Source organism: Aliivibrio friggae, assembly GCF_057368515.1.
Window position 1 is genome coordinate 634,385 of the sequence record NZ_CM170649.1, and the last position, 57,671, is coordinate 692,055.

Here is a 57,671-nt window from a genome sequence, read left to right on the forward strand (position 1 = left end):
TAAACAACATCGCCTAACGCTTGATGATTAAGACAATGAGCCCCATTTCTTAGTCATCAAGATCGTCATATCTGCTTATTGCCCATTATTTAAAACGAATCGCAATACCGGCATAGAACGCATCGCTATCAACAAACTCCTTATCCACGTCTTTATAGCCCACCTTCGCTGTGTCTTGTCTCTACGGGTCACAATCAGAACTATGGGTTAGGTATTTATAGTAGCGGCAGCCTCAAGGCTTTCACTTAACTCATTTTCTTTATGATAAGTGGCTAATAAATTATGAGTTGCGCGGGTCATACCCACGTATAGACGACGAATATCTTCTGATCTATCACTGCTTTTTTTAGGGATATTTGATGAGTTTAGAATGACAACAGTTTTAAACTCTAGCCCTTTACTACTTGGGATTGGCAGGACATTAACAACATTTGTGCTTGGGTTATATTTTTTCTTATACTCAGATTTAGCGAGTAAAATATAAGGAATATTTTTAGCTTTTAATGCTTCAGACACTTTTGTTCCAATATGCTTACAAGGGTAGATAATGGCAATATCACTCCACGCATAACCATTTTTTTGCCAATGTAATAAACATTTTATTGCATATTCAACTTCTTGCTCCATTGTTGAAAACTTTTTAACAACAGGATGAGTACCAGTAATACCAGCAGATTCTGGGTGAATTAATGGGATTTCCTTAGCGTCTGAATTTTCAAAATATTGCTTAGCAAAATTATATGAGAAAGACAGGATCTCTCTTGTATTACGATAATTTAAACGTAGTACAGTTGTTCGACCTTGAGCCTGAATACCAACACTTGCTAAGCTAAAATCTAAGTTATTTTTCTTTTTATAGATTGATTGAGCATCATCATAAAGAAGTAATAGAGAGTTGGTATCTGGATCGATCATTTGAGTAATTAATGTCAGCCATTCAGCTTCAAAATCATGGCCCTCATCAATTAATAATGCACCGTATTGTCCTTTTGGAATATCTCCTTTTTCCACACCACTAATAACGGTTTCTACTTGTCGCTCCCAGTAAGGCGCTTCACCTTTTATTACGTCTAAATGATAGGTTTTAATTTGTTGACCGCACCAGTCGTGAAAATGATAAACCTGAACTTGTCCTGAAATGCCTTTATCATCAATAAAACTGCGTAATCTTGCAGCTAACGTAATATTAAAACAAAGAACTAGAATTGGTTTTTTTAGCTGTTCAGCCAAATGTAAACAGCGATAGCCTAAGATGAGTGTTTTTCCAGAGCCTGCTACACCATGGATTACACGATGTCCGTCACCTAAACTTCGAGCTAATTGCTCCTGTTGAATATCCATGATTTTTATAATGTCAGGGATATGGGCATTGGTATTTACTGATTCGTCGTCATTATCTAAAGGTAATAGAGTTTGTTGTTCAGAGGTTGAAATACGAATTTCAGGGAAAAGATGCCAACGAATACGGTCAATTTGAGGCAATGTTAATTTGTTTCCAAACTGATAATTAAACATATGCCACAGCTTAGATTGAAAATGCTCAGGATCTATTGTACTTACCATTTCATCTTTGCAGATTACCAGATGATGAGGGAGTATTGAGTCTTGGGCTTCTAAGGGAATAGCTCTATCTAATTGCGCTCGAGAAATATTGGTTAGCACAACACCATAGCCATAAGGAACGCATAAATTGCCTTTGTATTTCCCTTCTTGATTGATAAGTAATTTATCTCGTTTGAGCTTATCGATAACCTGATAACTGCATTGACGAACTTGTTCAATAGGGTTACTGGTTGTTTCAATTCCTTTAGGGGTCAGTAATTCAACTCGAGCGGCATCAATATTTTTGATTGTATCAAGTTTCCAGTCTTTTACTTCAAGAAATAGTAATCCACGAGCAGGATGAAGAATTATAAAGTCTGGATAGCGACGCAGACGACCTACAGGAATGTCATACCAGCAAACATAATCATCTTCTAATAAGCTTTCTAGACGTTGAGCAAAACGTTTTTCACCTGATGTCATTTTTGATAAGCAGGTGTTTAATGTAGGTATTAACTCAGCCATGTACTACTCAAGACAATAATTTTGGCTAAATTATAGGGTTATATTCGATTAAAATTTGTGAGGGATGACTAACTAAAGTAAAACTTTGATTTAAATATATTTATATAGAGTCTAAGTTGATATTTTTTATTAGAAAATAGTACTTTATAATGCTTTGTGCACCGTGTTGTTGTATCTTTATTGACTGTCTATACCGTTTGATTTTAGTTTATTAAGGTGATGTATGTCTGTTGAGTATTATGTAGACAAGTTCCGTAATTTAAACATGAATAGTTGTAAGGGGAAGAAAAGTCCTCATAAAGTATGCATGTTACTTGCTGTTATGGATTTAATACAGGCAGGATATATTTATGAAAATAAGATTAAACTCGATGTGACTTTGAAAGAGCGCTTCACTTATTTTTTTAATGAGCGTAAGCAAGGTCAGGATAGAGATACTCCAGAAAATCCTTTTTATCATTTAAAAAGTGAAGGTTTTTGGCATTTAAGTTATCAAGAGGGTATTGATGCTTCTCTTATTAAAGGGTATTCAAACAAAGCGGTTGATTATGCTTATTTGGATTGTGAGCTTTTTGATTACTTAAAAAGTTCAATAGTGGTTAATGACTTTAAAGATGCATTAGTCGAGAATTTATCTGATCTAACCGATCTTTATATTCAATGGCTTATTGATATTGGTAAATCAGAAAAAACAGCTAAAAATTATTCTCACGCGATTCGAGGCTCTATTTCCAACTGGATGGTACAAGAGAATCTTATAGATGCGCCATTAACAGAAGTGAAGTCTTTTCGAGAGTTTTGTCGTCTTTCAGAAAGAGCTCGCTCTCTTGAGAAATTCAAAGAATTTAATGCTAGAGGAAACAGTATGTATAGTGCTGCATTAAACTCATATCAGCGATTTCTTGCTGATTTATCTCAAATAGATGTAAAAGCTGATATCCAAGATATTTTTCAAGATAAAAAACTAAGCCAAACTGAAAAATCGATAATGATTAATACCAGAATGGGACAGGGAACCTTTAGAAAGCAACTTATTGAAATGTGGAAGGGATGCTCGGTAACTGGATATAAAAATACACAGATGTTAGTTGCATCGCACATTAAACCTTGGCGAGATGCTAATAATGATGAGCGATTAGATAAATTTAATGGTTTATTATTACTTGCAAACTTAGACAAAGCGTTTGATCTTGGGTTTATTTCTTTTGAGAATTCAGGAAAAGTCATGGTATCGAAACAATTAGAGAAGCCAGAAGTATTAGGCATTACTGATGGAATGTCCTTTCATGTAAATAGAGAACATGAGAAATATTTAAAGCACCATCGAATGACTTTATTTAAAGGATTATAATTTAAATAAAACTACATTTAACCATTTTTCATCGGCTCTATCTGGTCGCAAGTCTTCTGTAATCCATGTCTTTTGAATTGAAAGAGGCAGCGTAGACAGTAATTGGTTTAATAGTATTTCATTTAAGTTAGTAAAACGACGTCCATTACGTTCTACTTCAGCATTCCCATATTTGAATGAGCAATAGAAAATACCACCGGTTTTAAGAAATTGACTTAAATGAAGGAGTGTTGCTACTAGCTCATTCATTGGTACGTGAAGTAATGAAGCGCAAGCCCAAATACCATCTTGGCTATTATGCTCAGTAGTAAAACTTAAAAAAGTGGAATGCTGAATAGGGTGATTAGTATACTTTTCTGCAAGAGTGATTAGTTCTTTACTTGCATCAAAAGCGATAACATCATGACCTTGATTTGAGAAATGCAGAGTGTCACGGCCAGAGCCACACCCTGCATCAATAATTTTTGCATTGGCTGGTAAGTAAGGTATGAATTCTTGGTAGAGAGATTCAACATTTACATCAATCGTATTATTAAAAAAAGCATCTGCGTTGTTACTGTAATAATTTCGAGTAGCCATGACGTTTAACCATATGGATTATTTTCCTCAAATCATACCAAGCTTTTCTTTTGTAATGAAATAATTAGCTATTTACTGTGCTCACTCCCACTCTTTAATCCTACGCTTCTCCTTCTTTGGTATATCGGCTTTCTTTACCTTTAATCGCAATTCTCCATCCACTCGCTCTCTGGTTGGTATGGCTAACCTATCAATATCGCCTTGTAGGGTGTGCGCCAAATCTTCGGCAAAGTGGGTACAGTGAAAGTGCCATGAGTGAGTCCAGTTCCCAATGGTTTGGTCTTTATTTGGCTCGGTTAATTGCTGCCAGTGAGCGCCACAGTTCACGTTAACAACATTGCTTGGTGCATCCTCTGGTAAACCTACGCGTCCGCAACGTGGGGCTAGGCCTGCGCGTTTTATGTTTGAGATTTTTAAAGCGCTATCAAACGGGTTTTGGTAGTTGGTAATGCGCGCGGCTTGAGAAAATAATGGGTTAGATTTGTTGTCATCTTGGTGTAATGATTGTCTGGCAATATCGGCACCTATAAAGCAGATCTGGCCAACGTTCCAGTGAATGCGCTGTAGGGTCCGGTTTTTACTGGCTTGGTAAAAGGCTTCTCGTATGACATAAGCCCCTGTTGAGTGGCCAAGTAAATGTACATCAATATCACACTGGTTCTCATGCTCTTTAAGTTGATTTATCGCCAGTGGAGTAATACCCGCAGTCACTAATTTTAGTGCACTTTGGTAGGCGTCCATTCTGTCTTCAAGGTAGTTGAGCGTATAAGTAGCACAAGGCCAATCAAAACTTACTATGGTGCCTGTGAATCCGTGTTGTTTTAGCTGGGTATCTAACAATTTATGGCGTGTAATGACTTCTTCTTGGCTGTTGTTGTACCCATGAGCAAAGAACAGAATATTACCGGTTTTAAATTGGGCGAGTGGGTGCTCGCTAGGGTGATGTCCTGTTGTGGCGTCTTGGGTTAACTTCTTTATCCACTGCTCTTGCGTTAATTGATGGGTGTTTGGATCGGGAGTGGTGGCGTTGTTGGGTAGCATAAGATAGTGCGCATCCCCAGGCTCATTTGAGTATTGACTATTTGGAATAGTATTCTTGATTTGTCGAGTGCTTAATATGAATATCACGTGACATCCTTGTAACCTTATTTTTAGAGGTAACTAGAATAAAAGCTTTTATAAAGGTGACAAACTGCAATAAAAGAAATTGTGAACGAGGATAAAAGAGCAATGAAAGCGATGTATAACTGTATCACTCTTAAGACTTTATAGTCTGCATTTGAATTAACTATGTGTTATATCAATAAGTTAAATTATATTTGTATTTATGAACCTAGATCATGAGTTTGTGAATAAAACGTTTCCATTAAACAATAAATAAAGCATAATCCGCCCTATAACAACTTGAGATACACTCTTTTAAGTAAAATTTCAGCAAAAAGATGCATATAAGCACGGCTGGACTAGGTGACATTGGCTTAATTAGTAATAAGATAAGGGTATGTTTAATATGGGTGGACAAAGCACATTCATGATATTTATGGGTTTTTTAATTACAGGGTTAGCTGTTGTTATCATTCCTATGGCAATACACACATTTCGCATATTAAGGGAAAAAGAGTAATTTCTTAATACGTAGTATCAGTTAAACTAGGGCTTTCTTTTTTAGATCGGAAGCCCTAATGTCTCACTATTCACTTATCGATATTCCTTTTAACCTCAGACACACCTGCTGGTTTTGTGGTGAGCCTTCGTTCGATCTCCTCTCTTTTCCTAAATCATCACATCAAGTAAGTAAAATTGCTCATCAACCGATTGAATTGCCCGCATGCAAAGAGTGTTTGGCGCTGCCATCGGCTGGGGTATCTGAATCTATCTGGTCGTTTCGTGATCAAATCAAACACGCATTAATGAATAAGTACGCTAAGCATTTGGGTATTGGCTTGCAATGGACTAAAGAAGAGCTCGAAGCTTCTGAATTTCATGGGGCGATACTAGAAGGCTTTGGTAAAAGTGCATGGCCTATGTATGAAATTGCGAAAGAGCGTGTTGAGTATATTGGTTGGGATTTAATGGTGAATGGCGAGCCTTTAGATGGTTTTGATGAAAGTTATGGTTATGAATTTAACGGTGTGCGTTATTTAAGTATTCAGACTTGTATTGAGTATCATGTAAAAGCGATGTCGTTGGATCTGGTGTTGCTAGAAACCTTAATCGAGATTGTTGGCTCTGAGCGTTTTGCTTATGCGCTGCGTATTGCTGAGCTAAATCGTGATGTCTCTTATCGAGAGCGTTTGTCAATTATTGATGAGATAAAAAACCAAGAGCAAGATAAAGACGATCTTCGTGCGTTAAATGAGGCTGAGAAATCAAGTGTTGTTCTTCCTCTTGTTGCTGTTGTTATGAATGAAGCGACGGCTCAGCCAGAGGCAATTGAGTGGGCGATTACCCATTCATGCACCACATTAGAGAGTTTAATTGAGCAAGAAGATGCTTTTTTTGATGCGTTTGAGCATTTAGGTGGACCAACGGCGTTTGCGTTATTTGATGGGTTGCAATGGTATTTGGCGGCGCGTCGAGATAATACATGGTGTGTAGAGAGCGATCCTAACGATGAGTTTTGGCGTGAAGCTTAGGGTTTGAAATGAGAAATGGCCGCGGCTCTCACTAAGGCAGTTAAGTGAGAAGCGCGGCCATTAATGTTTACGGTATGACTAAAAATCGTGAATTAGATGCGATCATTAATAAAGTTAGTGATTGAATCTGCAGCTTCTTGGCCTTCTGGGCAGTGTCCTTCCTCACCATAAAACTCAACCACACCTTGTGTTGATAGCGCCGCTGTTTTTTGCATGTCTTCTGCTGAAGCAACCATATCACCTGATGTGTTGATAACTAGCAGTGGCGTGTTCATGCGTGGTTTGCCATCAAAGTAACCTTTGGTTTTTAAAGACAGTGGAACCGTCAGCTCACCAAATGAATCCAGTTTAGTGATGTCTGCACCAATACGTTGACCAAAAGATTGTGAGGTCATTAGTGGCAGTTTAGGGAATAAGAAAGGCTTGGTTAATACGCCATCCACAACGGCACAACGAGCAACAATGGCTTTTAGCTCTGGGTTATCTATCGCAAATTCCATTAATGGAATACCAGCGCCAGATTGTGACAGAACAGCAATGCGTGTGTTGTCGATACGATCGTCATTTTTTACGAACGCAAGAGCGGCATCGTGTGCTTCGGTCTCTTTACCTAGTTCTAATATGATGTTGTTGTTTAAGCCTGCACCTGGCATATCAAACGTTAGTACTGCTGTGCCGTTGTTTACGGTGTCAATAAGAGAGCTATGATGTTCAACTAATGCTTTATCTACGCCGCCTGTCCATAATACAACAGGGGCTTTTTTCGTCCCTTTTGGAAGGTGAAGGATGGCAGTGATGTATGCTGGTGAGATTGATTTGTCTGCTAATGGTAATTTTACCTTTGCTACATTCTCGCCACGTAATGTAGCTGCTTGTATATACGCATCAACCGATTTGTTTAGTGCAGTAAGTTCGTTGGCTTGGTGCAGGTTCGGGTAGCTTGCGATTAACCAAAACGTTGATGCTTTTTGATATAAAGCGGCAGCGGCTATGCCTGCTACTTGCTTGGCTTGTAGGTTAAAGCGTTCGGCTTCTTTTGCAAACTCAAACGTCCAGTGGCCTTGTGTGTTTTCATTAGTTGCATCGCGCAGTTTTTTGCCTGCATCAATGCGAGTAAGCACCGCTGCAATTTCAGACTCTGTTACCCCCATCTCAACCCAGCTATCTAAACGTAGTTCTCGATACCAATTTTCTTGCCCTTCTACAATAAGCTCTGCGCCACGAAAGTTTTGGTGACCTTCGATGTTTGTCGCGGTATTACTTACGATATCAATGGATGTTTCAGCTGCTGTAGAAGAGGTGCCAAAGGCAGAAAGTGAAGCAGCAATAAATAGAGCAAGAAGTGGTTTTTTCATGATGTCGGCTCCTATATGAGATTGAGTTCAGTATAAGAGGCTTAATGTAAAAAAATTGTCAAAGAGGATTAAGTAATCGTTATTTTTATTAGAAGTATGATAAAAAATGACCTTGGCGATAAAGGCCAAGGTCATGTTGTTTATGTAGTGGTTCTTAATTAAGCGCGGTCTAGGTTATGCCCAGAAGATAGAAGCAAATGCCGTTAAGATAACAATACACACTAGGTTTAGATAAACACCAACACGCATCATCTCAGATTGTTTTATATGACCCGAGCCAAACACAATGGCATTTGGTGGTGTAGCAACGGGTAGCATAAAGGCACAAGAGGCTGAGATAGCTATCATGGCTGAAAGCACCACAGGTGAGATCCCAAGTACTTCGGCAACACTGGCAAACACAGGAATAAGCAGTGCAGCACTGGCGGTATTACTGGCAAATTCGGTTAAGAACACAACGAACGCCGCAACAGTTAAAATGGTAAATAAGATCCCAGCTTGCGATAAAATATCACTTAGGCTGTGCGCTAAGAAGCTACTTGTTCCTGTCGCTTTTAAGATGTTACTTAAACAAATACCACCGCCAAATAACAGTAGAACGCCCCAGTCTGTGGTTTTTTCAACGTCTTTCCAATGCACGACTCGAGAGAATCCAAGTAAGACGATAGCCATTAGTGCGACTAAGGTATCGAATTTCGAGAAACCACCTAGCATGGCATTGATTGGTTTACTGAATATCCATAGCGTAACGGTAAGACCAAAGATCATAAGGGTAACGATTTTACCTTTATCCCAAGTTACAGGTTCATGGTTTAGTTCGAATACTTCATTTAGATTTGGTTTTAGCATTACATATAATAGAGCAACGGTAACAGGCAATAGAATTAAGGTTACAGGGACCCCAAATGCCATCCATTCTGTAAAGCTTAACCCTACTTCAGCGGCTGCAATTGCATTTGGTGGGCTACCTACGATAGTGGATATACCACCAATACTTGCACAATAAGCGATACCTAAAAGCACAAATACGTAAGTGTTATGACCGGTTTTTGAGTTTACTTTACTTAGTACGCCCAATACTAATGGCAACATCATGGCTGTAGTGGCGGTGTTACTTATCCACATTGATAAACCAGCAGTGACACCAAATAGCATATAAACCGCAGTATTCATTTTGCCGTTGGCTAAGACCAGTACTTTATCGGCGATGACTTTATCAAGTTCTTGTCGATGTAGAGCAGCAGCTAGAGCAAAGCCACCTAAAAATAAGAAGATGATTGGATTTGAAAAATTACTCAGGGCTTTTGATGTATCAAAGATCCCAAAAGCAACGGCGAGTAGGGGAACAAGTAATGCGGTAATACTGACGTGCAGTGCTTCAGTTAACCATAAGATGGCAACAAAAACTAAGATACTTAAGCCAAGAACGACATTTTGCTCAAACGGTAAAAATTTATACATTAAAGCAAAAAGAACAATATCGGCGAGGATAATAAAACTGTTTCTACTTAAGAACCATTCCTTGGTATTGGTGGGTAATGGGATGTGTTCATTTTTATCTATTTCATTTTTGTGCATGACGAGCTCCATTCTAACGATGAATTTCAGACTAACTTGGGCGTCATTGTTACAGAATATTAACCTGAGTAAATAAAAGGTTATTAAGATTGTCGCTTTGATCGTTTTACTGTTTTCATAACTATGCGGGTACTCACTTTTTAAACAGATTTTCATCTAAAGTTGTTGTTTTTGTGTTAATTGTTATTTGTGAAATGGTACTGATTTGAGAGGTTTTTTGGGGCTGTGTGGCGTGGTGTTTTTATCAATTTACAGTAGGTTAAATCAAAAAAACCAACGCCATCATAAATAATGAACGTTGGTTTTAATTCATAAAAACAGTAATTCTGTTTTACATGTGGTTTGTAAATGTACGGGTAATCACGTCTTGCTGTTGTTCACGAGTCAGTGAGTTAAAACGCACTGCATAACCTGATACACGAATGGTTAATTGTGGGTATTTTTCTGGGTGATCAACTGCATCTAATAATGTATCGCGATTTAGCACGTTAACATTAAGATGTTGGCCACCTTCAACCCCGTCATTAATATTTGCAGCTTCGTGGTGGAAGTAACCATCCATAAGAGCAGCAAGGTTTTGTTTTTGTGCTTCGTCATCTTTACCTAATGCACTTGGTACGATTGAGAAGGTGTAAGAAATACCATCTTTAGCATAAGCAAACGGCAGTTTAGATACTGATGTTAGTGACGCGACAGCACCGTTCTCATCACGACCGTGCATTGGGTTTGCACCAGGTCCAAAAGGCATACCAGCACGGCGACCATCCGGAGTGTTACCTGTTTTCTTACCGTACACAACGTTTGAGGTAATGGTAAGAATCGATTGTGTTGGAATGGCTTCTCGGTACATGCTCATTTTTTGAATTTTTTTCATGAAGCGTTCAACAAGATCACAAGCAATGTCATCAACACGGTCATCGTTGTTACCGAATTTAGGGTAATCCCCTTCGATGTTAAAATCGATGGCTACGCCGTCTTCGTCACGAACTGGAGTTACTTTCGCAAATTTAATCGCTGCTAATGAGTCAGCTACTACTGATAGACCAGCAATACCACAAGCCATAGTGCGGCGCACATCGCGATCCATTAATGCCATTAGTGACGCTTCGTAGCTATAACGGTCATGTGAGTAATGAATGATGTTTAATGCAGTTACGTATTGGGTCGCTAACCAATCTAGCATTGAATCAAAACGTGGCATTAAGTTATCAAAGTCAAGAACCTCATCGGTTACTTTGTCTACTTTTGGTCCAACTTGTGATTTTGATTTTTCATCGACACCGCCATTGATGGTATAAAGCAATGCTTTAGCAAGGTTGGCACGAGCACCAAAGAATTGCATGTGTTTACCCACTACTTGCGGGCTGACACAACACGCAATAGCGTAATCATCGTTATCGAAATCTGGACGCATTAAATCGTCGTTTTCATACTGAACTGATGAGGTATCAATAGACACTTTTGCTGCGTATTTTTTAAAGGCGATAGGCAGTTGTTCTGACCAAAGAATGGTCATGTTTGGCTCTGGTGCTGGGCCCATTGTGTGTAGGGTATGTAGGTAACGGAATGTGGTTTTCGTTACTAATGTACGGCCATCAACCCCCATACCTGCCATTGCTTCTGTGGCCCAAATTGGGTCGCCAGAGAACAGTGAATCGTATTCTGGTGTACGTAGGAAGCGAACCATACGCAATTTCATGATGAAGTGATCAACCATTTCTTGCGCTTGTTCTTCAGTGATCAATCCATTGGCAATATCACGTTCTACATAAACATCAATAAAGGTAGACGTACGGCCTAGTGACATTGCTGCCCCATTTTGTGATTTAACCGCAGCAAGATAACCAAAGTAGGTAAATTGAATCGCTTCTTGGGCTGTTTTAGCCGGTAAAGACATATCAATACCGTATTTTAGGCCCATCTGAAGAATGTCTTCTAAGGCTTGAATTTGGTCTGCTAATTCTTCACGAAGACGCATTGTTTTTTCAAGATCTTGACCTTGTTCAAGGAAAGCTTGAGTTGAGTTGTATTGCTCTTTTTTGTCAGCTTTTAAGAAATCAATGCCGTAAAGCGCTAAACGACGGTAGTCACCAATGATACGGCCGCGGCCATAAGCATCTGGAAGCCCTGTGATAATGCCTGACTTACGGCATGCAAGGATGTCTTTAGTGTAAAGATCAAAGCATGCTTTGTTGTGTGTTTTGCGATATTCCGTGAATATTTTTTCTACGCTTGGATCTAATTCACGACCGTAAACTTCACATGAACTTTTCACCATACGAATACCACCATTAGCGATAATAGATCGTTTTAGTGGTTTATCTGTTTGTAGACCGACGATTTTTTCGAGATCTTTATTAATGTAACCCGCGTCATGAGAAATGATGGTTGAAGGTAAGCTGGTATCAAAATCAACAGGAGCATGAGTTCGGCTCTCTTGTTTAATGCCTTCTAATACATTGTTCCAAAGAGAGGTTGTTGACTCGGTTACCTCAGCAAGAAAAGATTCATCACCTTCATAAGGAGTGTAGTTGGTTTGAATAAAATCACGAGTGTTAACATTCTTTTGCCATTCACCGTTATTAAAACCGTGCCATGCTTCTATCATACCAGTAGTTGGAATAGTCATAATGCTTACCTATCTTTAATTATTTTTAATCGGGCATGATATTTTAAGAAATAAATAACAAGCCGTTTTTTGTCTGGAAATGATCTTATTCCTAAGAGCTATATGAGTAAAATGAATGCTTTTCATTTTTAAAATGCATTTTGTGCATATATTAAAAGGGGGATTTACTGTATTAATTACGTTGTTTTTATGTGAATTTACACCTTGCTTTGGTTTCATTTGGATAAATATATAGACGATGTTTATTTCAAATTCGTTGATTTATAAAATAAGTAATAGAGTTTTATGAATGGGTGTATGAACAAATTGTAACGAGGTTTGTATGGTTATTTTGTTTTGTGATTTGACTTCCAATTAGTAGCAATATCAGTCGTTTATATTCTTATTATCGACTAAATTTTTGCGAGAAAAAACAATAATACTAAAAGGAAATATGATGAACAAATGCTCAAAAAAAATGGCCTTAGCGTTGTCGTTAATGGCTGCAAGTACGGGGGCTTCAGCCCATGGTTATGTATCTGAAACAAATGGTGGTATTGCAGGTTCTCGTGCGGCACTGTGTAAGTTTCCAACCTCTGATACTCAAGAAAAAAATACAAATTGTGGCTCTGTGCAATGGGAGCCTCAAAGTGTTGAAGGCCCTGAAGGCTTTCCTGAAAATGGCCCAGCAGATGGTCAAATCGCAGGAGCAGGCTTGGTTCAGTTCTCTGAGCTAAATGAACAAACGTCTGATCGTTGGGTAAAGCGTCCAATTACTGCAGGTGCACAAACGTTTGAATGGACGTTCACAGCTAACCACGTAACAAAAACGTGGAAGTACTACATGACAAAACAGAACTGGAATCAAAATTCAGTATTAACGCGTGACTCTTTTGACTTGACGCCGTTCTGTGAACTTGATTACAACATGGCAAAACCGCCGCTATACCCACAAACATTCTCTCATGAGTGTGTGGTTCCTGAGCGTAAAGGTTATCAAGTGATCCTTGCTGTTTGGGATGTGGGCGATACTGCAGCGGCATTCTATAACGTAATTGATGTGAAATTTGAAGGTGATGGCGGTGTGGTTGATCCAACTTGGACTCAAGGTGGTCAAATTAATCCTACGCGTGATCTAAATGTGGGCGACCGTGTGTTTACTCGTGTATTTGATGCATCGGGCGAAAACAGCGGTTTATCGACAAGCGTAACGATTGAAAATGCAACTCAAGGTCAAGCAAATAACTGGACGCATGCATTAGCAACTAAGGTGAACCAAGAGCAAACTAATATTGGTGCTGGTCAGCTAAACGATAAAGGTGAATTTGTCCCTGTATTTGGTTCAAACCCTGTGTATTTAAAAGCAGGAAGTGGCCTAAAGAGTGTTGAGATTGGTTACCAAATTGAAACGCTAGAGCCAACGTATGAGTTAGATATTCAAGGTCTAGAGTCTATGTATACCATTGGTGATACAGCGACAGAATTAGATCTTAATCTATATGCTGTGGGTGATATGAATGTAGAACTGACGGTTTATAACCATGCAAAAGAAGCATTATCGAACGCGGTTGTTGATCTAAAAGATGGTGATACTAAGTCAGTATTAATGACATTATCTAAATCAGAAAAAGGTCATCATATGCTTGTTTCTCGCATCAAAAATACAGAGGGCGAGTTAATTGAACAAACCACATCTGATTTCCATTTGATGGAAGAGCAAACTCCACCACCAGCAGGTGATTATGATTTCGTGTTCCCTGAGAATGTGAAAAATTACACAGCAGGAACAAAAGTGTTAGCGGAAGATGGCGCTATCTACCAATGTAAACCATTCCCATATTCAGGTTACTGTTCACAATGGTCAGACGTGGCAACTCAATATTCTCCAGCGGTGGGTTCTCACTGGACAATGGCATGGGATAAGATCTAACTAAAATTGATATCATCATTGGCCGTATATTTTTAATATGGCCAATTTTTTAAAGAGTTTATATGAATTTACAAACTTCTTATGATCGTTTTAGTCAAATATTGCATTGGGTTATGGCTGTTATTATTATTTACGCCACCATCGCAGGCTATGTTATGCATTTAGTCATTAATAGCAATAAAGAACTGTTTTATACGCTATCAATTATGAATATGTCACTAGCAACGGTGGGAACCATTTTGTTTATTGTTCGCTGGCTTTGGTCTTATTTCCGTCCTGCGGTTAAGGCGGTCAAACACAATAATATGACAGAAGCAAATATTGCGCACTTTATGCATGCTCTATTGTACTTTTTAATGTTCATTGTTTTTATTTCTGGTTATCTGATGCTAGAAAGCCCGTATCAATTTTTCTGGCTATTTAGTATCGATAACATGGTCGAAGAACTCGTGATTAATCAATTCTTTTTTATGGTTCATCGGGTGGGGTGTATTGCGTTAGCATGTAGTGTGATAATTCATATTATAGCGGCTTGCTACCATCATTATGTTCGAAAAAATAATCTGTTTGATAGAATGACCAAAAGTAATAAATCTTTGAAAGCAATCTAATTCGACCAAAATATGTTGTGTTAAAAGGCCTTTAGAAATAAGGGCCTTTTTTATTTTACTCGTATTAATCGATGCTCTACATTATTAAGCATCAGTACCACTATTTGGGATCGTTTCATCGCATCGACTTTTTCAATCATTTCAGGGCTGTACTGCCTTTTTACCATCCACTGCATTGGTTCTTGGAAGTTATCTTCATTAATAATGAAGGATTCATCGTTTAGCGTACCTTCATGGATATTGATTACCCAGATGCGTGATTGAAACTCGATGACTTCACCAATTGCCGTTTTTATTTGCTTGATGGTGTTAGAGAGTAAGTGACGAAAGTTCATAAAATCTCTTAGGGTAAAATAGAAAAGTGAAGAAAGAAGAGAGGGTAGAGTAGCGATAAAGAAAGTAGGGTACAATAGCGCATTATGAGTAAAATGAGATCATGAGTATAAAGCATGACTAAGTTACGTTATTTAAAAGGCTATCCTGAGCATATTTTGGCACAAGTTGAGCCTATGATTGCGAATGGTAAATTAGCGGAGTGGGTGAAGAATAAATACCCAACAATGCATGATATTACCTCTGAAAAGGCATTGTTTGATTACACTCAAGCATTAAAAAATAAGTATATCAAAAAGTCTTCACCATTAAGTAAGGTGGTGTATGACCCTAAAATTCATATTGTAAATAATGCGCTGGGTTTACATACGTTCGTGTCACGTATACATGGCAATAAGTTAAAAGCAAAAAATGAGATACGTATATCGAGTGTCTTTCGTAAAGCGCCTGAGCCATTGCTTCGTATGCTGGTGGTGCATGAGTTAGCTCATATTAAAGAGAAGGCACATAACAAAGCATTTTATGCCTTATGTTGCCATATGGAGCCGGACTACCACCAGTTAGAGTTTGATGCGCGTTTGTATTTAACCTATTTAGAAACATTATAGATTTTATATAGGCTAGCAAGTTTTGGGGGTGTCTATTTATCGATGCCCTGTTCTTTGCGCTCTTCTTCGCATTCGTAAGAGGCCATTTCAAACTCACGGCAGATCCACGGTCGGTTTTCATAAATAGTACACATTAGTGTTTCGCGATCAACTGCAGCACACCAGCCATCATCTAGGCGTAACATAACCTCGCCTCCCCAATCATCATGATCAATATACTCTTCTGGTACGCCAGTGTCGGTAATGATCATCACTTCTAATTTACAGCAGCACGCCTGGCAGTTCTCACAAGTGATGCCAGAAGCGGTATTTGATGAGGCTGATGTTAGCAGAGATTCTGTAGACGATGATTCAGTCAGGACTGTGATGTCGATAGCGTTGATGGTCATAGGTATCATTATTTTTATCAATATATGCACTAGGATAACTCAGATAGTGAGATATCTCGAATAATAAAAACCAAATAGAAGAAAAAGAAAGTCGTGGGAAAATAGAGGGATAAAAAGTGATGTTGCGCAATGACTTTTCTCTAGGGTAGAACCTTAAATGTAGTTCAACTGATATAATTAAAGATAGTGTTTTTTAGAAAAAAAATCACAAATATTACTCAGGTCACATTATGGGATAAATTGGTTTAACAACCGTAATCGGCTTTGCTAAATATACACCTGAAGAGTATGGATTTAGGAGGTTATTATGTCTATTAATTCTATTGATCACGGTGAAATCACCGACATTAAAGGCAAGTATGAAATTGCCGATGAAGTAGTTACAGATATTACGCAATGTCAAAAGAGAACAGAAGCACGTCGTCGTATTGAAGCAATGCGAGAAATTAGAGAAAGTGGTCTTACGCTTTCAGAAGCCAGAGACTTAGGTCTTATCCATTAACGTTTAAGTTCTACCTTCATACCTTCAGTGTTTTATTATTAATGCGTCTATTACGGCGCATTTTTGTTGCCGGTAAGAAAAGTCCCCTGCAGTTTTAGAGGTAGATAATATAACGATGAAGCATTACACTTTGTGGCTATTATAAGATGTGATTAATTAAATGAGCTTGTTATGAAAAACTTGTCACTATTACCCCCAAAAGAAAAAAATGAAATCGAACTTGATAAACAAGCAGCGTTCTTTGTTTGGAAGGTAAAAAATGCAAAAGCAGGCCCAGACCTTTGGATTGTTGAAGCAGAAAAGCTTGAAGATGAGACAGAACGCCTGTTTTTTCAGCAATCTATCGAAAAATATAAATCAAAAATGGGCGTAGCGTAAGGTTCCTTGATCTTTACTAGCCTACAGCCTCAGTAATTTGGTAGAATCTGCCGATACTTTTTAAGTCCATAAATAACAAAGAGAGAATTCCGATGGGAAGAAGTTTTGAAGTGCGCAAGTCTTCAATGGCTAAAACACAAGGCGCAAAAATCAAAGTTTATTCTAAATACGGTAAAGAAATTTACATGTGTGCTAAGAATGGCGGTCCTGATCCAGACATGAACTTGTCTCTAAAACATCTTATTTCGAAAGCGAAAAAAGATCAGGTTCCTACACACATTATTGATAAAGCAATCGACAAAGCAAATGGCGGCGGTGGTGAAGATTACCAACACGCTCGTTATGAAGGTTTTGCTCCAGGCGGCGCAAGCGTAATCGTTGACTGTTTAACAGATAATGGTAACCGTACTTTCCAAGATGTTCGTCAATGTTTCGTTAAGACTGGCGCTAAAATTGGTAGCCCAGGCACAAGTGCTCACATGTTCGATCACCAAGCTGTATTCCAGTTTAAAGGCGACGACGAAGAAGCTGTACTTGAAGCGCTTATGATGCAAGATGCTGACGTGACTGATATCGAACTTGAAGATGGCGTGATCACAGTATTCGCACCAAACACTGAGTTCTTTAAAGTGAAAACGGCACTGGCTGCTGAATTCCCAGATCTAGTTGTAGATGTGGAAGAAATTACGTTTGTACCTCAAAACCCAATGGCGGTTACAGGCGAAGACGCTGAGAAATTCCAAAAATTCTTAGACCTACTTGACGATTGTGATGACGTGCAACAGGTTTATCATAATGCGGAATTAGAAGATTAATTGATTCGTTTCAATTAATACTAAAAAGGCCGAGCTATTATGCTCGGTTTTTTTATAACGGTACTTTATGGGTTATGGTAATCAAAGATTGAGTAATCTCTCAGTTACTGTATCCTACAGCGCTCGCAGTTTTGCGCTTAATGAACATTATAGAGTAAATATTAGTATGGGTTTTACCTCTCTGGGCTTATCTGCCCCTATTTTAAAAGCTGTAGAAGCTCAAGGTTACAGCACACCTTCACCAATCCAATTACAAGCTATCCCTGCGGTAATTGAAGGGAAGGATGTTATGGCAGCAGCTCAAACGGGTACAGGTAAAACAGCAGGCTTTACTCTTCCTCTTCTTGAGCGTTTATCAAAAGGTCCTACACGTAAGTTTAATCAAGTTCGTGCATTGGTATTAACGCCAACACGTGAGCTTGCAGCACAAGTTCATGAGAGTGTTGAAAAGTACAGTGTAAACCTTCCTCTTACTTCTGATGTGGTTTTTGGTGGCGTTAAAGCTAACCCACAAATGCAGCGTCTTCGTAAGGGTGTTGATGTATTGGTTGCAACACCAGGTCGTTTATTGGATCTTGCTAACCAAAACGCGATCAAATTCGACCAACTAGAAATCCTAGTTCTGGATGAAGCTGACCGTATGTTAGATATGGGCTTTATTCATGACATCAAAAAGATCTTAAATAAATTACCTAAGAATCGCCAAAATCTACTTTTCTCTGCAACGTTTTCTGATGAGATCCGTCAGTTAGCAAAAGGCTTAGTGAATAACCCTGTTGAGATCTCAGTTGCACAACGCAATACAACCGCTGAGACCGTTGAACAATCAGTATACGTTGTAGATAAAACGAAAAAAGCACGTGTGCTTACTAAGCTAATTAAAGATAACGACTGGAAGCAAGTATTGGTGTTCAGTAAGACTAAACATGGTGCAAACCGTTTAGCAAAAACACTTGAAGAGAAAGGCGTTAGCGCGGCTGCTATTCATGGTAATAAGAGCCAAGGCGCACGTACTAAAGCGTTAGCTAACTTCAAATCAGGTCAAGTTCGTGTATTAGTTGCGACAGACATTGCTGCTCGTGGTTTAGATATCGAACAACTGCCTCAAGTTATTAACGTTGATTTACCAAAAGTACCTGAAGATTATGTTCACCGTATTGGCCGTACTGGTCGTGCTGGTGCAACGGGTAAAGCGGTTTCGTTTGTGAGTGAAGATGAAGCTAAAGAGTTATTCGCTATTGAGCGTTTAATTCAAAAAGTTTTACCTCGTCATACGCTTGAAGGTTTTGAACCTGAAATGAAAGTGCCAGAATCTAGATTAGATACTCGCCCTATTAAAGCTAAGAAACCAAAGAAAACACACGCACCACGTGTAGAACATAAAGATGGTCAACGCTCTGGCGAAAACCGTAATGGTCATAAGCAAGGTGCAAAGCCAGGTCAACGTCGTAATACTGATAATAAAGACGGTGGCGCTAAAAAAGAAGGTGGGGCGGATAATAAGAGACGTTCTATCATTGGTAAGCCTACAGGTTCAGGTAAACCGACGGGTTCTGGCAAACCAACTAGCTCTGGAAAACCAAAGTCAAAAGGCAACGGTGAAAATCGTGGAAATGGCAGTAACTTTAGTGGTGGAAAGCCAAAGACTGGTGGATCATCAACAACTAACACAAAGCCACGTCGTCAAGGCCCACGCCCAGCACGTAAGCCTCAACCACAGCAATAATGGTTAGGTAAAAAAGATAAACAGAAGCCAGCTCATGTAGCTGGCTTTTTTGTGCCTGTTGTGTCTAGATTTTTAGATAACAAGATTATCAATTAAAAGACAGTGAACCATTATTAATACTGTTATTAAAATTAACAATGATTTATTTTTATGCAAAATATATTCATGTACCGTGTGAATATTGATCGCTAGTGTGAATGTTTTGAGGAAAAATGAGGGTAAAACGAATTATTTTGGGTGGGTCATTGCTGCTATTGTGCATTGCTCTCACTTGCGCGGTATCTTATGTCGTGAAGAGTTATCAAAAGCAGAGTCGACTTATTGAAAGTGAATTAAAGTTTAATGCGAACTTTGTGTCTATTTGGCTTCAAACCGCTTTTAATCACTCCAATTTTGTATTGACTCAATTATCTAAAGATTTAACTCAAGACGGCTTTGCTCAATTAGCCCTTTCTGACAACCATTATCAAGAGCAAGCAGAAGTCTTTGAGTTACACTATCAAACGTTAATGAATGCGATCCATGTATTTGCGGTAGATAAAGATTGTGTATTACTAAAAACGAAAACCATCGGTGGGGTTGATCTTTCCTCTCGTGAATACTGCCAGAAATTACGCAATAATGACGGTGAGATAAAATCAGTTATTACCGCGCCTTTTAAAGATATTCTCAATCGTAATGTTGTAGTACAAGGAGTGAGGATAACCAATCAAAAAGGAGAGTTTGCCGGAATTGTTGGATTGTTAACTGACTTTACGTTTTTTACCAAAGCATTGAGAAGTGCCAATTTATCTGAGGGCTCAAGCATTACGATACTGAGTCGTGATTTCACAGTACTTGCGACGACTGTACCTAGGTATTTACCTATTGGTGAGCCGATGGATTTTGATTATGTGCCTTATGACAAAATTAATGGCTTAAAATATAACCAAGAATTAATGTTTGATTCAAATAAAAAGTATAACGGTGCTTATCAAGGTGTTTTTGTTAAGAAGGCGTCTGATTTACCCTTTATTATTTTGGTAACAAAGGCGAAAAATTATTGGTTTATGCCCCTTTATATCACAATAGCAACAGTGATTTTCCTACTTTTTGCCTTAACTCTATTTTTGATTAAAAATGTAAATTACTTTTCTAGGCTAGACATCAAGGCTCAGCATTACTCTAAACTAGCTCTTTATGACGATTTAACAGGCTCATGCAACCGTCGTTGTTTTAAAGCTAAAATGATGGATTATATCGCGGCTTATCATGAGAGGGATCGTATGTTCTCGGTTGCCCTTTTTGATATTGATTATTTTAAGCAAATTAATGATACCTATGGTCATGATATTGGTGATGAAGTATTACGACAATTTAGCCTTATTTGCGAAGCTAAGGTGACTAATGGGGATTTATTTGCCCGTTTAGGTGGCGATGAATTTGTAATGGTTTTAGTTAATACCACTGGATTGCAAGCTAAAGCTATACTTAACGAGTTACTTCGATCTATTTGTAAGATAGAAATAGCGACAGATGCCGGTATCATTCGATTAACCTGTAGCATTGGTGTCGCTGAAGTAAGTAAAGCAACTCGAGATTGTACGGAAGTTCTAAATAAGGCTGACGAAGCACTTTATCAAGCCAAAAAACTAGGACGTAATCAAGTCGTTATCTATCAATATTAGCCGATTTTTCTGTTAAAAAAATGCAAAACCCAATATGTTAATTTATTGGTTTTTGCATTAGAAAAACTTATCCAAATGTCACAAAAAAACTCTCCTGAAATACAACGGATTTTGATTGCCAGTTTTATAGAATCACCTTATTATCTCGCGCCATAAGGGCAGGATAATATCGGCTCTATTCATTCAATTTTTATTATTTAATTAATAAGGTAATGTAACTAATTAACTTATCTTATTAATATTTGCTGTTTTTCGGAGAGCAGTCATGCAAAAGTCGTATTCACTTGCGACGTTCAGTTTCCTGATCGTTATTTTAGTTGCTGTTGGTCAAATGAGCCAAACTATGTATGTGCCATCTATTGGCTACATGGCAAGTGAATTCAAAGTAAGCCCTGCATCATTACAAGCGGTTATGGCTGTGTATTTGATCCCTTATGGTTTATCACAATTTTTCTACGGCCCAATTTCTGATCGTATTGGCCGTCGAGTAGTGATCTTATCAGGTCTTACTTTATATATTGCTGGCACAATCCTAGCGTTATTTGCTCATGATTATTCGTTATTTTTAGCGGGCTGTTTTGTGCAAGGTTTAGGTATTGGTGCTGCAGGTGTGATGTGCCGTACTATTCCTCGTGATTGCTTCTCTGGTGATGAACTACATAGAACTAACAGTATTATTAGTATGTGCATGATGTTTTCACCACTTTTGGCTCCAGTGTTAGGTGGTTATTTAACAGAAGCATTTGGTTGGCGTTCAAGCTACTTATTCTTGGCTTTGTTCAGTATTGCGGTATTGATCATAATGACAACGTCAATGAAAGAGACTTTGCCATTAGAAGTGCGTCGTAAAGAGCCAGTATTGAAGAGTTACCGTCATGTATTATCTGAGCACCGATTTCAAGGCTATTTGATCTGCTTGGTTGCTACATTTGCAGGGGTTGCAGTATTTGAAGCGGCTGCAGGGGTATTGCTAGGTGGCAAACTTAAATTAGCAGCAACAACAGTAAGTATTCTGTTTATTTTACCTATCCCTGGTTATTTAGCGGGTGCTGGTTTATCAAGTGTGATTGCAAAGCGTTGGTCTGAGAAGAAGTCATTAGATGTCGGTCTTGTATCTATTGTTTTAGGCGCGGCGATTGTGTTGGTTCCTGGCATTATGGGATTAACAACAGCACCAACTCTAATTGGCGGTGCAGTATTGTATTTCTTAGGCGCGGGTATTTTATTTCCTGCTGCAACAACAGGGGCGTTATCACCTTTCCCACAACACGCAGGAACAGCAGGCGCATTACTGGGCGGCATGCAAAACTTGGGTGCGGGTTTAGCGACAATGGTGGCTTCTATGATCCCTGCTAATAGCCAAATGCCTGTAGGGTTAATTATGTTTTTAATGGCGTTACTTGCGGTGTATGGCTTGCGTAAAGTGCATTCGATTCCACCATCAAGCGAGATGCCATTAGCGGTGTAATACCAATCGTAGTAATACCAATCTACATAAGTATTTGATCATTCTTGCTTGTTAAAATCGATTATATCTGAGTTATAAGTTTTGTAATTAGATCAACTAGTTACTGCAATTTATGCCTTGCTCTAATCGATTTTTCCTACGCAATTATCTGAACAACTACTTATCCAGAATGGTATAAATAATTGATCGCAATTAAAAAAGGCCGAGTAGAAATGTCTACTCGGCCTTTTTTGTATGTGACGTCAACTAAGCGATGTATGGCATTAGTTGACGTTACTTGTTTTGTATTTGCTATTAACCGCGCATACGGCTTACGCGGAACGTACGACCTTTCATTTTACCTGTTGCGATCTTATCTAGTGCTGCTTTAGCAATTGAGCTGTGAACGGCAACGTAAGCGTGGAAATCAAACACGTTGATTTTACCTACTTTTTTACCGTCAACGCCGTCTTTACCAGTTAATGCACCAAGGATATCACCAGGGCGTAGTTTGTTTTTCTTACCGCCGTCGATCCAAAGCGTTACCATCTCAGGGTAGTGAGGACGCTCATTTAGATAATCTTCACTTGGTAGCGGCTCATCATTAATAGTAATGCTCATGTAATCTTCAATTTGAGCAAAGCTGTTCGTTTCTTTGTTATTGAATAAGCTTAATGCGATGCCTTTTTTACCAGCACGGCCAGTACGACCGATACGGTGAACGTGAACTTCAGGATCACGCGATAATTCAAAGTTGATTACTGCATCTAGAGATTCGATATCAAGACCACGAGCGGCAACATCAGTCGCTACTAGGATAGATGTACTCTTGTTAGCAAAGCGAACTAATGCTTTATCACGGTCACGTTGCTCTAAATCACCGTGAAGTGCAGTTACGCTGAAATCAAAGTGACGAAGCTCGTCAGCAACTTCTTGAGTAACACGCTTTGTATTACAGAAGATCACCGCTGATTCAGGACGATGCTTAAGCAGTAGGATTTGAAGTGCACGTAGGCGATCTTCAAAATCATCAACTTTGTAGAAATGCTGCTCAATAGAAGTATTTTCTACTTTGTCTTCTGCTTTTGCCATGATCGGATCGTTCATGATGCGATCTGCAATTGATTTGATTTGTGGTGGGAACGTTGCACTGAACAGTAAGTTTTGACGCTTAGCTGGTGCGTGATCCAATACCATATCAATCGCGTCTTGGAAGCCCATTTCTAACATACGGTCAGCTTCATCAAGAACAAATGTATTTAGGTTGTCTAGGTTTAAATAACCTTTACGTAGGTGTTCTTCAACACGGCCAGGAGTACCAACGATGATGTGTGCACCGTGCTCAAGTGAACCGATTTGTGGACCAAATGGAACACCACCACATAACGTTAGAACTTTGATGTTGTGGATAGAGCGAGCAAGCTTACGGATTTCTACCGCAACTTGGTCTGCAAGTTCACGTGTTGGACATAATACTAGTGATTGAACGCGAAAACGTTTTACATCTAGGTTAGCCAATAAGCCTAAACCAAACGCAGCTGTTTTACCTGAGCCCGTTTTTCCTTGGGCAATGACATCTTTCCCTTTCAGCATGAATGGTAAGCTTTGAGCTTGAATTGGAGTCATCTCGTTGTAGCCTAAAGTTTCTAGGTTTTGAAGAAGAGATGGGTTTAGATCTAATGATGAGAAAGATGTTTGGCTCAAGGTGATTTCCTATAAACAAGTAGAAGCAAAGTAAGATTTGCCTAATGGAAAGCAGAGTAAAGAGAAGAGGCCTAAAAAGCAAGAAGGATCACACTTTTTGTGTACAAAAAAACAGCAATTAAGAAGTCTGGAATAAATTAATCCTATGATACTCTAAGCTGAGGCAATGATATAAATAGCAATAGAGTTAATTGAAATATGCAGCAACGGTTGATTAGAGTAATAATAACCCAAGACAAGTAAAAATTAAGTTAATATTTAGTCATATCTTTTAGATGTTGCAACTATATATTCGCTGTAAAATCGTTATATTAAATTGGATGAAAAGATTAATATTCCTCATTGATTTTACAAATTTCTATCCTATGTTATATTCCGCGACGAAATGGAATTGCTTTAACATGATAGGGAAGGTATGAGGAATAGAAACGCATTTGTTTACAGCTCATTAATTATTGGTTTTCTTTTGATTATCCTTTCACTATCATATGTTTACAGTGCATATAAGGCTGATCGTGAAAGGGTTATTGATCGCTTGCATCTCAACGCAAGTTTTGTAGAGTTGTGGTTAACGAAGTCATTTGATGATTCCTCTCTTGTGTTAAAAGACATGGTAAGTGATTTATCAATCAATGGTTTACATACTTTTAATGAAGACCAATTAAAACATAATGCTGAATTGGCCTATTTGCGTGAAAAAGAAGATGCATTACCAAATGCTATCTTGGCGTTTGTTATTGATAAAGAATGCAGATTAACTCACAGTAAAACCTTAAAAAACATTGACCTTTCTGAACGTGAATACTGCAAAACTTTTAAAAAAAATCAAGATCAAGAGCTTGTAGTCACGCTTCCTTTTCGTGACTTACAGCAGAGAAACGTTGTAGTGCAAGGTCATAAAATAATTGATGATGATGGTCACTTTGCGGGAATGGTTGGGATCTCGACTAACCTGAATTTTTTTAATTCGACCATCCGTCACTTAAATTTACCTGAATCAACAGGTATTTCAATTTTGAGCTCTAATCTTAATTTATTAGCGTCAGTACCAAAAACTAATGTGGAAATTGGCAAAACGATTGAAATTTCAAGAGTGTCCCCGGATGTGTTTGAAGTGTTTTATCAAAAAGGCGAAGTGGTTTTTAGCTCGGATATTTATAATGATGGTTATGTTGATACCATTTATGTTCGTAAGATTAAAGATCTCCCATTTATTGTTGTCGTGACAAAACAGCAAGAATATTGGGGAACCATGTTGTCGTTGTCATTATTAAGTATTGTAAGCTGTTTTTTTATTATTATGGGTTTACTTATTTTTAATCTTAAATATATGAATCGCACGAAAGAACAAACAGAAAAATATTCAGAGTTAGCCTATAACGATTACTTAACTGGAACTAATAATCGTCGATCATTTGAGTTAAAAGCATCTCAGGTATTAGCAACTTATCGTCGTAGCAAGCAGCCGTTTTCTATTATTATGTGTGATATTGATAATTTTAAAGAATATAACGATAAATATGGCCATGAGGTAGGAGATATAATGATTACTTCTTTTGCTGAGGCGTGTTTATCTAATTTGAGAGATTCAGATATTTTAGGACGTTTTGGCGGTGATGAGTTTGTTATTCTTATTCCTGAGCAAAACAATAAGCAAGCATTGATAGTGACTCAAAAGCTACAAAAAGTGATCAGAGATATCTCGGTATTGGTGGAAGATGAAGAGTTAACAATGACGTGTAGTATGGGTGTCAGTACAATTTCTGATCCTAAGATGACGATTCAAGAGTTACTGAGTATTGCAGATGATTGTTTATATGACGCTAAAAAAGCAGGCCGCAACTGCGTTAAATGTAAATGCGAACCACTTGCATTTGTATCATAGAATGATTAACCTCGCTTTTACATTTTATAACGATCGCTCTATATGCCAACGAATGAATACTTTGAGTCACTTTTTAAATTATCAAAACAAGTAACCCCTTATCTCTCAGGTAATATAATTGAAGGTAGTAGCCCAGATATTGCCGACATCAATATAGTTCATGATAATAGTACAACGATAAAGGGGCTTTACGAGCAATTATCTCAAGAGTCTCCTGAAGGCGGTCATGCATATTGGTTAACTCGAACATGGGATTTACTTTGCTGGCAGCCTATCTATATTAGTTTTATTTCTGTTTATCGACTAAATGCGCTCCCTGATATTAAAAATATGAGCCAATCAATTCAGTTGTATTTCATTTCAGGTTTTACTTTCCATCGTTCAGAACTGATCTTCGGTTCTCCTGAAGATGTCGTCCCTACCGCCGCTTTACAATTAAGAACTTTGTTTGATTCATATCGAGAGGATATTTCTCATTGGACCCGTATTCGACCAGGGTTTACTAATCATTTAATTGCAGATGGTTTACTTAATTGCATTATCAAGCTTCAATCCTTTGAGCCGACATTATCGAGTGAATATTTAATAGCACAGGCTCAGTTATGGTTAGAGGTTTTTGAATTACCAAGTAAGCATTTATCAAGCTTGAAGATTGATACTGTGACTAACAAACTTAAATTGGTTCGTACTAGTTGTTGTTTAGTTTATAAATGCGATGGTCGAAAGCTGTGTTTAGATTGTCCGCGTCACCCTGATAATAAAGGTTTATAAGGTTATTTTTGTTATTTGAGGCTTCATAAAAGCGATTACCATTATCCCACTAGAAAATAGAATACAAATATAGATAGGGTAAATAGGGGAGAGCGTAGATGTATAAGCTAATAATGAAGCGATGCCATATCCTAATGTGTGTGACATAGAAACATAACCTGCAACAACCCCTGGGTTGTTAGGATCCATCGCTGTGGCCTTTGATGTATAAGCCGGTACGAGTAATGCTGCTCCACATGCACTTATTGCCATTGCGATACCTAGTGTCCAAATGTTGGAAATCAAAAAGAGTAAAAACCCAAGTAGTAAACATAAAGATCCTGATTGGTACATGATTGAAACTTTAAGCTTTTTCTTTTTAATTACAGCAAGTTGAGTTGTTAAGGTTACAGCGGCACTAATCGTTAGTAATAGGCCAATTGTGTCACTGATTTTATTGGTGTCCCATTGAGTGATATTTTCTATTAGTGGCGAGAAACTGTATTGCAATAAAGCAATGGCTAAACAAAGCGATAAGCCAGTGAATAAGTAAGGCAGTAAATTTAGATTAGGAATAAAAGAATGTTTCGTCGTGTTATTGCTGGTTGTTCTTTCGATTATTTTTGGACTAGGTAAGAAAATGGCGATTAAAAAAGCTAAGAACGGGAAAATCACCATCATGGCTAGTGGAGAGAAAGGCCCTAGCTTTAATAAAATAATGGATAATACTGGACCAAGAAGACGACCTAAACTAAGCCCAATGCTGACTGAGGTGATCGCTTTTAGTCTGTTGTTTTCTCCGCAAATTAGAATTGCCCAATGTTGGCTTGCAGGAATCATTCCGGCAACAGTGAAGCCATAAATTACCCTTGCTAATATTAAGCCGATTAACCAATAGTTTGTTGTTTCAGAGTAATGACCACTTAAAAATGCAAAAGAAAGCAAAAGTAAAAAACTGATACTCATGCCACACAATGCTTGTAATACCACATTTTTAGGGCCTTTTTTATCACTGTATCTTCCCCAAAATGGTGCTGATGGTAAGAATAGAAAACTACCAATGGCAATAACGATAGACCACGTTGGTAAAGAGAAAGCTGAGTGGCTTACCAAAAAAGGCAAAGAGACCAATAATCCATTTTGACCAACCCCCATTAATGCGGCAATTAATCCAATAATGGTTAATTGAATTTTTGAATTTTGTATTTTTCGAAAGAGAGGCATTTAAACGTCCTGTTTGAATTGATAAGCCTCAGTATCCTACGTTTATTTCATGAGAATAAAAACAATTATCATTACGATTTCTTTATGTTACAGTTCTGCCCATCATTCATGGACCGAATAATTAGTTTATCTCATGTACCAACTTGTCGACGCCTCGTTTGAAATTGACGGACAACAGATCCTTTATCCTACTAGCTTACTTTTTCCAAAAGGGAAAGTGACAACGTTACTTGGACATAATGGGTGTGGGAAGTCTACGTTAGTTAAACTGCTCAGCCGCCAGAATGTACCAACGTCAGGAACGGTTCTATTTAATCAAAAAGGCGTTAACCTCTTATCTCATCAAGAATTTGCTCTTAATGTTGCTTATCTTCCCCAGCACCCACCCATAACTGATGGAGTTACTGTTCGTGAACTTGTCTGTTTTGGTCGTTATCCGTGGAAAGGAGCCTTTGGACGATACAGTAAAAAAGACTATCAACTGGTTGATGAGGCAATAGAAAAGGTGGGTCTAACGCTATTTAGTGATCGCTTTGTCGCTACGTTATCAGGTGGAGAGCGTCAAAGAGCTTGGGTCGCGATGCTGTTAGCTCAACAAAGTCAGTGTATTTTACTTGATGAGCCGACTTCTGCACTGGATGTTGCTCATCAATATGAATTATTAACGTTAATTCGAGAATTAAATCAAACCCTAGGGCTGACGGTCATTATGGTATTACATGATGTCAACATGGCGGCCAAATTCAGCGACTATCTTGTTGCATTACATTCAGGTGAAGTTATTGCTCAAGGCTCACCTGAGACGTTAATGAATAAAGACACATTACAGCAAATCTATGGAATGGAATTAGCGTTATTTCCCCATCCAGAAACAGGTCAAGCGATAAGCTATATTCCATAAATTTAATACATAAAATGAACAACAAGGAAGTGAGATGAATAAGATTTTTGGTTTGATAATGATGTTTTTTATTTCATCGACTCAGGCAATGGATATTAAACATGAGCTAGGCCAGGCTCAGTTAGACAAACCACCGGAAAAAGTAATAGCCCTTGATTGGGCATTAACAGAAACGGTATTGAGTTTAGGCGTAAATCCAATTGGTGTTGCAGATGTACAAGGTTATCAATCATGGGTAAAAAAACCAGAATTGAATGATTCTGCAATGGATGTAGGCTCAAGAAGAGAGCCTAATTTAGAGTTAATTACAGAGTTGAAGCCAGATGTTATTTTGATCAGTCAGCATATGTTATCAATGTACGAAAAGCTCAATGCGATTGCTCCAACGTTGGTTTATACCGTTTATAGCAATAAAAAAATGCCTTTGGTTTCAGCAAAAGAGATCACACTTCAGCTTGGTAAATTATTGAATAAAGAACAACTAGCCCAAGATGTAATAGTAAAGACTGAGCAGAGATTAAGTGACAATGGCGATAAAATCCGCCGTATTCAATCAAATAATAAGCCTCTTCTTTTTATTCGCTTTATTAATGACAAAACCGTACGAGTTCATAGTGATGGCTCATTAGCTCAAGCGACGATTAGTGAAATGGGACTGGTAAACGCATGGCATGAAGCGACAAATATGTGGGGATTCACCACCGCAGGACTTGAAGCTCTAGCCCAGCATCAGCAATCAAATATGTTGATCTTTGGCCCATTAAAAGAGGCAGAAAAGAAGCAATTAACTCAATCGGCTTTATGGCAAGCGATGGCTTTTACTCGATCTAATTTAGTGTATGAACTTCCTGCTATTTGGACGTTTGGTGGATTAATTTCAGCGCAGCGTTTTAGTGACAATATCACTCAACAACTTACTCAATAATTGTGAAAACAGTCCCTATGTTGATATCAAAACAACGATCCATTCTACCGCTACACATCATGAGAATACCTATTGGTTTTGCAATATTATTAATCATTATCATTTTAGGGCTACTGCAATGGACTGCGCCTTATTCTCAAGGATTGAGCTTATTGTGGCAAACGGTGTTTAACTATGATTCAAGTAATTATCAACATTTAATCACACATCTTACGTACCTCCCTCGTCTTGTTATTGCTGTGCTGTGTGGTTTTTCTCTTGCTGTTGCTGGTTGTGTAATGCAATTTGTATTACGTAACCCCATTGCATCTCCGACGACTCTTGGTGTTGCTGCAGGGGCTGAATTAGGCATGGTTCTTGGGATCTTATTCTTGCCAATAAACAGTATGATTAGTGGATTTATTCCTGCGTTTATAGGGGGTAGTTTTGCAACAGGACTGGTTTTCTTACTGTCAGCTAAACGTGGTTTTTCACCTGTTCATATGGTGCTCTCTGGTATGGTGATTAGCCTGTTTTTTGGTTCACTAAATACCATGTTATTGCTATTGAATGAGCAACAATTAGCAAGTGTTTTTGTTTGGGGGGCGGGGACATTAAACCAAAATGATTGGTCAAGTGTGGAAACGCTTCTTCCATTAATTATACTCCCTGTTCTTGCTCTTTTATTACTATCAAGACCCTTATCTGCCCTTCAATTAGGAGATAATGTATCAGCTTCTATTGGTGTAAATATTAAGCAAATTAAAGTCATTTCACTGACGTTAGCTATATTTATGACTGCCGCGGTTGTGAGTGAAGTCGGTTTAATTGGCTTTGTTGGGGTTGTTGCCCCTGCTATCGCTCGTATGTGTGGGGCAAGGAAGTTAGTACCACAGATCATCGTCAGTGGTACAGTTGGCAGCGTGATATTATTGCTTGCTGATTTGATTATTCAGCCATTTTCAGGCGTTGGAGGTGAGTTATTACCCACAGGGGCAATGACTGCATTATTGGGCGCGCCATTTTTGCTTTGGTTGTTAAATCGTAAAGTTTTTCAATCGGATATGAAAAGCAGAGAAACAGCTCAAGTTCATTATAAATATAAACCGTTACAGAAAGTGGTGTTGCCTCTGGGTGTTCTGATTATTGCTTTATTTATTATCGCGGTATTTATTGGTAAGGGACAAAGTGGTTGGCTAGTTTCGGTAAATCCATCGATAGTCGAATTACGTACTCCTAGAGTTTTTGTTTCGTTTTTAGCAGGAGTAGGGTTAGCTGTTGCAGGAACAGTAATTCAACGAGTATCAACCAATCCGATGGCAAGCCCTGAGATTTTAGGTATTAGTTCAGGAGCGGCATTGGCTTTGGTGCTAGGGGCTATATTTGGTATTGCTGCTGAAAGGCATGAGCAAATGCTACTAGGTACCTTCGGCGCATTGTTTGTAACGGGTATTATTTGGTTGATGGGACGCAAACAAAACTTTGCACCTGCTCAAATGTTATTAACCGGCATTGCGTTGAGTGCAGGACTAGACGCTTTTTTACGCATTGCCATGTCATCAGGTCAAGATAATGTAAGGGCGCTATTAACGTGGCTTTCCGGCTCAACCTATTTAGTTGGCATGAGTGATGTCTATTTGTTGGGTGTTGGTGTTGGATTATTTTTTATTGCGGCAATGTGCTGTCATCGATGGTTAGATATTATTGGTTTGGGTGAAATAACCTCAACCAGTGTGGGATTGCATTGCCGTAAGGTTAGAGTCTCTTTATTACTTCTTGTGGCTGCATTAACAACCCTCTGTACCATCATTATAGGCCCCCTCAGCTTTATTGGTTTGTTAGCCCCGCACATGGCACGTTCACTTCATCAATATCGGGCTTCTCATCAATTGTTAACGGCTAGTTTGTTGGGGGGATGTTTGATGATTGTCGCTGATTGGATAGGAAGAACGGTGTGGTTCCCATGGCAGTTTCCTGCGGGTTTGTTGGCCTCGCTACTTGGAGGAGTGTACTTTTTGTATTTAATGAGGAAGTAGTTCTCTTGCTTTAGTTATTGATAAATAAGTATTTAAAGTAATTTCTGTTAATTTTTCCTATAGCTAAGTTAAATAATACAGCGTAAATGATTTATTTTATAAATATAGTGAAAAAGTAGTTGATCATTTTAATGAGAATCATTAGCATTCGCATCTGTTAATCAAAAACAATGGAAGTGTTATGACAACTAATGACCAATTGGGCTACATAATAAACGGCGGTAATGACGTTCCTGCAGCATGTTTTCTTAATTCTTTAGCAAGAGAGTGTTCCGCAATTCAAATTGTTGAAAATCAGTACGGGGCCTATTATTTGATCCCTCTGGGTGACGAGGGGGAAATTCAAATTCCATTGAGCTATGTCTCATCGGTTGGTTTACATGAATATCGTTTTCCTGCTGTGTTATACGCAGAAGAAGCCGTTACTGTCGGTTTTGGACAAATATTATGCCGAGTTTTAGACCAACCTGCCTTAGTTGGGGTTATCTCAGAAGAGCAAAGAAATATCTTTTTAGAGCGAGTGACAGAGAGCTATACAAATACCTATACCGGAATAAGTAGAAGCCCTTATGCAGAGAGACTATTTTCAGAGGCGCTTAATTTTCAACAAGCAGAACAAGGGCTATTGATTGGTCACTCTTTCCATCCTGCTCCAAAAAGTAGAGAGCAATTTAGTGCTGAAGATGCCAAAACGTATTCCCCAGAGCTAGGAGGTGAGTTTCCTCTACTTTGGTTAGCGGTTAATCATTCTATTCTTATGTCAGGCTCCTCAGGAGAGAAAACCGCAGCAGAACGATTGGATGAATTGGTTTTTGCAGATCAGATGCTGACTTTAGCGATCAATGGAATTGTGAATGAAAATGAAAGTGTATTTCCTGTGCATCCATGGCAATGGAAAGTCTTACAAGAGAAAGAAGACATTCAACGTTATTTAACGACAGGGTTAATAAGAGAACTGGGCTCATTAGGTGCAATATGGTACCCAACGTCATCAACTCGTTCGCTTTATTCGCCTAAACTGCCTTATATGTTGAAGTTTTCACTCAGTGTTAAATTGACCAATTCTATTCGTAATTTATCGCTTAAAGAGGTGATCAGAGGAACCAGATTAAATCAATTGTTCACCGATACAGACATTAGTAATGAGCTAGGTCATCAGCAAGGTTTTCAAGTGATGCAAGAGCCCTGCTTCCTTGGGTTAATGGATAAGAATAACAAGGTAATAGACGAGAGCCTTGTGGCATTTCGAGAAAACCCATTAAGCTGTAAACCTGATGAAGAAGCTGTTGTTCTTGCAACACTCACTCAGCAAAACCCTTATGGTGGTGAGAGTTTATTGGCTAAAAGAATCAAAGATTATGCTGATTCAAGCATATTGCCGTTAGCTCAAGTTGCCCAACAATGGTTTAGTGCGTATTGCCAATATGCTGTTGTTCCATTATTTAATCTTCAAGCAAATTATGGTGTTGTCTTTTTGGCTCATCAGCAGAATATTGTTATGCAGTTAAAGCGAGGGTTCCCAATTGGTATGTACTATCGTGATTGCCAAGGGACAGGCTACACAGACTTGGCTTTTGAACGTTTTCCTGAAGCATTAAATCAAACTAAGCAAGATATTGAAAACTATTGGAATAATGACAAAGTACGTCGTTATTTTGCCTATTACCTTATTATTAATTCTACGTTTAATGTTATTGCGTCCATCGCTTCTTATTGTGACGTTAGTGAAAAGACATTAGTGAAAGAGCTGCGTAAACAATTAGAAGTATTGAGAGATAAAGGCGTTAGAGATCAGCAATGTTTAAACTATGTATTAGACAGTGAAGCTCTGTGTTGTAAAGGCAATTTCTATTGTTATTTACAGAACATGAACGAGAACTCAATTCTTGATCCTGCCGTTATTTATTTTGATCTACCTAACCCATTGGTTCATATAAAGGATGCTATGAATGTTTAATTATAAGACGCTACTATTAAGCTTAAATGCGAATCCAACAATTGCGATTACATTATCAAAACAGGATGTTAAAGACTCATCAGTTATTACTCAATGCCTAAAAGAAATTGATCATATATTTAGTACGAATAAAACGGTTAATGAGCTTATTATCGAGTCAGAAGTCCCGAGCCTGTTAGCTCATTCGTTACCATCACTTTATAAGAATAGCTTGTCACGCCAAGGCTTTTATCAACAAGTGCAACCGTGGCATTTGCATACGCCTTCTACCCTATTTCCTTGGGTAGAGGTGCAATCATCATTGCAATATCGACATCATCCTGTTCGTCCTGAAATGCCAACAGGGAAGGTATATCAACGCTATGATCATAATATTGATGCAGAAATTAGTTTTAGATTGTTTGATCTTGATAAAGATATCGAGCGTTTTACTGCTTGGATGAATGATCCTAGAGTGGCAAATTTTTGGGAGCAAGCGTGGAGTTATGAAAAGCTCGCCGAATTTATTAAAGAACGTTTGAGTGATGATCATATCATCCCATTAATTGGTGAGTTTAATGGTGAACCTTTTGGTTATGTTGAAGCGTATTGGGTTAGCGAGGATAGATTAAGTCCATATTATGATGTTCAACCTTATGATCGTGGTATCCATCTCTTAGTGGGTGAGCAGGCGTTTCGAGGTCCTGATTATTTCAATTGTTGGATGAGAGCTATTAGTCATTATTTGTTTGTGGATGATGTCAGAACCCAGCGCATTGTTTTAGAACCGAGAGCGGATAACCAGCGCTTATTTAATCGTATTCAAGAAGTTGGCTATAAAAAATGTTTCGAGTTTAATTTTCCTCACAAACGCTCGGCATTAATGATGCTTGAACGAAAAGCCTTTTTTACGGAGCAATGTTGATGGATCAAATAGCATTACATGCTCACTGGCCAGCGGCAAACCGGAAAATGGTAGCAAAGTTGATCAGTGAATTGGCGTATGAACAAGCGTTTACTATTGAAGAAAATAACGCTGAGTTTTCGTTCACTCCTTCTCAAGGTGTTGGGTATTACTTCTCTGGTAAACGCAATATTTGGGGGCAAATTGTGATTGACCCGATTTCATTAGATCGTAGATCTGCTGTGAATTCATCGGAGATAACTGCAACGCAATTTATGCGTGATATTCAATGCTTAATTGGTATCGATGATGATGTATTAGCCGAGCATTTTGAAGATCTGAATGCGACGTTACTAGGTGACTGTAAACTTGCATTACGTAAAGCGAATATGTCGGCTAAAGAACTTGCTTTTTTGTCGTGTGAACAGCAACAGCTTTTGTTTGATGGACATCCTAAGTTTGCCTTCAATAAAGGACGAAGAGGATGGGGAAGTGATGATCTCTCATTATATGCACCAGAATCTGAACGTTCTTTTCAATTAAGCTGGGTTGCAGTGCATCACTCTATTTTACAGAAAGCAACAAACCATAAAGTAGAGTGGGAACAGCTAATCGAATCCGCTGTTAATGAAACTGAACAGTATGAGATGGATGCATTACTTTCGTCATTTAATGTGGATATCAGTGATTATATTTATGTCCCTGTTCATCCTTGGCAGTGGCGTCAAAAGTTATCAATATTATTTGCACGAGAAATGGCAGAAAAAACACTGATCTATTTAGGTGAATTCGGTGATGAATTTTTGCCTCAGCTGTCAATTCGAACCTTGAGTAATACCACAAGACCAGATAGCTATGACATTAAGTTACCTTTAACCATTATGAATACTTCTTGCTATCGAGGTATCCCTGGGCGCTATATTTTAGCGGGTCCAATGTCCTCTGATTGGCTTGGTTCTATTTTTAAATCAGACGATTTATTTATTGATAAACAGGCTGAAATCTTACAAGAGCCTGCCGCTGGTTTTGTAGCTCAATCTGATTATAAATTACTGGTTGGCGCTCCATATCGTTATCATGAATTACTTGGTGTGATATGGCGAGAATCCGCTCAATCTAAGCTTTCTAATAATGAAACGGCAATTTTAATGGCGGCGTTGATGGAATCAGATGAAGAAGGGATCCCATTAATTTCTGAATATGTTACAGCGTCAGGGTTATCAATAGAAGAGTGGCTAAACAAGCTTTTTGATGCGGTTGTCATTCCTTATTATCACTTACTTTGTAAATACGGGGTTTCTTTAATTGCTCACGGACAAAACGTAACGTTAGTAATGGAAAATGCTCAACCCAAACGAATTTTACTAAAAGACTTTCAAGGGGATATGCGTTTAATTGAACGTGATATTCCAGAGCAAAAAACCTTAGACCCTTTAGTTAGAGATGTCACGGTCTCTTTACCTGAAGATTTGATTATTCATGATTTACAAACAGGCCATTTTGTTACGGTTCTTCGCTTTATTTCTCCACTGGTTGAAAAACTAGGTTTACCTGAAATCGATTTTTATCAATTGCTTGGGTTACGAATTAAAGCATATGTAAAAGAAAATCCTGATTATCAAGATAGGTTTGAGCGTTTAGATTTGTTTAAACCAAGAATATTACGTATTGGGCTTAATCTGGCGAAGTTTAGACACAGTACGGATGCTAGTGCATCTCGCATGCTTCCAGATATGGAGAACCAGTTAGATAACCCGTTATATATGGCGATGAATAAATAACAATAATATTAAATGGAGAATAATAATATGAATATCAAATTGGATTTGGCAGGTATCGGTGTTGGCCCGTTTAACTTGAGTGTGGCCTCTCTTTTAGAGCCTAAAAAACAAATTAAAGCGACGTTTTTTGAAAGTAGAGATTCTTTTGCTTGGCATCCTGGTTTGTTGCTTGATAACACCAACATGCAAACGATGTTTTTAAAGGATCTAGTCAGTGCAGTATGTCCTGAAAGCCCTTATTCATTCTTATCTTACTTGGTGAAAAATAAAAAGTTTTATCGATTTTTATCCGCAGAGCTTAACTGTATTAGCCGCCATGAGTTTTCTGACTATTTATCTTGGGTTGCTCAACAACTTAGTAATGTTCAGTTTTCTACTGAAGTTGAACAGATCGAATTTAATGGTGATAGTTTTGAAATTAAAACCAGTAATGGAATATATGAAGCGCAGAATCTCTGTATAGGAACAGGTAAAGTCCCTTTCATTCCTGAATGTGCAATTCCCCATATCGGCCCAACCGTTTTTCATGCCGCCGAAATGGGATTACGTGATCGTGACTTTACTGGAAAAAGGGTCATGATTGTTGGTGGTGGACAAAGTGGCGCTGATATTTTCTTAAATGTATTACGTGAAAAATGGGGTAAGGCCGCTTCATTAGATTGGGTTTCTCGTCGCTCTAATTTCCAACCTCTTGATGAGGCTTCATTTACTAATGAGTTCTTCACTCCTGATTATGTAAATGCATTTGTTCAGCTTAACCCTGAAGTAAAGCACTCAGAGATCACAGCTCAGAAATTGACATCAGACGGCATTACTCAATTAGCGTTATTGGATATCTATCGAGAGCTATATCATCGTTTTGATGTGATGAAAGAAGACAAATGGGTGCGTTTATTACCGCATCGAACGATGGATAAATTAGAACAAACAACATCAGGCTTTTCTTTGGAAGTGCAGAATGCGTTAAGCCAAAAATCAGAAATGCATCAAGCAGATATTGTGATTTTAGCTACGGGATTTAAGTCTCCTTATCCTGCTTGTTTAAACTCAATTCTTCCTCTATTGGATTTAGATAAAGAGGGACGTTACCAACTTACGCCTGACTTTGAACTGAAATGGAAAGGCAGCAAGAATAATAAGATATTTGCGGTGAATGCAGGCATGCATAGTCATGGTATTGCGGAACCTCAACTCAGCTTAATGGCGTGGCGAAGTGCCAGTATTATCAATCGATTATCAGAAAAAGAGATATACGACATTGCTTCTGATAAAGGGATGATTGATTGGATCTCAGAGTCGGTTGTTGATGAATTAGTAAATGCTTAGCTTTGTTAGCAAACCGACACTTATTTTTTAAGTAATAAATAGTTGAATACGGATTTTTATCATTCGTATTCATTTTAGTGCAACATCAATATAAAAAAGAGAACATAAATGAACGTTAAAAAAGGGAATTATCCGCTCACCTTAGTCGCTATTGCCGTTGCAACAGCGACTACTTTTGTCTCTGTAGCAGCTCAAGCAGAAGCGTATAAAAATACAGAAGAAACCATGGTGGTGGTATCAAGTCGTACGCCTAAAGCAATTAGTGAGATCCCAGGAACGGTTTGGTTTGTTGATTCAGAACAAATTGAACAAGAATATCGTGGTGGTAAAACACTGGGTGAGATTTTAGCAACAACCATTCCATCACTAGATGTGAGTAGTGGTGCAAGAACTAACTACGGTCAAAACTTACGTGGCCGTGCAATGCTCGTCATGATCGATGGGGTATCGCTTCAATCTTCTCGTCCTATTAGTCGCCAATTAGATGCGATTGACCCATTTAATATTGAACGTATTGAGGTACTTTCTGGGGCGACCTCTATTTATGGGGCCGGTGCAACTGGTGGTGTGATAAACATTATAACCAAAAAATCAGACAGTGATGAGTTGCAGTTTGAAAGTTATGTAAGTGGCACGACTGGCTTTAATGGGGGTGATGACTTTGATTACAAAGTGGCCCAATCTATCTCTGGTGGAACAGATAATGTCGCAGCGAGAGTATCAGCGGTTTATACCGAAACACAAGGTTATTATGATGGTGAAGGCGATATCATTACCCCTGATATATCTCAAGGCTCGCTGCAATACAATAAAACAATAGATCTACAAAGTACGGTTGATGTTTCGATTTCTGATACTAAAAATATTAACTTTTTAGCGCAATATTACGATAGTCAACAAGACTCGCCATACGGCCTTTATATTAAAAATTATAAGTTTATTGATGTGCGTAAAGGTTTCGAATCTGATCGTCAACACGGTACAGAACGAATCATGCTAAGTGCGGCTTATAGTGATTCTGAATTTCTGAGCCATCAATTAGTTGTTGAAGCCTCTTATCGAAAAGAAGATCAAACTTATACACCGTATTACCAAAGTGCTTCACAGCAAACGACTGATGTAATCTCTTTAAAAACCGCTTTAGCTAAATCGTTTGGTAAAGTGAATTTGGTTTACGGTGTAGACGCTTACATGGATAAGTTCGACAGTAACCAAGCGCTCTTTGATCCAACGATTGCGAATAACTCAGGTAATCTAGTGAATAAAACTTACGCTGAAGTGGGGCGCTATCCTGGGGTAGAGGTCGGTTCGGTTGCTGGGTTTATTCAAGCTGATATGAATATTACCGATGATTGGTCAATTCAAGGGGGTTACCGCTACCAATATATGAACAATAAGATCGATGATTTTGTTGATTATAAAATTCATAAGAAAATTGCTGCAGGGAATGGTTCTTCTGCTGATGCCGTTCCTGGGGGAGAAACTAATTATTCTGTCGGTTTATTTAATTTAGGGACTATTTATAAACTCACGTCTGATTCACAAGTATGGGCTAGTTTCTCGCAAGGTTTCGATCTTGCTGATCCTGCGAAATATTATGGGCAAGGAAGTTATTCAGCGGTTGATGCTAATGGACATTATGCTCTGCAAGACAGTATTAATGTTTCTGATTCTAAAATGTCAGGGATTAAAACTAACAGTTATGAAATTGGCTTTAGAACTGAACAAGATGCATTAAGTTTTCAGGCCGCGGCGTATTTCTCACAATCGGATAAGTCGGTTAAATACAATAAGCAGACATTGCTAATTGAAGATGTTGATAATGAAAAGCGTGTCTATGGAGCTGAAGCGCTAGTTTCTTATTGGATAATGGATAATATTCAAGTCGGTGCATCTGGTCATTATGTTGTTTCTGAACTTCAAACCGATGATAAATGGGATGATTTAAGTGCGGGTGAAGCAAGTACATCAAAAGCGAACTCGTGGGTTGGGTGGTATGAATCAGATCTTGCGCTGAAAGTACAAAGCCAGACAATGTTTGATTACAAAGATGCAGACGATAATGAGTTATCTGGTTATACCGTGTTTGATTTAGTCGGTAGTTATGAGTTACCAGTGGGTAGTTTAGGGTTTGGTATTCAAAACTTGTTTAATAAAGATTACACGACGGCATGGGGCCAACGAGCTCAAATCCTATATTCTAGCCACTATGATGCAGCGGCTTATGATTACAAAGGCCGCGGACGAACCTATACGCTAAATTACCAAGTTAAATATTAATATTTAGTTACTTCTACATTTTGTACCACAATTAAATAAGACTATTTCGTAAGAGGTAGTCTTATTTTCCATTAATACTGCGGAATGCGTCCATACATTTATAATAAAATTAGGTATGATTAAAAAACAAACGTTTATTTGTAAGATGCGGATATATTAAGATAATTATCAATTAGACAAGGAAGAAAAATAATGGCATATGATACGTTAATAACAATTGGAGTACTGGTATTCCTTGTACTCATATTAATTGCCCTTGGTGTTAAAACGGTACCTCAAGGCCACAATTGGACTGTCGAGCGATTTGGTCGATATACACAGACGTTACAACCAGGTTTGAATTTGATCATTCCATTTATTGATACGATTGGTCACAAAATAAATATGATGGAGCAGGTATTAGATATTCCTGCACAGGAAGTGATTTCAAAAGATAATGCCAATGTAACCATTGATGCCGTGTGTTTTGTGCAAGTGGTTGATGCCGCAAAAGCGGCTTATGAAGTGAGCGATCTTCAGCATGCCATTCGTAATTTAACATTAACGAATATGCGTACAGTGTTAGGTTCTATGGAGCTTGATGAAATGCTGAGTCAACGTGACATGATTAACGTGAAGCTTTTAGCTATTGTTGATGCAGCAACCAATCCATGGGGCGTCAAAATTACACGTATTGAAATTAAAGATGTGCAACCACCAGCAGATCTAACGGCAGCGATGAATGCACAAATGAAGGCTGAGCGTCATAAACGTGCCGATGTACTAGAAGCTGAAGGTAAACGTCAGGCTGAAATATTAAAAGCAGAAGGTCATAAACAAGGCGAGATCCTAAAAGCAGAAGGTGATAAACAAGCTGCAATTCTTCAAGCCGAAGCCCGTGAACGTGCCGCCGAAGCCGAAGCAAATGCAACAAGAATGGTATCAGAAGCGATTTCTCAAGGTGATATGCAAGCCGTGAATTACTTTATTGCGCAAGGCTATACTGAAGCACTAAAATCCATAGGGCAGGCAGAAAACAGCAAGATCATTATGCTGCCTTTAGAAGCATCGGGCTTAATGGGATCAGTTGCGGGTATTGCTGAAATGTTTAAGGTAGACAAAGAGGGTTCTAAATAGGAGTTCATAATGGAATTTTTTGAGCAAATGAATCACTGGCACTGGTTAACGCTTGGGTTATTGCTACTTGCAGGTGAATTATTAGGAACGGCAGGTTACTTTTTATGGATAGGGCTATCTGCTGTTACCGTTGGTGTATTGTATGCCGTTATCCCACTTAGCTGGCAATTACAATGGGTAAGCTTTGCTGTCTTCTCTCTTTTTGCAACGTGGTTGTGGTGGAGATATCAGCACAAAAAAGACGGTTCATCGGATGCTAAACGAGCTTTGAATCAAAAAGATAAGCAACTAATTGGACAAACTTCTCGTTTGGAAGAAGATGTTATTGCGGGTTCTTGCAGAATTGTCCTAGGAGATACCACGTGGTCTGCAAAAAGTTTTCAAGATATCCCAAAGGGTACGCTAGTTCATGTTGTGTCTGTTGACGGTATTATTTTGACGATTGAGCCAGTTAAGAAATAAGTTAACATTGCTTTAAATTAAAATGAGCAATTTATTAGCGTAATGCGTTAGTGAATTGCTCATTTTTTACATCTGTTATTTGAGTTCTTGTTGTTTGCCTTTTTTATTAACCTTTTACGGTTATTTTTAACGTATCGTGCGTTATAAATTGGTGTGGTTTTTGTAGCTTTTTACTTCATGTTTTTTGAGGTTTGGCCGATATAGGTTCAAATCGTTAAAAATGATTTCTATTATCGTAAATACTCATGGAGCGAGTTATTAATAATCAGTAAAGGTGTAAAACATGAGTTACAAAAATTTAGCAGTAAGAAAGAAAATTGCCGTTGTTTTTTCAGGCATTGGATTAGTGATGATCGCATTTGGCTTTTTCTTATTACAAGAATTAAACAAGGTAGAGGCAGAGGTGATTAACTTTACTGACTCTACTGTACCAAGCGTGTTATCTGTGGAAGACATATATTTTGAAATGAATGCGTATCGTCGAAATCAATATGCAGCTTTGACATATCAAGAAAAGGATTTACCTGGCTTAGTGTCGATTTTGTCTTCACAAAAAAACGATATCAAAGTTGACCTTGCAAAATACGAAGCGACAGTGGCAAGTGCTGATGAGCGTCGTGTATTTGATCGTGTTAATAATGGTTGGCAAGATTATTTACGCCTTTTAAGTGGTTTTACTCAAAAGATCAGTAATGGCGAAAAAACGTCAGCTCAAGCTGAATTGGTTGATTCATTCCGTCAATTTGAAGAAGTTGGTGCAGCAATGGATGCGTTAGTTGAGGCTAACCTTGGGTTTGTAGCAAACAACCGTACTTCAATTATGAGCAGTGTTAATAACGTAACAATGGCAACGAAAGTGTCATTTACTGCTTTAATTGCGTTCATGATTTTTATTACTTTCTTCTTAGCACGCCAAATCTGTCGCCCATTAAATTTAGTGGTAGAGCAGTCTAAAGCGATTGCGGCGGGTGATTTAACTTTCCGCCTTCAACGTGAAGAGATTGGTAATGATGAGCTAGGTGAACTGGCTGATACCAATATTGAAATGCAAAATCAATTACGTGAGCTTATTGAAGATACTATCTCTGCGGTAACGCAACTTTCTGCAGCAGTAGAAGAAATGAGTGCGATTTCAGAACAATCTGCGCGTGGTATGCAGCAGCAGCAATCTGACATTACAACGGTAGCCGCTGCAATGGAAGAAATGAAAGCAACGGTAGCAGAAGTAGCAAATAATACTGAGATGGCCTCTGCATCGGCTTTAGAAGCGTCAGAAGAAGCAAAACAAGGTAACCAAGACGTCCAGTCGAATATTGAACAAATTCAGGTTGTGTCTCGTGATATCGAACAAGCAGGTGAATTGGTTGAAGAGCTAGAACGTGAATCAAATAACATCAGCGTTGTGGTTGAAGTTATTCGTGGTATTGCTGATCAAACAAACTTATTAGCACTGAATGCAGCAATTGAAGCGGCGCGTGCTGGTGAGCAAGGTCGTGGTTTTGCGGTAGTTGCTGATGAAGTTCGCTCTCTTGCAGGTCGTACTCAATCATCAACAACAGAAATTGTTGAGATCATTGAGAAACTTCAAGCAAGTGCGACACATGCAAAAGCAGCAACCGATCAAAGTTGTTCTAAGATCCGTATTTGTGTAGAGCAAAGCGTTCAAACGGGTAATTCAATCCAAATGATTGAAGAAACCATGATGAAAGTAACAGATACGAGTATTCAAATTGCGAGTGCATGTAGCCAACAAGATTCAGTAACAGAAGAGCTTGGTCGTAACATTCAAAGCATGAGTTTATCAGCAAGTGAAGTGGCATTAGGGGCTGATCAAACAGCACAATCGAGTGTTGAATTAGCACAATTAGCAACGACGCTACAAACTTCTTTATCACGCTTTAAAGTGTAATAAAAACGACGTTAAACCAGTATTGGTATAAATAGAAAAGGAGATCACTAGATCTCCTTTTTTTATGTTGAAAGTGATCTTTTTTGGAATGAATGTCGCATTTAAATTTTAGCTGTAATGGAATATTGAATATATTAATGACTAAAACATCACTATTTTAAGAAAAAGGTAAAATTTATTTTACTGAATTATTGGTTTATTAATGAACTATTGGCGGTGTTATTTTGACTATTGAGCTAACTAGAAAGTAAATAGTCATGCTTTTCAAAGTAAAATGACCAATTAATTAACCTAATAAATTACTGGGCACTCATTTTGTCACATCTCTAATTTAGCAATGGTTTGCTTTCTTTTTTTTATTACAAATCATTGTTATTATTTACATTTTTTGAATTATAAAAGTGTGTGACTTTTATCTGTTTTTATTTTATTTTCTCGTCAATCTGTCGTTATAAGGTAAAAGAGTTAAGCAATTTTCTCTATAAAATAACACTCATGGATGAGTTATGAAGAACTATCTAAAGGTTGTCAAAACATGAGTTATAAAAATTTAGCAGTACGTAATAAGATTGCCGTTGTATTTTCGGCGATCAGTTTAGTGATGATAGCGTTTGCTGTTTTCCTATTACAAGAATTAAATAAAGTGGAATCAGAGGTTATTAACTTTACTGATTCGACAATACCAAGTGTAATCTCGGTTGAAAATTTATATTTTGAAATGTCAGTGCTACGTCGTAGTCAATACGCATCGCTAACGTATCCTGAATATAATGAAAGTTTAAAAGCATTATTTGGCCGTCAAGAAAAGACGAAGCAAGAAATTCAAATTATGCTTGATCGTTATGATGCGACAGTAGGTAGCGACGATGAGCGTCGAGTTTTTGATAATGTATTGAACTCTTGGAAGAGCTATTCAAATATTCTTTCAGGCTTTAATCAATCAGTAAAAGATCGAGATTTACGTAAAGCTCAACAAGTTTTATCGGGGTCATTAGATGCTTTTAATACTGTTGGTTCAGCAATGGATGCATTGATTGATATTAATCTAGGTTTTGTTGCTAATAACCGCACTAGAATTATGGGGAGTGTTGATAATGTAACAACAGCGACTCAAGTGTCGTTTACTGCATTAATTGCATTTATGATCTTTATTACGTTCTTCTTAGCTCGCCAAATTTGTCGCCCATTAAATTTAGTTGTAGAACAGTCTAAAGCGATTGCTGCTGGTGATTTAACATTCCGTCTTGAACGTAATGAAATTGGTAACGATGAGCTAGGTGAACTGGCTGATACTAATATTGAGATGCAAGATCAACTGCGCATTTTGATTGAAGATACGATTTCAGCGGTAACGCAACTTTCTGCAGCAGTAGAAGAAATGAGTGCAATCTCAGAGCAATCAGCTCGCGGTATGCAACAACAACAATCTGACATTACAACGGTAGCCGCTGCAATGGAAGAAATGAAAGCAACCGTAGCAGAAGTAGCAAATAACACTGAAACAGCGTCTACATCAGCTCTAGAAGCATCTGAAGAGGCTAAACAAGGCAACCAAGATGTTCAGTCGAATATTGAACAAATTCAAGTTGTGTCTCGTGATATTGAACAAGCAGGTGAGTTGGTTGAAGAGCTAGAGCGTGAATCAAACAACATCAGCGTTGTGGTTGAAGTGATTCGCGGTATTGCTGATCAAACAAACTTATTAGCACTGAATGCAGCAATTGAAGCGGCGCGTGCTGGTGAGCAAGGTCGTGGTTTTGCGGTAGTTGCGGATGAAGTTCGTTCTCTTGCGGGTCGTACTCAATCATCAACTAGCGAAATCGTTGAGATCATTGAAAAACTACAAGCAAGTGCAGCACATGCTAAAAATGCAACAGATCAAAGTTGTTCTAAGATCCGTGTTTGTGTAGAGCAAAGTGTTCAAACGGGTCAATCAATCCAAATGATTGAAGAAACCATGATGAAGGTGGCGGATACTGGTATTCAAATCGCGAGTGCGTGTAGCCAGCAAGATTCAGTAACAGAAGAACTTGGTCGCAACATTCAAAGCATGAGCTTATCAGCAAGTGAAGTCGCATTAGGTGCAGAGCAAACTGCACAATCAAGTGTTGAGCTAGCGCAGTTAGCAACCACACTGCAAATGTCTCTATCTCGCTTTAAAGTGTAAGCTGATTTAGCGTTTATCGTTGAAATCAAAAACTAAAATAAAAAAGGAGATCGTATGATCTCCTTTTTTGTATTTAAAGAATGAGGGTTAGACTTAAAACTCGCCATTGATTTGAGGGTTATTTTTAATTAATTCTTTAAATTGCTCTAACAGCTCAATGCTTTGTTTGTTCTGTAATTTATCTTTATGTAGGTAGGCGCCAATCGTTGCTTTACTAAAACACTCTTTCATTTGTAAAGGAACGAGATCAAACCCATCAAAATAATCTCTCATATTCATTGGATAAGGTAAAATCGCATCACTGTTTTGTAGTAAATCAATTGCAGTTAGTAGTGAATTCGTATTGTAGATAACCTTCTCTTGTAAATAGTGACGCTTTTGAAAGGTCGTTAACTCTTCACTCTGCTGCTGAACTAAATGCGTAAATCGTTTTTTTGCCGCTCCTAAATCAACCGATGGAAAGCGAGCAATATCTTCATTGCTACAGGTGATCTCTAGTAAAGGATGGCCTTTTCTTACATAGACTTCTTCACTGCATTGAAAAAGAGGATGAAACAGTATGTCTTCATATTGCGCTAAGCCTAATATCTCATGACCAACAAAAATACTGATTTCATCGCTTAATAGCAGATTCATTAATTGAAGGTGATTCCCTACATCAACAGATATATTACTATGAGGGTAAGCGTCTCTAAAATCTTGTACACAATCTCGAATAAATAGCTGCCACCACGCATCACCACAACCAATTTTGAGTTCGGTTTGATGTCTGAGTTTATTCTTCTCTAATTTATTGAGGGTGTTTTCATAGAGGTTTTGCATCATTTTTGCTTGTTCGTAAAGTAACTCACCACTGGAGGTTAGGGTGATCCCTTTTGAGTTACGATTAAACAATTTGCTGCCCAGCTTCTCTTCTAACTTCTGCATATTGTGGCTCAATGTCGGTTGACTTAAACAGAGGTTATTCGCGGCTTGGGTGACGTTTTGAGTTTTAGCTACTTGAATGAATTGAATCATTAATTTAAACATAATAGCTCTTTGCTTGAATAAGAAAGAGCTATTTTATGTGGCTTACTATTTGATATCTAGCGATTACTTCTTGTTTTGATACATGGCGAAGCTAAAGGGTGCCAATGTTAACGTCTCTTCTAATTTGCAAGCAGTATCATTATAAATATCAGTGACATTATGATTCGATAATACATCAGGTAAAGTAATATCAACCGTGTTGGCGCTGTTATTCATAACCACGGTAATGCACTCGTCTTTTATGACTTTTTGGTAGATAAGGCATTGTTTTTCATCATCACTCATTAACCAATTAATACGATGAGCTCGCAGTGCCGGGTGCTGCTTACGTAATTTGATGATCTGCATAATATGGTGTTTCATTTCCATATCATGTTTGCTCTCATCCCAAATCATGCATTTACGATTTAATGGATCGGCGCCGCCATCTAAGCCTATTTCACTGCCATAATAAATACACGGTGTACCACTGTGGGTAAATTGGAATAAATAGGCCAGTTTCACTTTCTCTTTATTGCCATCACAACGGTGAAGAATACGAGCCGTATCATGGCTATCTAGCAAGGAAAATGCCACTTCATTAACCGCAATCGGGTAGCTTGTATTGACATCATTTACCGCATATTTGAACTGATTTGCATTGAGGTTGCCGTGAGCAAAAAATCCTATCATTGCATCGGATAATGGGTAATTCATTACGGCATCAAATTGATCTCCAGCAAGCCAGTTCATCGAGTCATGCCATGCTTCACCCAAAATATAGATCTCAGGTTTGATTGCTTTTAACTCATCACGGAAGCGTCGCCAGAAGCGTTGATCAACTTCGTTGGCGACATCTAAACGCCACGCATCGATATTGAAATTACGCACCCAGTAGCGACCAACTTCAAGTAAGTATTCCATCACTTCTGGATTTTCGGTATTTAACTTTGGCATGTTTTGCGCAAAGGCAAAGGCGCGATAGTTGAGATACTCTTTGCTGTGCTGATCTTTTTTAGACTCGTCTATCAGTGGGAATTGCTCAACATAGAACCAATCAATGTATTTTGAGTCTTTGCCGTGTTTGATGACATCTTGCCATTGAAGAGAATCGGCACCAATATGATTGAATACGGCATCTAACATGACTTTCATGCCACGTTTATGAGCTTCTATAATTAGCGTTCTTACCGTGTCCTCGTCACCAAAAGCAGGGTCAACTTTTAGATAATCAACGGTATCGTATTTGTGATTGGTCTTACCTTGAGTAATAGGGGTGAAATATAAACCAGTAATACCAAGAGCTTGCAAGTAATCCAGATGGTCAATGACACCTTGTAAATCACCACCAAAGAAGCTGTTGGTTTTCGGATCTTCAGAGCCCCAAGGAAGTGCATTGCTTGGTGAGATTGACGGATCACCATTGGCAAAACGCTCAGGAAATATTTGATACCAAACTGTCTCTTTTACCCACTGTGGCGGGCTAAATACATCAATAGGGTTCATGTATGGGAAGCAGTAAAAATTGAGTAATTGGCTTAATACTGGGTCTGCATCATCGGTGATAGTGAAAATTTGTTTTTCAGTAACGAGCAGTGTTTCTTCTTCTTTGCCTTCAAGAATAAAAGCATAACGAGCACGGAAAAATCGTGGCTGTGCTTCGCAGAACCAGTAATCAAACAATTCTGTTTCACACTCTTTTTCCATGACAAAGTTTTCACCGCCACTCCAACCCATGGCATCTTCTGCATTTAGGTTGCCGCCACCGCCACCCGATGTCCAATCGTATGGATCACCAATTCTTAGCGTGGCGTTATCGACTTCGCCTTTTGCTGTGCGAATGCGTAAATGAAGCGTCTCTTTATCATAAGTATAAGAATAACTTGAGTGAGATCTATGATAGATCGCTGCTTTTGTAATCATGATTAATACCGTTTAGTGAAAGTACCAACCCGAATAACTATCTGACGTAATAGTTACTCAGGTTGGTATAATTATTTAAATATGAAATTCTATTTTTGGTGCGTTTGTTCGTAATATTTCACGACGCGTAATACTTCACTGACGCTCCACGCTTGAGCAAAACAACCACGAGATTGATTTGGTGCGTAACCATCATAGATTTCAGCCAATTGACCAATACAACCTTCATATAGGCCATCTTGGTTATGCTCAATAAACTGTTCAACAATATGAAGTAAGTCTTTATCTTGTGGGAAATGACGTAAGATCCCCATTAAGAATTGACCAATCATAAAGCCCCAAACCGTACCCTGGTGGTAGGCCATGTCTCGATCAAAATGCGAGCCTGTACATACTGCTTTAAATTCAGGATCACTCATTGCTAGCGAGCGTAAACCCAAGGGTGAATACAACTCTTTATAAATAGTAAGAATGACCGAACGTGCTCTTTCTTGACTTAATATTGGGAAAGGAAGGCCAACGGCATAAGCTTGATTTGGGCGAATTTGTTGGTTTACTTCCCCTTCTTTAATCCAATCATTTAAGTACCCTGCATCATTGTAAAACTCATCGTTAAAGGTGGTTTTTACTTGCTCTACCAGTGCTGGTAATTCCGGCATTGGCTTATTCAGTTTTTGATTAAAGAAATCAAAAATAGAGAGGGCATTAAACCAAAGGGCGTTAATTTCTACTGCACAACCGTGTCTTGGAGTTGGTACGATATCGCCGTAACGAATGTCCATCCAAGTAAGTTGATCAAAACCGCTGCCGCCGCTGATCAAACCATTATCAAGCATCTTAATCTCAAAGTCAGTACCGTTACGGTAATGCTGATAAATGTTAGTCATGCACTCGTATGCTTCATCACGGATAAACTCTAGATCGCCACTTGCTTGGTAATATTCATACAAGCTAACAATGAAGAGTAGCGATGCATCAATGGTGTTATACATTGGCTCAACCCCAGCTTCAGGGAAAAGATTTGGCAGTACACCACGGCGTTCGTAACGGATAAAGGTACGGAAGATCTGTCTTGCGTCTTCAAATTGATTGGTTGATAAATTACAGCCCCATAACGCAATCATGGTATCTCGGCCCCAATCGGCAAAGAATGGGTAGCCCGCAATGATGGATTTGGATTCTGTTGAGTCACGATCTACGACAAACTGCTCACTGGCACGAACCAATTGTTTTCCAAATAGGCTCTTTAGATTAGCGTGTTTGATGTACTCTTGTTGGCGCTTAATTTCTGCGTTGATCATGTCATCGACTGATTGCATCTCTAGAGACATGGCGCGTTTTTCTTCTGCTTCAAAAATAATATAAAACTGTTCACTTGTTTCAGTACCAACAAAAGCGATGGTATGAAGTGCCATTTGAGCATCTGTCGCAGGGCGACCATCACGAGCATCATAAGAGAAGTAAAGACCAGACTCATAGCGAGGGGTCTCCAATCTAGAATCAGCACCATTGTGGCGATAAGTTAGTTTCTGACCATTACTGGTGATTTTCCCATCTTGGTGTGTAAATTCTTGCTGTCTTGACAGGTTCAGTCCTTTTGCACAGAAGTGGTATTTTGGCGTTACATTTAATGTGAATGCTTGTTTTAACGGATTAAATATTTGATATTTTACGGCAAGGCGATTTACCCCTTGAGCCATTACAATCGTTTTGGTGATTTCAATACCACGGATACGATACGTAAACTCTGGAAGATGAGTTTGAGTAAAATTATCAAACAGTAGGGTTGAATCTACAGTGTCATACGGATTTACATTCGCTTGAGAAGAAAGCGGATGGGAGTCTCCGCTTGGTAAGGTTATACGGTCATCTAAGTGGCGAACAAAATTAAAGCGATTGTTTGGTGCGACAAGGCTTGCCATAAACAACGCATGATCACTTCGACTGCAAGAGCCTGCAAGGGTAAGAGAAGAATAACCGCCTAATCCATTCGTTAATAGGTAGTTTGATTCTTCAAGGCGATCCATATCGCGAAAATTTGCTTTAGAAAGAGAGATTTTCATGTGAACCTTACAATTAAATATCAAATGTTATCCCGTGCTTACTTTATTCACGTTGTAGGTGTTAAATAAACAAGGGAGTTTATAGTTAGCTTTTAATTTCGTTATAAACGAGTAACAGTTTTTGCACTTCACCTTGGGTGTACGCGAGATCTTGGCTCTCTTCGTATCCCCACAGCGACGTAATTTGGACGTCATCTTTAGTCGGTGTTACTTTGAATGCGGCAATGCGTTCTTGCTCATTATCAGAAATGAAAAACAGATAAGGCTGAGGCTGTGTAAGCAGTGCGTTGTATTGAGAAGGCGTGGTATATACGGCATTTACGGCTTTGACGTTTTGAGTGCCATAAAAGCGCTGGGCTTCGGCCAATACAGGTAATGCCATTTCTTGCAGTTGTTCGTAACTGCTCTCTACATGAAACGAGCCACAATCACTTGGGATCTGATCACGCAGTGCTTTGTATTGAGTATTAATGGTTTCTAGCGGCAGGGTTAAATAGTCATTTTCAAACTGTTGTGCAGAAGCAAATAGCTCATCATTATTCACACATTGTTTAAAATTTTGCTGCTGCTCAGTAAAGGTTGAGTAGTCAAATGATGGCTTAGGAAGGCTACTGTAAGCAATGATAAAGCCGGTAATGAAAATCACGACAGCGACAGCAATATGAAGCATATAGTCGTGAATGCGTTGAAGTTGGCCGCGAAAATTCAAAATGTGACTCCTTTCTTTTCGGTATAAGTATGCTCTATAAGGCATGGCTTATTGCCCTCAATGGGATGAGGGCAATAAAGGTGGCTGTGTTCTATTTTTTAAATTCAGCCGATTTGATTGAATACTTGATGGACTCTTCCGTCTTAGTATCAAAGAAATGTAGCTTGGTGTTATCGATAACTAAGGTGATTTTCTCGTCGATATCAACGTCTGGTTCGCCAGTGCCCAATGTGCCTACAAACATGTTCATTGGTGCGGCATTAAAGAACACGTTGATTGCATCACCTAAGTATTCGCTGTTAAGTGCGGTGACTTCAAAACAACAGTTAGGGAATGCATCGCGGTATTTCTTGCCCGAACGAATGGCACTAGAGCGCGCACCTAACGTGACAGACTTTCCGTTGTAACCGGAGTTATTTAAGATCTGTTGATCACTTTCATTCAGCGTAATAGTGAAAGAAGGACACATGAATTGACCGCCTTCGTAGGTACCCTCAATCAAGTTCATTGATGGCATACCCATGAAAGTGGCTACAAAACAGTTTTTAGGATTAGTAAATAGCTCTTTTGGAGAACCAATTTGTTGAACTTCACCCATCGACATTAATACAATACGGTCTGCCATGGTCATTGCTTCAACTTGGTCATGGGTTACGTAAATTGTGATAGCGCCTTTGTCTCTGTGCATGCGAGAGATTTCAGTACGGGTTGTGGTACGTAGTTTTGCATCCAAGTTACTTAATGGCTCATCCATTAGATACAATTTAGGTGTACGAACCATGGCACGGCCTAAAGCCACACGTTGACGTTGGCCACCAGATAGCTCTTTAGGTTTACGCTCAAGATATTCCGTTAAGAATAGGTCTTCTGAGATGTTATCAACTGAGCTTTTAATGTCATCACTTGGGTAATTACGTAACTTTAAGCCATAGCCAATGTTGTCACGAACTGACATGTGCGGATACAGCGCATAACTTTGGAATACCATCGCAATATCACGATCTTTTGAGCTAACATCGTTTACCACTTCACCATCGATGATGAATTCGCCATCAGTAATATCTTCTAAGCCTGCAATCATGCGTAGCGTGGTGGATTTACCACAGCCCGATGGGCCGACAAGAACAATGAATTCACCTTCTTCAATATCGAGATTGAAATCACGTACCGAGCAGGTATCAGAATTAGGGTATTTTTTATTGATGTTTCTTAATGAAATTTTGCTCATTAGCCTTTTACTCCACCAGACGTTAAGCCGCCCACGATATAATCTTGAAATTTATAGAAAACGATAACAGGCGGAATTGCTGCTAAGACCGCGCCTGCTGCGAATACGTTGTAGCTTGATTCTTTGATGTTATTGATAAGACCCATAAGGCCAACTGCCAGCGTTTTTGCTTCTGAATCCATACTTGCAATCAGGAACTTAGGCATGATGATGTCGCCAATTGGACCTAAGAAACAGAAGATAGCGATAACCATGATCATCGGCTTAACTAATGGCAGCAGTATTTCTTTGAAGATCTGCATTTGAGTTGCACCATCAATTTTGGCTGATTCATCTAATGCACGAGGAATCGAATCGTAATAGCCTTTCATTAAAATCGTATTCATTGTGATGCCACCTGTGGTGTAGATGAGGATCATAAAGATATACGTATAAAGTGTGGCGTTGGCAGAGCTGTAAATACCGATAGAGTTCGCAATCGCATACAGAGCAATTAAGCCACTGCCTGATGGGATGATTTGAATGATCAATAATGACATTAATGCACTCTTACGAGATTGGTAACGATAACGAGAGTAAACAAACCCCGAAATTGTCACGATAAACGTAGAAAGGATCATAGTGATTATCGACACTAAGAAGGTATTTCGGTACCAGCTTAAATAAGGCGTATCATTAAAAAGTTGAACAAAGTTCTCCGTTAAACTGAAATTTTCAGGGAAGAACGACGTAGAGTACAGTGAGTTACTTACGTTAAACGCACTCATTAATGTCACTAATATCGGGTATAGAATGATCACTGACATTGAAATTAGAAACGCGTAACTAAAGATAACGCCCATGTTTTTAGTGATAACGTGACGGTTTAAACGTTTCTTTTTAATTTGGCGTTCTAAAGGAATTGCTCTGTCCATTACATAACTTCCTCATTTTTAAAGGCACCCGCTTTTAGCCATGAATACAAGACCACGGCACCAACAACAGTACTGGTGATTAAGGTGTATACCGCCGCTTCGTTGTATTTCGCATCCATCATTAATCGGAAGCCTAGAGATGAAATCGTATCGAGCGGTTTGTAGATAGACCCTACGGTTTGAACCGTTGCTTCACCCAACATGTATACGATGGTGACGTTGTTAAAGTTGAAGGTAAATTGGGTAATAAATACCGGAGCAACACTGATCAATATCAGGGGTAAAGTGATGTCGAAGAAGTTTGTCCATGCGTTGCCACCATCAATTGCACTGGCTTCATATAAGTCATCAGGAATGGTTTGTAATACACCCGTTACCAAGATAAATACGTAAGGGAAGCCTAACCACGCTTGAATTAAGATGATGGTGATTTTGGCGTAATCTGCATTTAGGAAGAAGCCAATTGCTGTGCTTACGTCGTATTCGTTACCAGTGAAGAATGGGATAACCATGGTGTTCATGCCACCAACTTTTGAGAAGAACAGTTGGAAAACAAGAATGGTTAAGAAAGCAGGAACAGCCCAAGGTAAGATGTACACAGTTCGGAAGAACTTCTTCCCTCTGATGTGTTTATTGTTTGCTACAACGGCAAGGACTGTACCTAGAACAATAGTCAAGGCAGAAGCACAGAAGGTCCAAGTTAGTGTCCATGACAAAGTTTCTTGGAATGCGGCAGCAGTACGTTCGTTCGTGAACAAACGTTCAAAGTTAGTGAAGCCTTTCCATTCAATTAGAAATGCAGGTGGTAAAACAGGGCGTTTGAAGTTAGTAAAAGCAACAACGATAGAAACAATCGCTGGTAATAAAGCAAACACAAACAGCAAGATGAATTTAGGTGCGGTAATTAGATTAGGAACGATTTCGTGTGATAATCCGCGTACTTTTTCAGTAAAGGTAATCGCAAAACCAGATTCATCTATTTGTCGTTTTACGTCTTTTGCATCGCGAGCAAAGGCGTAGTGCAATGCGAAAAAGACTAAGATCATCATTGCGCCAACGGTTGAACCCACCATGATAAGAAAAGAATCATCTACAAAGCGCTCTGCACCAATAGTGATTTTTCCATTCGGTTGTTCGACGGCCAATAGACGGAAATTAGGAAGGGTAAATTGAATAAAAACCAATATCTCTAAAGCCAATATAGAGAATCCAAATAGAGTCTCTCGCATTCGACGCAGTAGAAGGTGTCCACTGCCAGGAATCAGCATAGAGAGCCAGAATACAAACTGTTGACTCATGTAAATAACCTACTTATTTATTAGTGTTGTGTAGATATGTCATGTCTTTGTATTGCACGATGCTGAGTGGTTCAGCATCGTGCAGATAGAGTGAAAATCGAATGGGTGTGGGTTACATGTCTTCGATATCAATTTCGATAGTATCAACGGCTGCATCTAGTACCGCTTTTACATCTTGACCTTGTGCGATTTGAGCAAGACCCGTTTTCATTGGTCCCCAAACCTTCATGAACTCTGGGATACTTGGCATAGGTTGGCCGATATTGGTCGCATCAAAGATAGCTTTATGTAGAGAGCCTTCTTTGTAATTGACAGCTAGGCTAGGTGATACTTCACGTGTGTCTGCATACCATTTGTTTGCGTTTTCAGGAGTCGCTAGGAATTTAATAAACTCACGAGCACCTTCTTGATTATCACTGTAACCATTTACGGTCATCCCTTTTGTGCCTGTTAGGGCTTTATATGGATGACTGCCATCCCAACTTGGAATTGGTGCTGCACCAACATTAATGCCTGTTTTTTCAATATCAGCAATTGCCCATGGGCCGTTGATAATGGCTTTTAGTTTTCCTTCCATGAAGTATTTCATCATGATGTCATAAGCAACGGTATCATCTTGCATTAGGGTCCAGTGACTCACGCCACTTTTATATAGCTCTTGAGCAGCTAAACCCGCTTTGATTGCGTCAGGTGTATTTAAACCAATATCTTCTGGATTATTGTTTTTGAAGATATAACCACCGTTAGACATAAATAGACCGCCAGTGAAGTAAAAATCGGTAAATTTAGCAGCCCACTCTGACGGCGGGATTTCTTTCAGTGTTTTTGGTGCTTCTTTTATCATGTCTTTGTTATATAGAAATAGGGTTGTATCTGTAGACATTGGAAGCATGTAGGTTTGGCTGTTATAGGTTGATGCGTTGGTTGCTGCATCGGTATAACCGTTAACGGTGAAATTGGTTGGGGCAATTAAATGTTGATCCGCTAATTCACCGATTCGGTCATTTGGGATCATGAAAATATCAGCAATGTTGCCTTTTTGAGTTGGCAGTGCAGCCAGTAAATCAAACATACTTGTTGCAGTTACTTCTACTTTAAAATCTTTGCCTTGGTTGAACTGTTCAGCCAGTTCGGTGAAGTAAGGTACGTAGCTTTTTTCTACACCGATAACAATGTTTTCTGCTGCCATTGCGGTATTGCTTAATAGTAGGGCGGCTGAAACGGCAAGCGATATTTTCTTAATCATTTTATTGCTCCTGAAAAGGGATAGAGTTTTAAACCGATAAAATCACGTTGGTATAATTTAATGGTATCAACAGCTTATATTTAGTATTAAGCGGTCTCTCTAGAGTGCTTCCTGCGATACATGTTGACCTGTTTATAAGGTTAACGTCATTGAGATAATCATAGGACTTTGGAGGTAGGTGGTGAAATGCAATTTATAAAGGCGAGCCATAGAAAAAATGCATATCACATAGATAAATGTTATCTACCGCAACGATATCTAGGGTATTCATTATCTTTGATTGGTTAAAAACGTGAGAGCAGTAACGATTTGTAGGACGAGACAAGAGTGAGTGGGAGAAAGTGTAGGGTAAACAAAAGCAGTCTTAGATCACAGGTTCAGGTGAACTGATGACAAGAAGAGACAAAATGAGAGGGAATGGGGTGTTGAGTGTGTAATAAAAAAGGGTGAGTTTTATTTTCACCCTTTACGTTATTATGGTTTTTTGTGAGGTTATATTTTTGCTTTAACCGCTTTGATTAGCACAGACGTATCCATTCGACCTAAACCTTGTTCTTGCAGGTTTTTGTATTCCTGATCTACTTCTTCTGTGAGTGGCAGTTTAATCCCATGAGCTTTTGCTTCATCTAGACAAATGCCAAGATCTTTTCTCATCCAATCAATGGCAAAACCGAAATCGAATTTATCTTGTGCCATGGTGCTTGCACGGTTTTCCATCTGCCATGAACCCGCCGCGCCGTGTTTTAGCGTATCAACCACAAGATCGATATCTAGGTTGGCTTTTTCAGCAAGAATAAGCGCTTCACTTAGGCCTTTTAATACACCAGCGATACAGATTTGGTTTGCCATTTTACAGCGTTGGCCTTGGCCATTTTCACCAAGAAGAGTAATCGCTTTAGCAAAGCTTTGAATCACAGGTTTTGCTGTATTGAATGCTGCTTCATTACCGCCACACATCACGGTTAATACACCGTTTTCAGCACCGGCTTGACCACCAGAAACGGGAGCATCAATAAATTGATTACCTTGTGCTTCAGACGCTTTTGCAAGTTCAACCGCTAAGGTAGCTGATGTGGTGGTGTTATCGACTAAAATAGCACCAGGTTTTAAACCTGCAAGAACACCATCTTCACCATAAATAACACTACGAACATCGTCATCATTACCAACACAAACAAAAACGATGTCTGAGCCTTCTGATGCTTCACGAGGAGTAGCGGCGGATTGACCTTGGTATTCCGCAGCCCATTGTTTTGCTTTTTCTTCTGTGCGGTTATATACCGTAGTTGAAAAGCCTGCATTTTTTAAATGGCGGGCCATTGGGTAGCCCATTACGCCCAAACCAATGAAGCTAACGTTAGTGATTTCCATGTCATTCCTTATTATGTGCTGTTGTTATTAGCGATTAAAACACAGC

At 38.7% G+C, this 57,671-nt stretch carries 45 protein-coding genes (1 of these 45 cut by a window edge); 26 read left to right on the plus strand and 19 right to left on the minus strand.

The genetic code is table 11. From position 1 onward, the window contains the following. A protein-coding gene (locus tag AC2INI_RS16285) for a hypothetical protein (RefSeq protein WP_122032487.1) crosses the window boundary here: on the plus strand, nt 1-17 show its 3' portion. The gene continues 220 nt to the left of window position 1, outside the view; only the last 17 of its 237 coding nucleotides appear in the window; the start codon falls outside the window, past its left edge; its stop codon occupies nt 15-17. A gap of 190 nt (nt 18-207) precedes the next feature. Here the strand turns inward: AC2INI_RS16285 and AC2INI_RS16290 are convergent, their stop codons facing one another. Then, nucleotides 208-2,067, minus strand: a complete 1,860-nt coding sequence (locus tag AC2INI_RS16290) for a 3'-5' exonuclease (protein ID WP_122032488.1) — start codon at nt 2,065-2,067, stop codon at nt 208-210. A 223-nt stretch (nt 2,068-2,290) separates the two neighbouring features. Here AC2INI_RS16290 and AC2INI_RS16295 point away from each other — a divergent pair, with 223 nt between their 5' ends. Beyond that, a complete protein-coding gene (locus AC2INI_RS16295) occupies nt 2,291-3,418 on the plus strand; it encodes an HNH endonuclease (protein ID WP_122032489.1) in 1,128 nt (375 codons plus the stop codon). Here the strand turns inward: AC2INI_RS16295 and AC2INI_RS16300 are convergent. After that, nucleotides 3,413-3,997 carry a class I SAM-dependent methyltransferase gene (locus AC2INI_RS16300; RefSeq protein ID WP_122032490.1) on the minus strand — a complete coding sequence of 195 codons (585 nt, stop codon included), beginning with the start codon at nt 3,995-3,997 and terminating at the stop codon, nt 3,413-3,415. The genes AC2INI_RS16295 and AC2INI_RS16300 overlap by 6 nt on opposite strands. Before the next feature lie 81 nt (nt 3,998-4,078). Beyond that, nucleotides 4,079-5,125 (minus strand): alpha/beta hydrolase, encoded by a 1,047-nt coding sequence (locus tag AC2INI_RS16305; RefSeq protein ID WP_486306424.1) that lies wholly within the window; start codon nt 5,123-5,125, stop codon nt 4,079-4,081. A 554-nt stretch (nt 5,126-5,679) separates the two neighbouring features. Here AC2INI_RS16305 and AC2INI_RS16310 point away from each other — a divergent pair. Beyond that, nucleotides 5,680-6,633, plus strand: coding sequence for a hypothetical protein (locus AC2INI_RS16310; RefSeq protein ID WP_486306425.1), 954 nt, complete (start codon nt 5,680-5,682; stop codon nt 6,631-6,633). A 92-nt stretch (nt 6,634-6,725) separates the two neighbouring features. On the opposite strand, the gene AC2INI_RS16315 is transcribed toward AC2INI_RS16310, so the two are convergent. From AC2INI_RS16315 to pflB, 3 genes are all read right to left on the minus strand, one after another. Beyond that, entirely contained in the window at nt 6,726-7,988 is a 1,263-nt protein-coding gene (locus AC2INI_RS16315) for an alpha/beta hydrolase (RefSeq protein WP_486306426.1), read from the minus strand. 174 nt (nt 7,989-8,162) lie between these two features. Further along, nucleotides 8,163-9,551 carry an SLC13 family permease gene (locus AC2INI_RS16320; RefSeq protein ID WP_486306454.1) on the minus strand — a complete coding sequence of 463 codons (1,389 nt, stop codon included), beginning with the start codon at nt 9,549-9,551 and terminating at the stop codon, nt 8,163-8,165. A gap of 346 nt (nt 9,552-9,897) precedes the next feature. Then, the gene (gene pflB / locus AC2INI_RS16325) at nt 9,898-12,195 is read right to left on the minus strand and encodes a formate C-acetyltransferase (RefSeq protein ID WP_486306427.1); all 2,298 of its coding nucleotides are present in this window, start codon (nt 12,193-12,195) and stop codon (nt 9,898-9,900) included. A gap of 436 nt (nt 12,196-12,631) precedes the next feature. Between pflB and gbpA the strand changes: the two genes are divergently transcribed. Next, on the plus strand, nt 12,632-14,104 hold the full coding sequence (gbpA, locus tag AC2INI_RS16330) for an N-acetylglucosamine-binding protein GbpA (RefSeq protein ID WP_486306455.1): 1,473 nt from the start codon (nt 12,632-12,634) through the stop codon (nt 14,102-14,104). A gap of 62 nt (nt 14,105-14,166) precedes the next feature. Further along, on the plus strand, nt 14,167-14,715 hold the full coding sequence (locus AC2INI_RS16335; protein WP_122032496.1) for a cytochrome b: 549 nt from the start codon (nt 14,167-14,169) through the stop codon (nt 14,713-14,715). Between the two features lie 50 nt (nt 14,716-14,765). On the opposite strand, the gene AC2INI_RS16340 is transcribed toward AC2INI_RS16335, so the two are convergent. Beyond that, the gene (locus AC2INI_RS16340; protein WP_486306428.1) at nt 14,766-15,050 is read right to left on the minus strand and encodes a hypothetical protein; all 285 of its coding nucleotides are present in this window, start codon (nt 15,048-15,050) and stop codon (nt 14,766-14,768) included. Nucleotides 15,051-15,164: 114 nt separating this feature from the next. On the opposite strand from AC2INI_RS16340, the gene AC2INI_RS16345 reads away from it, so the two are divergent. Further along, nucleotides 15,165-15,656, plus strand: coding sequence for a M48 metallopeptidase family protein (locus AC2INI_RS16345; protein WP_486306429.1), 492 nt, complete (start codon nt 15,165-15,167; stop codon nt 15,654-15,656). Between the two features lie 32 nt (nt 15,657-15,688). Here the strand turns inward: AC2INI_RS16345 and AC2INI_RS16350 are convergent, their stop codons facing one another. Continuing rightward, entirely contained in the window at nt 15,689-16,045 is a 357-nt protein-coding gene (locus AC2INI_RS16350; protein WP_122032499.1) for a YkgJ family cysteine cluster protein, read from the minus strand. A gap of 307 nt (nt 16,046-16,352) precedes the next feature. Between AC2INI_RS16350 and AC2INI_RS16355 the strand changes: the two genes are divergently transcribed. From AC2INI_RS16355 to emrD, 6 genes are all read left to right on the plus strand, one after another. Next, nucleotides 16,353-16,547: a PA3496 family putative envelope integrity protein gene (locus AC2INI_RS16355; protein WP_122032500.1), complete on the plus strand. Its 195-nt coding sequence runs from the start codon at nt 16,353-16,355 to the stop codon at nt 16,545-16,547. Between the two features lie 171 nt (nt 16,548-16,718). Next, nucleotides 16,719-16,925, plus strand: coding sequence for a DUF3283 family protein (locus AC2INI_RS16360; RefSeq protein ID WP_122032501.1), 207 nt, complete (start codon nt 16,719-16,721; stop codon nt 16,923-16,925). A gap of 92 nt (nt 16,926-17,017) precedes the next feature. Further along, entirely contained in the window at nt 17,018-17,740 is a 723-nt protein-coding gene (locus AC2INI_RS16365) for a YebC/PmpR family DNA-binding transcriptional regulator (RefSeq protein ID WP_122032502.1), read from the plus strand. A gap of 166 nt (nt 17,741-17,906) precedes the next feature. Further along, nucleotides 17,907-19,466 carry a DEAD/DEAH box helicase gene (locus AC2INI_RS16370; protein WP_486306456.1) on the plus strand — a complete coding sequence of 520 codons (1,560 nt, stop codon included), beginning with the start codon at nt 17,907-17,909 and terminating at the stop codon, nt 19,464-19,466. Nucleotides 19,467-19,819: 353 nt separating this feature from the next. Next, a complete protein-coding gene (locus tag AC2INI_RS16375; protein WP_486306430.1) occupies nt 19,820-21,133 on the plus strand; it encodes a sensor domain-containing diguanylate cyclase in 1,314 nt (437 codons plus the stop codon). Nucleotides 21,134-21,398: 265 nt separating this feature from the next. Beyond that, a complete protein-coding gene (gene emrD / locus AC2INI_RS16380; RefSeq protein WP_122032505.1) occupies nt 21,399-22,601 on the plus strand; it encodes a multidrug efflux MFS transporter EmrD in 1,203 nt (400 codons plus the stop codon). A 294-nt stretch (nt 22,602-22,895) separates the two neighbouring features. On the opposite strand, the gene dbpA is transcribed toward emrD, so the two are convergent. Next, nucleotides 22,896-24,284, minus strand: a complete 1,389-nt coding sequence (gene dbpA / locus AC2INI_RS16385; protein ID WP_122032506.1) for an ATP-dependent RNA helicase DbpA — start codon at nt 24,282-24,284, stop codon at nt 22,896-22,898. Between the two features lie 415 nt (nt 24,285-24,699). Between dbpA and AC2INI_RS16390 the strand changes: the two genes are divergently transcribed. Next, nucleotides 24,700-26,169 (plus strand): sensor domain-containing diguanylate cyclase, encoded by a 1,470-nt coding sequence (locus AC2INI_RS16390; RefSeq protein ID WP_122032507.1) that lies wholly within the window; start codon nt 24,700-24,702, stop codon nt 26,167-26,169. 42 nt (nt 26,170-26,211) lie between these two features. Beyond that, entirely contained in the window at nt 26,212-26,940 is a 729-nt protein-coding gene (locus AC2INI_RS16395; RefSeq protein WP_486306431.1) for a siderophore ferric iron reductase, read from the plus strand. Here the strand turns inward: AC2INI_RS16395 and AC2INI_RS16400 are convergent. Then, nucleotides 26,935-28,143 carry an MFS transporter gene (locus AC2INI_RS16400; protein ID WP_486306432.1) on the minus strand — a complete coding sequence of 403 codons (1,209 nt, stop codon included), beginning with the start codon at nt 28,141-28,143 and terminating at the stop codon, nt 26,935-26,937. The genes AC2INI_RS16395 and AC2INI_RS16400 overlap by 6 nt on opposite strands. Nucleotides 28,144-28,276: 133 nt before the next feature. Between AC2INI_RS16400 and AC2INI_RS16405 the strand changes: the two genes are divergently transcribed. The 12 genes from AC2INI_RS16405 (at nt 28,277) to AC2INI_RS16460 (ending at nt 45,865) form a co-directional block, all read left to right on the plus strand. Continuing rightward, nucleotides 28,277-29,044, plus strand: coding sequence for an ATP-binding cassette domain-containing protein (locus AC2INI_RS16405; RefSeq protein ID WP_122032510.1), 768 nt, complete (start codon nt 28,277-28,279; stop codon nt 29,042-29,044). A gap of 34 nt (nt 29,045-29,078) precedes the next feature. After that, nucleotides 29,079-29,969, plus strand: a complete 891-nt coding sequence (locus tag AC2INI_RS16410) for an iron-siderophore ABC transporter substrate-binding protein (RefSeq protein ID WP_486306433.1) — start codon at nt 29,079-29,081, stop codon at nt 29,967-29,969. 59 nt (nt 29,970-30,028) lie between these two features. Further along, nucleotides 30,029-31,984, plus strand: a complete 1,956-nt coding sequence (gene fhuB, locus AC2INI_RS16415) for a Fe(3+)-hydroxamate ABC transporter permease FhuB (protein ID WP_486306457.1) — start codon at nt 30,029-30,031, stop codon at nt 31,982-31,984. A gap of 181 nt (nt 31,985-32,165) precedes the next feature. After that, nucleotides 32,166-33,941 carry an IucA/IucC family protein gene (locus AC2INI_RS16420; protein ID WP_486306434.1) on the plus strand — a complete coding sequence of 592 codons (1,776 nt, stop codon included), beginning with the start codon at nt 32,166-32,168 and terminating at the stop codon, nt 33,939-33,941. Then, nucleotides 33,934-34,845 (plus strand): GNAT family N-acetyltransferase, encoded by a 912-nt coding sequence (locus AC2INI_RS16425; protein ID WP_486306435.1) that lies wholly within the window; start codon nt 33,934-33,936, stop codon nt 34,843-34,845. Before AC2INI_RS16420 ends, AC2INI_RS16425 begins: the two co-directional genes overlap by 8 nt. Continuing rightward, nucleotides 34,845-36,605 carry an IucA/IucC family protein gene (locus tag AC2INI_RS16430; RefSeq protein WP_486306436.1) on the plus strand — a complete coding sequence of 587 codons (1,761 nt, stop codon included), beginning with the start codon at nt 34,845-34,847 and terminating at the stop codon, nt 36,603-36,605. Before AC2INI_RS16425 ends, AC2INI_RS16430 begins: the two co-directional genes overlap by 1 nt. 12 nt (nt 36,606-36,617) lie before the next feature. Beyond that, complete coding sequence (locus AC2INI_RS16435; protein ID WP_486306437.1) at nt 36,618-37,931, plus strand: lysine N(6)-hydroxylase/L-ornithine N(5)-oxygenase family protein; 1,314 nt, start codon at nt 36,618-36,620, stop codon at nt 37,929-37,931. Between the two features lie 108 nt (nt 37,932-38,039). Continuing rightward, nucleotides 38,040-40,211 carry a TonB-dependent receptor gene (locus tag AC2INI_RS16440; RefSeq protein ID WP_486306438.1) on the plus strand — a complete coding sequence of 724 codons (2,172 nt, stop codon included), beginning with the start codon at nt 38,040-38,042 and terminating at the stop codon, nt 40,209-40,211. 192 nt (nt 40,212-40,403) lie between these two features. Next, the gene (locus tag AC2INI_RS16445; RefSeq protein ID WP_045103573.1) at nt 40,404-41,327 is read left to right on the plus strand and encodes an SPFH domain-containing protein; all 924 of its coding nucleotides are present in this window, start codon (nt 40,404-40,406) and stop codon (nt 41,325-41,327) included. A gap of 9 nt (nt 41,328-41,336) precedes the next feature. Next, complete coding sequence (locus tag AC2INI_RS16450) at nt 41,337-41,789, plus strand: NfeD family protein (RefSeq protein ID WP_122032518.1); 453 nt, start codon at nt 41,337-41,339, stop codon at nt 41,787-41,789. A 283-nt stretch (nt 41,790-42,072) separates the two neighbouring features. Beyond that, nucleotides 42,073-43,698 carry a methyl-accepting chemotaxis protein gene (locus AC2INI_RS16455; RefSeq protein ID WP_486306439.1) on the plus strand — a complete coding sequence of 542 codons (1,626 nt, stop codon included), beginning with the start codon at nt 42,073-42,075 and terminating at the stop codon, nt 43,696-43,698. 535 nt (nt 43,699-44,233) lie between these two features. Further along, entirely contained in the window at nt 44,234-45,865 is a 1,632-nt protein-coding gene (locus tag AC2INI_RS16460) for a methyl-accepting chemotaxis protein (RefSeq protein WP_486306440.1), read from the plus strand. Between the two features lie 93 nt (nt 45,866-45,958). On the opposite strand, the gene AC2INI_RS16465 is transcribed toward AC2INI_RS16460, so the two are convergent. The 9 genes from AC2INI_RS16465 to AC2INI_RS16505 all read right to left on the minus strand — a co-directional run bounded on the left by AC2INI_RS16465 (nt 45,959) and on the right by AC2INI_RS16505 (nt 57,625). After that, a complete protein-coding gene (locus AC2INI_RS16465) occupies nt 45,959-46,894 on the minus strand; it encodes a LysR family transcriptional regulator (RefSeq protein ID WP_486306441.1) in 936 nt (311 codons plus the stop codon). Between the two features lie 63 nt (nt 46,895-46,957). After that, nucleotides 46,958-48,796, minus strand: coding sequence for a glycoside hydrolase family 13 protein (locus tag AC2INI_RS16470; protein ID WP_486306442.1), 1,839 nt, complete (start codon nt 48,794-48,796; stop codon nt 46,958-46,960). Nucleotides 48,797-48,885: 89 nt separating this feature from the next. Then, nucleotides 48,886-50,859: an amylo-alpha-1,6-glucosidase gene (locus AC2INI_RS16475; RefSeq protein ID WP_486305739.1), complete on the minus strand. Its 1,974-nt coding sequence runs from the start codon at nt 50,857-50,859 to the stop codon at nt 48,886-48,888. Between the two features lie 85 nt (nt 50,860-50,944). Beyond that, nucleotides 50,945-51,568 carry a hypothetical protein gene (locus AC2INI_RS16480; RefSeq protein WP_486305740.1) on the minus strand — a complete coding sequence of 208 codons (624 nt, stop codon included), beginning with the start codon at nt 51,566-51,568 and terminating at the stop codon, nt 50,945-50,947. Nucleotides 51,569-51,659: 91 nt separating this feature from the next. Then, nucleotides 51,660-52,796: an ABC transporter ATP-binding protein gene (locus tag AC2INI_RS16485; RefSeq protein ID WP_486305741.1), complete on the minus strand. Its 1,137-nt coding sequence runs from the start codon at nt 52,794-52,796 to the stop codon at nt 51,660-51,662. Then, on the minus strand, nt 52,796-53,710 hold the full coding sequence (locus AC2INI_RS16490) for a sugar ABC transporter permease (protein ID WP_130046704.1): 915 nt from the start codon (nt 53,708-53,710) through the stop codon (nt 52,796-52,798). The genes AC2INI_RS16485 and AC2INI_RS16490 overlap by 1 nt, the downstream gene beginning before the upstream one ends. Next, nucleotides 53,710-55,008, minus strand: a complete 1,299-nt coding sequence (locus tag AC2INI_RS16495; protein WP_486305742.1) for an ABC transporter permease subunit — start codon at nt 55,006-55,008, stop codon at nt 53,710-53,712. Before AC2INI_RS16495 ends, AC2INI_RS16490 begins: the two co-directional genes overlap by 1 nt. 112 nt (nt 55,009-55,120) lie before the next feature. Beyond that, nucleotides 55,121-56,254 carry a sugar ABC transporter substrate-binding protein gene (locus AC2INI_RS16500; protein ID WP_486305743.1) on the minus strand — a complete coding sequence of 378 codons (1,134 nt, stop codon included), beginning with the start codon at nt 56,252-56,254 and terminating at the stop codon, nt 55,121-55,123. Nucleotides 56,255-56,746: 492 nt separating this feature from the next. Further along, nucleotides 56,747-57,625 (minus strand): NAD(P)-dependent oxidoreductase, encoded by an 879-nt coding sequence (locus AC2INI_RS16505; RefSeq protein WP_486305744.1) that lies wholly within the window; start codon nt 57,623-57,625, stop codon nt 56,747-56,749. Nucleotides 57,626-57,671 lie beyond the last annotated feature (46 nt).

What these genes read in the sequence shown, in the direction of transcription:
- AC2INI_RS16430 (WP_486306436.1), top strand. Translation starts at nt 34,845, where the DNA reads ATGGATCAAATAGCATTACATGCTCACTGGCCAGCGGCAAACCGGAAA.
- AC2INI_RS16440 (WP_486306438.1), top strand. Translation starts at nt 38,040, where the DNA reads ATGAACGTTAAAAAAGGGAATTATCCGCTCACCTTAGTCGCTATTGCC.
- AC2INI_RS16475 (WP_486305739.1), bottom strand. Translation starts at nt 50,859, where the DNA reads ATGAAAATCTCTCTTTCTAAAGCAAATTTTCGCGATATGGATCGCCTT.
- AC2INI_RS16470 (WP_486306442.1), bottom strand. Translation starts at nt 48,796, where the DNA reads ATGATTACAAAAGCAGCGATCTATCATAGATCTCACTCAAGTTATTCT.
- AC2INI_RS16405 (WP_122032510.1), top strand. Translation starts at nt 28,277, where the DNA reads ATGTACCAACTTGTCGACGCCTCGTTTGAAATTGACGGACAACAGATC.
- AC2INI_RS16295 (WP_122032489.1), top strand. Translation starts at nt 2,291, where the DNA reads ATGTCTGTTGAGTATTATGTAGACAAGTTCCGTAATTTAAACATGAAT.
- AC2INI_RS16410 (WP_486306433.1), top strand. Translation starts at nt 29,079, where the DNA reads ATGAATAAGATTTTTGGTTTGATAATGATGTTTTTTATTTCATCGACT.
- AC2INI_RS16350 (WP_122032499.1), bottom strand. Translation starts at nt 16,045, where the DNA reads ATGACCATCAACGCTATCGACATCACAGTCCTGACTGAATCATCGTCT.
- AC2INI_RS16465 (WP_486306441.1), bottom strand. Translation starts at nt 46,894, where the DNA reads ATGTTTAAATTAATGATTCAATTCATTCAAGTAGCTAAAACTCAAAAC.
- pflB (WP_486306427.1), bottom strand. Translation starts at nt 12,195, where the DNA reads ATGACTATTCCAACTACTGGTATGATAGAAGCATGGCACGGTTTTAAT.
- AC2INI_RS16360 (WP_122032501.1), top strand. Translation starts at nt 16,719, where the DNA reads ATGAAAAACTTGTCACTATTACCCCCAAAAGAAAAAAATGAAATCGAA.
- AC2INI_RS16455 (WP_486306439.1), top strand. Translation starts at nt 42,073, where the DNA reads ATGAGTTACAAAAATTTAGCAGTAAGAAAGAAAATTGCCGTTGTTTTT.
- emrD (WP_122032505.1), top strand. Translation starts at nt 21,399, where the DNA reads ATGCAAAAGTCGTATTCACTTGCGACGTTCAGTTTCCTGATCGTTATT.
- AC2INI_RS16390 (WP_122032507.1), top strand. Translation starts at nt 24,700, where the DNA reads ATGAGGAATAGAAACGCATTTGTTTACAGCTCATTAATTATTGGTTTT.
- AC2INI_RS16290 (WP_122032488.1), bottom strand. Translation starts at nt 2,067, where the DNA reads ATGGCTGAGTTAATACCTACATTAAACACCTGCTTATCAAAAATGACA.
- AC2INI_RS16435 (WP_486306437.1), top strand. Translation starts at nt 36,618, where the DNA reads ATGGAGAATAATAATATGAATATCAAATTGGATTTGGCAGGTATCGGT.
- AC2INI_RS16340 (WP_486306428.1), bottom strand. Translation starts at nt 15,050, where the DNA reads ATGAACTTTCGTCACTTACTCTCTAACACCATCAAGCAAATAAAAACG.
- AC2INI_RS16310 (WP_486306425.1), top strand. Translation starts at nt 5,680, where the DNA reads ATGTCTCACTATTCACTTATCGATATTCCTTTTAACCTCAGACACACC.
- AC2INI_RS16420 (WP_486306434.1), top strand. Translation starts at nt 32,166, where the DNA reads ATGACAACTAATGACCAATTGGGCTACATAATAAACGGCGGTAATGAC.
- AC2INI_RS16450 (WP_122032518.1), top strand. Translation starts at nt 41,337, where the DNA reads ATGGAATTTTTTGAGCAAATGAATCACTGGCACTGGTTAACGCTTGGG.
- AC2INI_RS16395 (WP_486306431.1), top strand. Translation starts at nt 26,212, where the DNA reads ATGCCAACGAATGAATACTTTGAGTCACTTTTTAAATTATCAAAACAA.
- fhuB (WP_486306457.1), top strand. Translation starts at nt 30,029, where the DNA reads ATGAGAATACCTATTGGTTTTGCAATATTATTAATCATTATCATTTTA.
- AC2INI_RS16425 (WP_486306435.1), top strand. Translation starts at nt 33,934, where the DNA reads ATGTTTAATTATAAGACGCTACTATTAAGCTTAAATGCGAATCCAACA.
- AC2INI_RS16460 (WP_486306440.1), top strand. Translation starts at nt 44,234, where the DNA reads ATGAGTTATAAAAATTTAGCAGTACGTAATAAGATTGCCGTTGTATTT.
- AC2INI_RS16500 (WP_486305743.1), bottom strand. Translation starts at nt 56,254, where the DNA reads ATGATTAAGAAAATATCGCTTGCCGTTTCAGCCGCCCTACTATTAAGC.
- AC2INI_RS16355 (WP_122032500.1), top strand. Translation starts at nt 16,353, where the DNA reads ATGTCTATTAATTCTATTGATCACGGTGAAATCACCGACATTAAAGGC.
- gbpA (WP_486306455.1), top strand. Translation starts at nt 12,632, where the DNA reads ATGAACAAATGCTCAAAAAAAATGGCCTTAGCGTTGTCGTTAATGGCT.
- AC2INI_RS16445 (WP_045103573.1), top strand. Translation starts at nt 40,404, where the DNA reads ATGGCATATGATACGTTAATAACAATTGGAGTACTGGTATTCCTTGTA.
- AC2INI_RS16370 (WP_486306456.1), top strand. Translation starts at nt 17,907, where the DNA reads ATGGGTTTTACCTCTCTGGGCTTATCTGCCCCTATTTTAAAAGCTGTA.
- AC2INI_RS16335 (WP_122032496.1), top strand. Translation starts at nt 14,167, where the DNA reads ATGAATTTACAAACTTCTTATGATCGTTTTAGTCAAATATTGCATTGG.
- AC2INI_RS16365 (WP_122032502.1), top strand. Translation starts at nt 17,018, where the DNA reads ATGGGAAGAAGTTTTGAAGTGCGCAAGTCTTCAATGGCTAAAACACAA.
- AC2INI_RS16315 (WP_486306426.1), bottom strand. Translation starts at nt 7,988, where the DNA reads ATGAAAAAACCACTTCTTGCTCTATTTATTGCTGCTTCACTTTCTGCC.
- AC2INI_RS16495 (WP_486305742.1), bottom strand. Translation starts at nt 55,008, where the DNA reads ATGAGTCAACAGTTTGTATTCTGGCTCTCTATGCTGATTCCTGGCAGT.
- AC2INI_RS16490 (WP_130046704.1), bottom strand. Translation starts at nt 53,710, where the DNA reads ATGGACAGAGCAATTCCTTTAGAACGCCAAATTAAAAAGAAACGTTTA.
- AC2INI_RS16505 (WP_486305744.1), bottom strand. Translation starts at nt 57,625, where the DNA reads ATGGAAATCACTAACGTTAGCTTCATTGGTTTGGGCGTAATGGGCTAC.
- AC2INI_RS16345 (WP_486306429.1), top strand. Translation starts at nt 15,165, where the DNA reads ATGACTAAGTTACGTTATTTAAAAGGCTATCCTGAGCATATTTTGGCA.
- AC2INI_RS16400 (WP_486306432.1), bottom strand. Translation starts at nt 28,143, where the DNA reads ATGCCTCTCTTTCGAAAAATACAAAATTCAAAAATTCAATTAACCATT.
- AC2INI_RS16485 (WP_486305741.1), bottom strand. Translation starts at nt 52,796, where the DNA reads ATGAGCAAAATTTCATTAAGAAACATCAATAAAAAATACCCTAATTCT.
- AC2INI_RS16300 (WP_122032490.1), bottom strand. Translation starts at nt 3,997, where the DNA reads ATGGCTACTCGAAATTATTACAGTAACAACGCAGATGCTTTTTTTAAT.